Source organism: Niveispirillum sp., assembly GCF_052437035.1.
Taxonomy (GTDB): Bacteria; Pseudomonadota; Alphaproteobacteria; order Azospirillales; family Azospirillaceae; genus Niveispirillum.
The window spans coordinates 113354-170752 of record NZ_JBQVOH010000006.1 but is presented as its reverse complement, the minus strand read 5'-3'; the positions used below and the strand labels follow the sequence as shown (position 1 = coordinate 170752).

The 57399-nt window shown below is 63.2% G+C and carries 48 protein-coding genes (2 of these 48 only partly in view); 16 read left to right on the top strand and 32 right to left on the bottom strand.

The window, feature by feature from the left end; genetic code table 11:
• Together ACT6Q8_RS16295 and ACT6Q8_RS16290 are read left to right on the top strand one after the other, a co-directional pair.
• Positions 1-996, top strand: partial view of a diguanylate cyclase gene (locus tag ACT6Q8_RS16295; RefSeq protein ID WP_444733015.1) — the 3' portion only. 627 nt of this gene lie to the left of the window's left edge; 996 of the gene's 1623 nt are visible here — the last part of the coding sequence; its start codon lies off the left edge, out of view; its stop codon occupies positions 994-996.
• A gap of 106 nt (positions 997-1102) precedes the next feature.
• Positions 1103-4000 carry a response regulator gene (locus ACT6Q8_RS16290; protein ID WP_444733014.1) on the top strand — a complete coding sequence of 966 codons (2898 nt, stop codon included), beginning with the start codon at positions 1103-1105 and terminating at the stop codon, positions 3998-4000.
• Positions 4001-4080: 80 nt separating this feature from the next.
• On the opposite strand, the gene ACT6Q8_RS16285 is transcribed toward ACT6Q8_RS16290, so the two are convergent.
• A complete protein-coding gene (locus tag ACT6Q8_RS16285; protein WP_444733013.1) occupies positions 4081-5439 on the bottom strand; it encodes an MFS transporter in 1359 nt (452 codons plus the stop codon).
• A gap of 223 nt (positions 5440-5662) precedes the next feature.
• Between ACT6Q8_RS16285 and ACT6Q8_RS16280 the strand changes: the two genes are divergently transcribed.
• On the top strand, positions 5663-7681 hold the full coding sequence (locus tag ACT6Q8_RS16280; RefSeq protein WP_444733012.1) for a methyl-accepting chemotaxis protein: 2019 nt from the start codon (positions 5663-5665) through the stop codon (positions 7679-7681).
• A gap of 14 nt (positions 7682-7695) precedes the next feature.
• Here ACT6Q8_RS16280 and ACT6Q8_RS16275 read toward each other — a convergent pair whose 3' ends face one another.
• Genes ACT6Q8_RS16275 through uraD form a run of 5 tightly spaced genes read right to left on the bottom strand, consistent with a single transcriptional unit; the run spans position 7696 to position 10751 of the window.
• Entirely contained in the window at positions 7696-8127 is a 432-nt protein-coding gene (locus ACT6Q8_RS16275; protein WP_444733011.1) for a type II toxin-antitoxin system VapC family toxin, read from the bottom strand.
• Complete coding sequence (locus ACT6Q8_RS16270; RefSeq protein ID WP_054169949.1) at positions 8124-8393, bottom strand: type II toxin-antitoxin system Phd/YefM family antitoxin; 270 nt, start codon at positions 8391-8393, stop codon at positions 8124-8126. The genes ACT6Q8_RS16275 and ACT6Q8_RS16270 overlap by 4 nt, the downstream gene beginning before the upstream one ends.
• 56 nt (positions 8394-8449) lie before the next feature.
• Positions 8450-8803, bottom strand: coding sequence for a hydroxyisourate hydrolase (gene uraH / locus ACT6Q8_RS16265; protein ID WP_054169948.1), 354 nt, complete (start codon positions 8801-8803; stop codon positions 8450-8452).
• Positions 8791-10215, bottom strand: a complete 1425-nt coding sequence (locus tag ACT6Q8_RS16260) for an NAD(P)-binding domain-containing protein (RefSeq protein WP_444733010.1) — start codon at positions 10213-10215, stop codon at positions 8791-8793. The genes uraH and ACT6Q8_RS16260 overlap by 13 nt, the downstream gene beginning before the upstream one ends.
• On the bottom strand, positions 10212-10751 hold the full coding sequence (gene uraD, locus ACT6Q8_RS16255; protein ID WP_444733009.1) for a 2-oxo-4-hydroxy-4-carboxy-5-ureidoimidazoline decarboxylase: 540 nt from the start codon (positions 10749-10751) through the stop codon (positions 10212-10214). The genes ACT6Q8_RS16260 and uraD overlap by 4 nt, the downstream gene beginning before the upstream one ends.
• A 97-nt stretch (positions 10752-10848) precedes the next feature.
• Here uraD and puuE point away from each other — a divergent pair, with 97 nt between their 5' ends.
• A complete protein-coding gene (gene puuE, locus ACT6Q8_RS16250) occupies positions 10849-11775 on the top strand; it encodes an allantoinase PuuE (RefSeq protein ID WP_444733008.1) in 927 nt (308 codons plus the stop codon).
• 17 nt (positions 11776-11792) lie between these two features.
• Positions 11793-12194: a hypothetical protein gene (locus ACT6Q8_RS16245; protein WP_444733007.1), complete on the top strand. Its 402-nt coding sequence runs from the start codon at positions 11793-11795 to the stop codon at positions 12192-12194.
• A gap of 71 nt (positions 12195-12265) precedes the next feature.
• Here ACT6Q8_RS16245 and ACT6Q8_RS16240 read toward each other — a convergent pair whose 3' ends face one another.
• Both ACT6Q8_RS16240 and ACT6Q8_RS16235 read right to left on the bottom strand, forming a co-directional pair.
• Complete coding sequence (locus tag ACT6Q8_RS16240; protein WP_444733006.1) at positions 12266-15355, bottom strand: efflux RND transporter permease subunit; 3090 nt, start codon at positions 15353-15355, stop codon at positions 12266-12268.
• A complete protein-coding gene (locus ACT6Q8_RS16235) occupies positions 15352-16461 on the bottom strand; it encodes an efflux RND transporter periplasmic adaptor subunit (protein ID WP_444733005.1) in 1110 nt (369 codons plus the stop codon). The genes ACT6Q8_RS16240 and ACT6Q8_RS16235 overlap by 4 nt, the downstream gene beginning before the upstream one ends.
• Before the next feature lie 122 nt (positions 16462-16583).
• Here ACT6Q8_RS16235 and ACT6Q8_RS16230 point away from each other — a divergent pair, with 122 nt between their 5' ends.
• Positions 16584-17291: a TetR/AcrR family transcriptional regulator gene (locus tag ACT6Q8_RS16230; protein WP_444733004.1), complete on the top strand. Its 708-nt coding sequence runs from the start codon at positions 16584-16586 to the stop codon at positions 17289-17291.
• On the opposite strand, the gene ACT6Q8_RS16225 is transcribed toward ACT6Q8_RS16230, so the two are convergent.
• The 3 genes from ACT6Q8_RS16225 to ACT6Q8_RS16215 all read right to left on the bottom strand — a co-directional run bounded on the left by ACT6Q8_RS16225 (position 17232) and on the right by ACT6Q8_RS16215 (position 20821).
• Complete coding sequence (locus tag ACT6Q8_RS16225) at positions 17232-17933, bottom strand: sulfite exporter TauE/SafE family protein (protein ID WP_444733003.1); 702 nt, start codon at positions 17931-17933, stop codon at positions 17232-17234. The genes ACT6Q8_RS16230 and ACT6Q8_RS16225 overlap by 60 nt on opposite strands.
• 82 nt (positions 17934-18015) lie before the next feature.
• Positions 18016-19194, bottom strand: coding sequence for an FAD-dependent oxidoreductase (locus tag ACT6Q8_RS16220; RefSeq protein ID WP_444733002.1), 1179 nt, complete (start codon positions 19192-19194; stop codon positions 18016-18018).
• A gap of 58 nt (positions 19195-19252) precedes the next feature.
• A complete protein-coding gene (locus ACT6Q8_RS16215; RefSeq protein WP_054169941.1) occupies positions 19253-20821 on the bottom strand; it encodes a glycosyltransferase in 1569 nt (522 codons plus the stop codon).
• Positions 20822-21087: 266 nt separating this feature from the next.
• Between ACT6Q8_RS16215 and ACT6Q8_RS16210 the strand changes: the two genes are divergently transcribed.
• Positions 21088-22584 (top strand): MFS transporter, encoded by a 1497-nt coding sequence (locus ACT6Q8_RS16210; protein ID WP_054169940.1) that lies wholly within the window; start codon positions 21088-21090, stop codon positions 22582-22584.
• A gap of 2 nt (positions 22585-22586) precedes the next feature.
• On the opposite strand, the gene ACT6Q8_RS16205 is transcribed toward ACT6Q8_RS16210, so the two are convergent.
• Positions 22587-22799: a hypothetical protein gene (locus ACT6Q8_RS16205; RefSeq protein WP_444733001.1), complete on the bottom strand. Its 213-nt coding sequence runs from the start codon at positions 22797-22799 to the stop codon at positions 22587-22589.
• A gap of 39 nt (positions 22800-22838) precedes the next feature.
• Here ACT6Q8_RS16205 and ACT6Q8_RS16200 point away from each other — a divergent pair, with 39 nt between their 5' ends.
• Entirely contained in the window at positions 22839-24185 is a 1347-nt protein-coding gene (locus ACT6Q8_RS16200) for an amidohydrolase family protein (RefSeq protein WP_444733000.1), read from the top strand.
• Positions 24186-24396: 211 nt separating this feature from the next.
• Complete coding sequence (locus tag ACT6Q8_RS16195; RefSeq protein ID WP_444732999.1) at positions 24397-24960, top strand: hypothetical protein; 564 nt, start codon at positions 24397-24399, stop codon at positions 24958-24960.
• Between the two features lie 170 nt (positions 24961-25130).
• Here the strand turns inward: ACT6Q8_RS16195 and ACT6Q8_RS16190 are convergent, their stop codons facing one another.
• A complete protein-coding gene (locus ACT6Q8_RS16190) occupies positions 25131-26027 on the bottom strand; it encodes a LysR family transcriptional regulator (protein WP_444732998.1) in 897 nt (298 codons plus the stop codon).
• Between the two features lie 100 nt (positions 26028-26127).
• Here ACT6Q8_RS16190 and ACT6Q8_RS16185 point away from each other — a divergent pair, with 100 nt between their 5' ends.
• Positions 26128-27120, top strand: coding sequence for an aldo/keto reductase (locus ACT6Q8_RS16185; RefSeq protein ID WP_444732997.1), 993 nt, complete (start codon positions 26128-26130; stop codon positions 27118-27120).
• Between the two features lie 10 nt (positions 27121-27130).
• Here the strand turns inward: ACT6Q8_RS16185 and ACT6Q8_RS16180 are convergent, their stop codons facing one another.
• From ACT6Q8_RS16180 to ACT6Q8_RS16155, 6 genes are all read right to left on the bottom strand, one after another.
• The gene (locus ACT6Q8_RS16180) at positions 27131-27871 is read right to left on the bottom strand and encodes a DUF6065 family protein (protein WP_444732996.1); all 741 of its coding nucleotides are present in this window, start codon (positions 27869-27871) and stop codon (positions 27131-27133) included.
• A 3-nt stretch (positions 27872-27874) separates the two neighbouring features.
• Positions 27875-29029, bottom strand: a complete 1155-nt coding sequence (locus ACT6Q8_RS16175) for a DUF2336 domain-containing protein (RefSeq protein WP_444739402.1) — start codon at positions 29027-29029, stop codon at positions 27875-27877.
• 43 nt (positions 29030-29072) lie between these two features.
• Complete coding sequence (locus ACT6Q8_RS16170; RefSeq protein ID WP_444732994.1) at positions 29073-29648, bottom strand: MarR family transcriptional regulator; 576 nt, start codon at positions 29646-29648, stop codon at positions 29073-29075.
• 137 nt (positions 29649-29785) lie between these two features.
• Positions 29786-30205 (bottom strand): VOC family protein, encoded by a 420-nt coding sequence (locus ACT6Q8_RS16165; RefSeq protein ID WP_444732993.1) that lies wholly within the window; start codon positions 30203-30205, stop codon positions 29786-29788.
• Between the two features lie 23 nt (positions 30206-30228).
• The gene (locus tag ACT6Q8_RS16160) at positions 30229-30657 is read right to left on the bottom strand and encodes a spore coat protein U domain-containing protein (RefSeq protein WP_444732992.1); all 429 of its coding nucleotides are present in this window, start codon (positions 30655-30657) and stop codon (positions 30229-30231) included.
• 112 nt (positions 30658-30769) lie between these two features.
• Positions 30770-31684, bottom strand: coding sequence for a spore coat protein U domain-containing protein (locus tag ACT6Q8_RS16155; RefSeq protein WP_054169932.1), 915 nt, complete (start codon positions 31682-31684; stop codon positions 30770-30772).
• Between the two features lie 201 nt (positions 31685-31885).
• Between ACT6Q8_RS16155 and ACT6Q8_RS16150 the strand changes: the two genes are divergently transcribed.
• Positions 31886-33265 (top strand): amidase, encoded by a 1380-nt coding sequence (locus ACT6Q8_RS16150; protein ID WP_444732990.1) that lies wholly within the window; start codon positions 31886-31888, stop codon positions 33263-33265.
• Here the strand turns inward: ACT6Q8_RS16150 and ACT6Q8_RS16145 are convergent.
• Both ACT6Q8_RS16145 and ACT6Q8_RS16140 read right to left on the bottom strand, forming a co-directional pair.
• Positions 33228-35798, bottom strand: a complete 2571-nt coding sequence (locus tag ACT6Q8_RS16145; protein WP_444732989.1) for a fimbria/pilus outer membrane usher protein — start codon at positions 35796-35798, stop codon at positions 33228-33230. The genes ACT6Q8_RS16150 and ACT6Q8_RS16145 overlap by 38 nt on opposite strands.
• Positions 35799-35859: 61 nt before the next feature.
• A complete protein-coding gene (locus ACT6Q8_RS16140; RefSeq protein ID WP_444732988.1) occupies positions 35860-36591 on the bottom strand; it encodes a fimbrial biogenesis chaperone in 732 nt (243 codons plus the stop codon).
• Between the two features lie 343 nt (positions 36592-36934).
• Here ACT6Q8_RS16140 and ACT6Q8_RS16135 point away from each other — a divergent pair, with 343 nt between their 5' ends.
• The 3 genes from ACT6Q8_RS16135 (at position 36935) to ACT6Q8_RS16125 (ending at position 40081) form a co-directional block, all read left to right on the top strand.
• Entirely contained in the window at positions 36935-38863 is a 1929-nt protein-coding gene (locus ACT6Q8_RS16135; RefSeq protein WP_444739401.1) for an ATP-binding protein, read from the top strand.
• Positions 38864-38951: 88 nt separating this feature from the next.
• A complete protein-coding gene (locus tag ACT6Q8_RS16130) occupies positions 38952-39473 on the top strand; it encodes an RNA polymerase sigma factor (protein WP_444732986.1) in 522 nt (173 codons plus the stop codon).
• Complete coding sequence (locus tag ACT6Q8_RS16125; protein ID WP_444732985.1) at positions 39470-40081, top strand: hypothetical protein; 612 nt, start codon at positions 39470-39472, stop codon at positions 40079-40081. The genes ACT6Q8_RS16130 and ACT6Q8_RS16125 overlap by 4 nt, the downstream gene beginning before the upstream one ends.
• A gap of 48 nt (positions 40082-40129) precedes the next feature.
• On the opposite strand, the gene ACT6Q8_RS16120 is transcribed toward ACT6Q8_RS16125, so the two are convergent.
• The 3 genes from ACT6Q8_RS16120 to ACT6Q8_RS16110 all read right to left on the bottom strand — a co-directional run bounded on the left by ACT6Q8_RS16120 (position 40130) and on the right by ACT6Q8_RS16110 (position 44487).
• Positions 40130-41734, bottom strand: coding sequence for a tyrosinase family protein (locus ACT6Q8_RS16120; protein WP_444732984.1), 1605 nt, complete (start codon positions 41732-41734; stop codon positions 40130-40132).
• Positions 41735-41843: 109 nt separating this feature from the next.
• Positions 41844-43322 carry a methyl-accepting chemotaxis protein gene (locus ACT6Q8_RS16115; RefSeq protein ID WP_444732983.1) on the bottom strand — a complete coding sequence of 493 codons (1479 nt, stop codon included), beginning with the start codon at positions 43320-43322 and terminating at the stop codon, positions 41844-41846.
• A 211-nt stretch (positions 43323-43533) separates the two neighbouring features.
• On the bottom strand, positions 43534-44487 hold the full coding sequence (locus tag ACT6Q8_RS16110; protein WP_444732982.1) for a helix-turn-helix domain-containing protein: 954 nt from the start codon (positions 44485-44487) through the stop codon (positions 43534-43536).
• A gap of 144 nt (positions 44488-44631) precedes the next feature.
• Between ACT6Q8_RS16110 and ACT6Q8_RS16105 the strand changes: the two genes are divergently transcribed.
• Entirely contained in the window at positions 44632-45204 is a 573-nt protein-coding gene (locus ACT6Q8_RS16105; RefSeq protein WP_444732981.1) for a hypothetical protein, read from the top strand.
• Positions 45205-45383: 179 nt separating this feature from the next.
• On the opposite strand, the gene ACT6Q8_RS16100 is transcribed toward ACT6Q8_RS16105, so the two are convergent.
• The 8 genes from ACT6Q8_RS16100 to ACT6Q8_RS16065 form a co-directional block, all read right to left on the bottom strand.
• Positions 45384-47162: a hypothetical protein gene (locus ACT6Q8_RS16100; protein WP_444732980.1), complete on the bottom strand. Its 1779-nt coding sequence runs from the start codon at positions 47160-47162 to the stop codon at positions 45384-45386.
• Complete coding sequence (locus tag ACT6Q8_RS16095) at positions 47162-47569, bottom strand: hypothetical protein (protein ID WP_444739400.1); 408 nt, start codon at positions 47567-47569, stop codon at positions 47162-47164. Before ACT6Q8_RS16095 ends, ACT6Q8_RS16100 begins: the two co-directional genes overlap by 1 nt.
• Before the next feature lie 668 nt (positions 47570-48237).
• The gene (gene scpA / locus ACT6Q8_RS16090) at positions 48238-50391 is read right to left on the bottom strand and encodes a methylmalonyl-CoA mutase (protein ID WP_444732978.1); all 2154 of its coding nucleotides are present in this window, start codon (positions 50389-50391) and stop codon (positions 48238-48240) included.
• A 118-nt stretch (positions 50392-50509) separates the two neighbouring features.
• Positions 50510-51364, bottom strand: coding sequence for a hypothetical protein (locus ACT6Q8_RS16085; RefSeq protein WP_444732977.1), 855 nt, complete (start codon positions 51362-51364; stop codon positions 50510-50512).
• A gap of 324 nt (positions 51365-51688) precedes the next feature.
• Entirely contained in the window at positions 51689-53689 is a 2001-nt protein-coding gene (locus ACT6Q8_RS16080) for an acetyl-CoA carboxylase biotin carboxylase subunit (RefSeq protein WP_444732976.1), read from the bottom strand.
• A gap of 61 nt (positions 53690-53750) precedes the next feature.
• Positions 53751-54263, bottom strand: coding sequence for a hypothetical protein (locus ACT6Q8_RS16075; protein ID WP_444732975.1), 513 nt, complete (start codon positions 54261-54263; stop codon positions 53751-53753).
• 20 nt (positions 54264-54283) lie between these two features.
• Entirely contained in the window at positions 54284-55816 is a 1533-nt protein-coding gene (locus ACT6Q8_RS16070) for an acyl-CoA carboxylase subunit beta (RefSeq protein WP_444732974.1), read from the bottom strand.
• Positions 55817-56054: 238 nt separating this feature from the next.
• Positions 56055-56441 (bottom strand): hypothetical protein, encoded by a 387-nt coding sequence (locus ACT6Q8_RS16065; protein WP_054169914.1) that lies wholly within the window; start codon positions 56439-56441, stop codon positions 56055-56057.
• A 424-nt stretch (positions 56442-56865) separates the two neighbouring features.
• Here ACT6Q8_RS16065 and ACT6Q8_RS16060 point away from each other — a divergent pair, with 424 nt between their 5' ends.
• On the top strand, positions 56866-57399 hold the 5' end (the start) of the coding sequence (locus ACT6Q8_RS16060) for an nSTAND1 domain-containing NTPase (protein WP_444732973.1). The gene runs 2751 nt beyond the window's last position; only the first 534 of its 3285 coding nucleotides appear in the window; its start codon is at positions 56866-56868; the stop codon falls past the right edge of the window.

Genomic DNA, 57399 nt, shown 5'->3' with positions numbered 1-57399 from the left:
GCGGCGGTGCGGGCCGGTGGCGCCGGGTATCTGGTCAAGCCGGTGGACCCGGCGGTCCTGGCAGAACGGCTGGACCAGATCATCGGGCGCGACAGTGCCCGGCCCTATCGCGTGCTGCTGGTCGATGATGACCCCCTGGTCGCCGCCGAATATGCAACGGCGCTGGGCGCGGCCGGCATGGAGGTGGAGGTTCTGGGCGATCCGGTGCGGGCCATCGGCCATATCCGCCGCTTCCTGCCCGATCTTTTGCTGCTGGATAACCGCATGCCGGGCTGTTCGGGTCTGGAACTGGCCGCCGTGCTGCGTCAGCAGGAAGGGATGCTGTCGCTACCCATCCTGTTCCTGACGGCGGATGAGGAACTGACCGACAAGCGGTTGGCGCTGGACCTGGGGGCCGAGGATTTGCTGCGCAAGCCGATCAAGACCCCCAAGCTGGTGGAACAGGTGCGCGCCCGCGTGCGCCGCGCCCGACAGCTTCAGGCCATGATGGCGCGCGACAGCCTGACGGGTGCCCTGAACCATGCAATGGTGCAAGAACATCTGGCGACCGAGGTGGCGCGGGCGCGGCGAGAAGGTGTGCCTCTGTCCTTTGCCATGATCGATGTCGACAGGTTCAAGCGGGTCAATGACGAGCACGGGCATGCGGCGGGTGACCGGGTGCTGCGGTCGCTGTCACGCCTGCTGCGTCAGCGGCTGCGCCGCAGCGACATTGTGGGCCGGTATGGGGGCGAGGAATTTGCCGTCATCCTGCCCCGCACCAACCCGCAGGAGGCGGCCCTCATCCTGGATAATCTGCGCAAGGCCTTTCATGCCGTGGGTTTCCGTGGGGCTGATGACAAGCTTTTCCATATCACCTATAGCGCCGGCGTGGCTGGCCTGACCGAGACGGGCGATCTGGCATCCCTCAACCTTTCCGCCGATGCCGCGCTGTATTTCGCTAAGCGGGCCGGGCGCGACCGCGTGCATGTTTCCGGCTCCATCTCCGCCTCTGCATAAGCCTTTCCTGGCATTCGGGGTGGCAACCGCCGATAGAAGTGCTTAAAAGGAAAGGGAGGGCCCGCAACCGTGCGGGTGCAAGGGTGTAGCCGGGGCAAGGGGCCGGATGAGCACAGAGGCGCCACATCTGCTGATCGTGGAGGACAGCCCCACGCAGGCATTGCAGATGGAAATAACGCTGGCCGCCCAGGGCTGGACCGCAGATGTATGCGCCACAGCCGAGGATGCCCTTGAAAAGCTGAACGGCGCCCTACCGGATGCGCTGCTGGTCGATTACCACCTGCCGCGCATGAGCGGGGATGAGTTCATCCGCCGTGTCCGCCTGAATGTCCGCACGCGCCAGCTACCCATCATCATGTTGACCGATGAGGTGACGGCAGAGGCGGAGTTCCGGGGCATCGAAAGCGGTGCTGACGCCTATGTCCGGAAATCTGCCGACAGCGATCTGCTGCCGGCCCGCATCAATGCCCTGCTGAAACGCCGACCGGGGACGGATTTCCATGCCTCGGCCCAGGCGCTGCGGCAATGTCGGCTGATGATCGTCGATGACAGCCCCACTTTCCTGGAATTCCTGCGCGGGATTCTGGAGGAGGAGGGGCATGATGTCGTTCCGCTTCTGTCGGGCAAGGAGGCACTGGAACGGGCGGAAACGGAAAGTTTCGACTGCATCATCGTCGATCTGAACATGCCGGAGATCGACGGGGTGGAACTGTGCGGCCGCCTGGACGGCGTGCGGCGGCGGCGCGAGGAACTGTTCCAGATCGTCATGCTGACGGCCAGCGACAGCAAGACCGACCTGATGCGCGGGCTGGAGGCTGGGGCCGACGACTACGTCACCAAATCCAACGATATCGAGATCATCAAGGCGCGCATCCGCGCCCTGCTGCGGCGCAAGCTGCTGCATGAGGAAAACCTGCGTATTTCCATGGAGTTCCGCGCCAAGGAGCGGGAACTGGAACGCGCGCATGAGGATAAAAGGCTGGTGGAGGCGCGGGCGGCCCTGGCCGACGCCCTGGAAAAGACCAACCGCGAGCTGACCCAGGCGCAGGTGGAACTAACCCGCGCCAAGGATCAGGCGGAGGCAGCCAACCGCGCCAAGTCCGAGTTCCTGGCCAATATGAGCCATGAACTGCGCACGCCGATGAATGGCATCATCGGCATGAACACCTTGCTGCTGACCACGGCCTTGACGCCCGAACAGCGGCATTCGGCGGAACTGGTGGGGTCATCGGCCAAGCTGCTGCTGAGCCTGCTGAACGATATCCTGGATATTTCCAAGCTGGAGGCCAATCAGGTCACGCTGGAACATATCGAATTCGATGTGGCCAAGCTGTTCGAGGAGACGGCCCTGCTGATGGCGCCGAAGGCCGCCGAGCATGGGATCGAGCTGGTCCTGGATATCGACCCGTCGGCCCGGCGCACCGCCGTCAGCGACCCCACCCGTATCCGGCAAGTGGTGCTGAACCTGATCGGCAACGCCATCAAGTTCACGGCCAAGGGCGGTGTCACGGTCAGCGTTGCGGTGCATGAGGGGGCGGGCGGCATCCTGACCCTGGATACGCAGGTCATTGATACCGGCATCGGCATCCCTCCCGATGCCGTGAACCGGCTGTTCGAGAAATTCGTGCAGGCCGACAGTTCCGTCAGCCGGCGGTTCGGCGGCACTGGCCTGGGGCTGGCTATCTGCCGGGAGACGGTGGGTCTGCTGGGTGGGCGCATCGGGGTGGAAAGTACCGTCGGCGCGGGATCGACCTTCTGGTTCACCATCGCGCTGGCGGCGGCGGAAGAGGCGGCGGTGCATCCGGCCCCGCTGCCCGATCTGGCCGGGAAACTGGCCCTGCTGCTGGTGCCGGAAGGGATCGTGCGGGCGCCGTTGGCCCGTGAATTGTCGCGCCTGGGCCTGCGGGTGCGGGTGGAGGAAACCGACGACGGGGTGGCGGAGATCGCGGCGGATCTGCTGTCGCCCGACATCGTGCTGCTGGACCTGGGTGTAGTGGCGGAAGCCGGGACCGGCGTGGCGCAGCGGCTGCGCGGGATGCTGCCCCGGGCGCGGCTGATCATGCTGCGGTCCATGACGGGGGTGGCGGCGGGGCCGGCGGCCATCAATGCCACGCTGGACAAGCCTGTGCTGCGCCAGGACCTGATCGCGGTGCTGCGCGGTGGGCAGCCTGTCACGGTTGCCGAGAAACCGGTGCCGGCACCGCCCACCGGCGCCGTTGTGGCGCTGGCCGGTGAAGGGGCGCGCATCCTTCTGGCCGAGGATAATTATGTGAACCAGCAGGTGGCGCTGCATATGCTGACCGGGGCTGGCCACCGTGTCGATGTCGCCAACCATGGCGGGGAGGCGGTGGCGGCGCTGGAGGCGCGGGATTACGATCTGGTGCTGATGGATGTGCAGATGCCTGTCGTTGACGGGCTGGAGGCCACCCGCCGCATCCGCGCCCTGGGTGGGCCGCGCGGCGGCATCCCCATCATCGCCATGACGGCCAATGCCATGACGGGGGTGGAGGCTGAATACCGCGCGGCGGGCATGGATGATTACATCTCCAAGCCCGTGGAATATCAGGAATTCCTGGCCAAGGTACGCGCCTGGCTGGACCGCCGCCGCGCAGCGGGGGCCGCCGCCGCCCTGGCGGAACCGGCAGTGACGGTGGAGGCCGGCGACCTGGATCTGGTCACCGTCCGCCAGTTGCGGGAGATGATGGGGGCCGCCGCCTTTGAGCGGCTGCTGGGCCAGTTCCTGGATAACTCCCGCGCCCGTCTGGACCGTATCGGCAAGGCACTTGATGGCGGGGATAAGGTGGCCCTGGGCCGCGATATCCACGATATGATCAGCACCTCCGGCGGGTTCGGGTGCAAGGCGCTGGTCCGGCTGGGCCGTGATCTGGAACAGGCCCTGCGCGAGGCGGACATGGACGCCGTGGGAAGGCTTGGCGCCCAGCTTCTGGCCCTGGCGCCCGCGACCTGGGACAGGCTGGCGGCGGCGGTGCGCACGGCGGCGTAGGGTGTGTTGCCGTTGACCGGTGTCGGGTACCGGCGACTGTTGAGATCACTATCCCTTTGAAGGTCCTGTTTCAAACCCCGTCACTGCATCCGGTCCGCCCGGCGTCCCAGGAAAGCCTGTATCCGGCCATGCCGTTCGGCGTTCAGGCTGTAGCCGGCGACCGCCAGCATTGACAGGCCCAGGCCGAGAACGGGGGCGAGGCCGGCCAGCAGGCGGAAGCCCGTCAGGGTGCCTTGGGCCTGTACGGCGCCCGGTGCATAGCCGACACCGTCAAGCGCCAGCCCGCCCAGAAACGCGGAGCCGCCCAGGGCCAGTTTCAAGATCAGGGAGGCAAGGCCATAGACCTTGGCCTCGTCCCGGCGGCGGTGGCGCCAATGGGCGTAATCCACGGCGTCGGGCAGCATGGACCACATGGCCACGGCATGCGCTGCATGGCCAAAAAAGATCAGCGTCAGGCAGGCCAGCGTCAGCCAGAGGCTGCCCGGCGGGGTGAAGGCCAGGGCGATGCCGCCCGCGATGACCATGGCGCTGCCCACCTGCCAGGAGATGCCCTTGGACCAGGATCGCGCAACCCAGACCCAGGCCGGCACGGCGGCGATGCCGGCGGCGGAAAACCATGTCAGGGCCTGGACCGTCAGGGTGGCATCGCCGCCCAGATCATATTTCAGCAGGAAGGGCACATTGCGCATCAGCAGGCCCAGCGACAGGTGCAGCGCCACCGTGGCCGCCAGCAGTCGCAGCAGCGGCCCGTTGCGCAGCACACCGCGCATGAAGCCACCAAGATCGGCGCGCAGGCCCAGATGCACCGGTTCCGCCACCGTGACCGGTGGCGGCAGTTCACGCACCGACAGGGCGCAGGCAACATGGGCCAGCACGGCCAGGGCGCCGATACAAGCCGCCGCCTGACTGTAGCTGTCGAACCAGCCGGCCAGCAGCGGCAGCAGGGCCGAAACGGAGGTGGAGCCGGCAAAGGCCAGCAGCATACGCCAGCCCGTCAGGCTGGCCCGTTCGTCGCTGTCCCGCGTCATGGCGGCGGTCAGCGAGGAATAAGGGATGGCCACCACCGCGTAACAGGTGCGCAGCAGCATGTGCGTACCGGTCGCGAACAGCATCATCCCCGCCGATCCCGCCACCAGGAAGGCGGGTGGCGAAAAGCAGAGCCAGAAGGCGAAGGCCAGCGGCACAGTGCCGAACAGGATGAAAGGCCGGTAGCGGCCCATCCGTGTCCGCGTGCGGTCGGAAATGATGCCCATCAGCGGGTCCATGCCCGCATCCCAGACGGACGCGATCAGATAGGACAGCCCGGCATCCATCGCCGACAGGCCCAGCGCATCCATCTGAAAAAACAGAATGAACAGCAGCAGCGACTGCCAATAAAGGTTGAGGCCGAAATCGCCCACGGCATAGCCGATCTTGGCCTTGAGACCCAAAGTCCGCATGGTCGCCCGCTTGAACCCTCCCGGTGCCCGGTTTGCTACCGGACTTAGGGGCGGACGTTACGCGGTCGGCAAGGCTTGGTCGAGGGGGCATTTATCCCCGATGCCGGCGGATGGCACCCTTCCCCTGCATAAGGGGCAGCGGTTGTTTCAATCATGAGACGCTTATGTTACCTCCCTCTTAACCAACCAAGCCTCACGAACCGGTACCACAAGGGGCCTTTCAATGCGTCTCAACCTTTCCATGAAGATCCTGCTGGCCAACCTGGCCATCCTGGCGCTGCTGCTGATCGCGGCGGTCGTCATGGCCATCGGGGCCAGCCAGCAGCGCGCCCAGGTGGCCGTGGCCAAGCAGGCCGCCGAACGCGCCGCCGATCAGGCCCTGACGCTGGTCACCATGGTGAAGGATATCCGCGGCGATGTGATGCGGGTGCAGCTCTGGCTGACCGACGTTTCTGCGACGCGCGGGCTGGAGGGGCTGGATACCGGGTTCGAGGAGGCGGAGAAGGCCCGCAACGATTTGCTGCGCAACATGAGTGCGGCACGCAAACACGCGGCGGGCATGGGATTGACCGAGGTCGAGGCCGCGCTGGGCCGGGTGGAGGGGTTCGTCGCGAACTTCTATACCAAGGGGACGGCCATGGCGAAGGCCTATGTCAATAGCGGGCCGGAGGTGGGCAACATGCTGATGGGTGCCTTTGTTGGCGAAACCGATGGCATGTCAGCCGAACTGGACGCCGTGGCGGAGGATGTGCGCAAGGTGGCCGAGGCCGCCAAGCAGAAGATGCAGACAGAGCTTGCCGCCGCCGATGCCATCGCGGCCAAGCTGACCTGGCTGATCCTGGCGCTGGCCGGGGTTGGGGTGGCAATCGCCGTCATCGTGCTGCTGGCGCTGCGCGGCAATGTCGTCATGCCGCTGATCGGGCTGACGGGGGCATTGACCCGGATCGGGCGTGGGGACCTGAAGGTGGCGGTGCCGGCCATGGCCGACCGGCATGACGAGCTGGCCGATATGGCGCACGCCATTGAGGCGTTGCGCGACAGTGCCGCCGATGCCGCCCGCCTGCGCGATGAGCAGCAGGCCAAGGAGGCGGCGGCCGAGCAGCATCGCCGCACCGCCCTGCGCCACATGGCCGAAACGGTGGAGGCCGAAAGCCGGGCCAGCGTGGATGGGATCGCTGTGGAAACCAAGGATATGGACAGCGCCGCCGCCGCCATGGCCGACAGCGCGTCTCAGGTGCGCGACAGTGCCGCTAATGTCGCCAGTGCGGCCATGCATGCCCTGGCCAATGCCCAGGCGGTGGCAGGCGCGACCGAGGAACTGACCGCGTCAATCAACGAGATCAGCGCCCAGGTGGCGCATGCCACCAGCCTGTCGGGCCAGGCCGTGGAGCGCAGCCAGCGCACGCGCGGCACCATCGACAGCCTATCGGACGTGGTGGAGCAGATCGGCGGTGTGGCCAACCTGATCCGCGATATTGCCGAGCAGACCAACCTTTTGGCGCTCAACGCCACCATTGAGGCGGCACGGGCCGGCGATGCCGGCAAGGGCTTTGCCGTTGTGGCGTCGGAGGTGAAGAACCTGGCGACGCAGACCACGCGGTCAACGGAAGAGATCACCGCCAAGATCATGCTGATCCAGAATGTCACCGCCGAGGCGGTGATGGCCGTGGAAGGCATTGCCGATGCCATCCGCGCCATGGATGAGGTGTCGGCGGGCATCGCGGAGGCCATGGAGGAACAAGCCGCCGCCACCAGCGAAATCTCCCGCAATGTCACCGAAACGGCGGAAGCCGCGCAGGAGGTGGCGACCCGTATCGATACCGTGTCACAGGAAGCCGGCAGCACCGGTGAAAAAGCCGCCGCCATGCGGGAAGTCGCCATGCGCATCGTGGGATCGGTCAGCGACCTGCGCCAGACCCTGGTCCGCGTGGTGCGTACCGCCACGGTGGATGTCGACCGCCGCCACGGGGAGCGGCATGCGGTGGATATTGAGGTGTCGGTGGAGGTGGCGGGTGAACGCCGCCAGGGCCGCCTGCTGAACATTTCCGCCGGCGGGGCGCTGGTTGAAGGCTTGGCGTTGGCCGAGGGGGCGCAGGGCGCGCTATCGGTGCCGGGCCTGGACGGCACGCTGCCCTTCCGGGTGAAGACGCGCGAGGGGACGCAGAACGGTATCGCGTTCGTGCTGGATGACGGCCAGAAGTTGCAGCTTGGGGGCCGGCTGGTGGATCGGTTTGCGCCCTGACCTACGTCGGTGCTTCACGGTACGGACCAGGGATTGAGCAGGGTGGCGCCGCTGTGGGTTACGTCGTTTGTGTTGCGGGTGACGAGGCAGAGGTCGGCTTCCAGCGCGGTGGCCGCCAGCATCGTATCGATGACCGGCGGCGGGTGGTTGGTCAGTCGCCGCACTGTACCCGAGATCACGCCCCAGCGGCGGACGACCGCGTCAGAGACCGGCAGCACCCGACTGGAAAAGCGCGCCAGCAACTGATCGCGCAGGCCGGCATAGGCCAGTCGCCTTGGATCATCGCTGGCGAGGTTGGCGATGCCCTTCTCATACTCCCCAATGGTCAGGATGCTGATATGGAACAGCGCTTCATCCTGTGCTGCGGCCCAACGTTTCACACTTGGCGCCCCGGCGGGGTTGATCAGGGCGGCGATCACATTGGTGTCCAGAAGCCAGCCCTTCACAGCTCAACCTCACGGCCCGTGTCGCGTTCACGCGGGATGTCGAGATCCAGGCCGGGGACATGCAGGCTTTCCATGAAGGCCATGAAGGGCAGCTTCGGCGGAGCGGGTGTTGTCAGCCGCTCCAACTCCTCCACCGCGATGACGATGACGGCGTCCTTGCCGCGTTTCGTCACCAGCTGCGGCCCCTCACTGCGCGCACGGCGCACCAGCTCGCTGAAATGCGCCTTCGCATCTTCCAGCTTCCATTCTGCTGTGGGCCTGGTCATGGGCCGATCCTCCATCTGGTCAGCTGACCAGATGATAGCCGCTTCTGCCCCTTCCCTCAACTCCCCCTGTAAGTCGAATAGCTCCATGGGCTGAGCAGCAGGGGGACGTGGTAGTGGCCGTCGGCTTCGGCGATGGCAAAGCGCAGCGGGATTTCATCCAGGAAGGGCGGGTCGGTCAGCGTCACGCCCAGGCCGCGGAAATAGTCACCGGCCTGGAACAGAAGCTCATATTGGCCAACGGGGATGGTGTCGCCCGACAGCAGGGGGCTGTCGGTGCGGCCGTCCTGGTTGGTCCATTCCGTCCTGATCAGGGTGCGCTGGCCGTCCGCCAGAAAGAACAGCTCCAGCCGCAACCCGGCGGCGGGTCGGCCCGTGGATGTGTCCAGGACATGCGTGCTCAGGCGGGCCATGTCGTGCTTACCAGTTCGGGTTGGTCGTAGGCTTTCAGGTCGGCCAGGAAATGATCCTGATCAGCCAGCCAGAGGTCGCGGATGATGCCCTGCACCAGCCGCTGCACCCCGTACTTCATGCCGCTGATCGAGGCGCCGGACAGGCCCATGGAAAGGGTGGCGCCGAAGGTGAAATTGTGGATGTTGGCCAGATGCGGGGCGCAGCCGGGTACACGCTCGGTAAACTGGAACGCATCACCCAGATAGGGGTAGCGGATCAGCAGCGGGTTGCCCTCCCCCCTTGGCGGGGTGAAACGGTCGGCCCAGGTGGCAATATCCTTGGCGAAGGCTGCCACCTCTGGCCGGAATGCCGCCTCCACGATGAAGCCGGTGCCCACCACCAGAAAGTCGAAGATCATCACGCCCTTGGGCGTGCCGACATGGATCTCGTCGCCTTCCATCCGCAGCCATTCCCACGGGCAGGATGTGTGGAAGGCGAAGTTGGGATGCATGGCGCAGCGGTGGAACGTGTCCTGGGGCGGCGGCTGGTTCAGGTCGAAGATATGGCGCATGTAGCGCCAGCGGTTGAGATCGCCCATGGCGGCGAAATGGCCCAGGAAGCCCGAGAACTCCATCCAGCGATAGGGGTTCACACGCGGCAGGTCGGGCCGGCGCAGGCAGAGATCGACCGAGGCGACGCCCGCCTCCAGCGCCGTGCCGGCATTGTCGAAGGCGGACGCACCGGCACCCAGCACGCCGATGCGTTTACCCTGTAACTGGGTGAAGTCGATAAATTCGGATGTGTGGGCGTACCGGCTTTCGGGCACGACGCCGCGGATGAAATCCGGCACATGCCAGCGACCGGCCCCGTCAATGCCGGTGGCCAGCACCAGCTTGCGGGTCAGCAGCAGTTTTTCGCCATCGGGTGTGTCGACGGACAGGCGCAGGATGCCGGTGTCATCCTCCGGCTCCACCCGCGTCAGGTCATATTCGTTGCGCACGGGGATGTTCAGGGTCTGGCGATACCAGGACAGATATTCCTGCCAAACCTCCTTCGGCAGTTTGCCCAGACTGGCCCAGGCATCCACACCAAACCGCGCCTCATACCAGGCGCGCGGGGTCAGGGACGGTACACCCAGGTCGGGACCGGTCAGGTGTTTGGGCGTGCGCAGCGTGATCATGCGGGCAAAGGTCACCCACGGCCCTTCCTGCCCCGCCTTGTTGCGGTCGATCACTAGGACATTGCCGACCTTTTCCCGCATCAGGCCAAAGGCGGTGGCCAGCCCCGCCTGACCGCCGCCGACAATCACCACATCATAGACATGGCCGTCAGCATGGGTGCGCGCCGGCACCCAGGGGCGGGCGGGATAATCCAGCAGGGTCAGGTCACGCGCGACCTGGGCAGCGAGCGCTGCCAAACCATCATCACTCATGTCCCAAAAAGCCCCTCCAGGCGGAATTTGGCAATTTTGGCGACTTCTCCCAATGCTGTTTTCATTTCCACGGAGGGATCATTGTCCAGCCGGGTTGCCAAGGCAGCCTTGATGCTGTCCCTGGTATTTTCCTTCACTGCGATGATGAAGGGAAAGCCGAAACGGTCGCGATAGGCGCTGTTATGCCGGTCGAACCAGTCGAACTCTTCATCGCTCAACCGATCCAAGCCCAAACCCGCCTGTTCGGCGGTGCTGTGCGCCGTCAGGCCGCCGCCGCGTGCCAGTTTCCCCGCCAGATCGGGATGGGCGCGCAACAGGGATAGCTGCGCTGCCTGCCCAGCATCACGCACGGCGCGGATCATAGCGTTGTGCAGTGCAACAATATCGGCGAAGGGCCGTGCCTCATACGCCGCCTCCGCCACCCAGGGGCTGTCCTCCCAAATCCCGCTCAACAGATGCACAAAGTCGGCGTGGGCCAAGCTGTTCAGCAGGGCGGGCGTGGGACGGGCGGGGACGGGTGCGGTGTCATCGGCCATGTCCCATCGTGCCATGGATTTTTTTGTGCGCAAGCGAAACGATCAATGACATCATGGCTAAGCTTTACCCCGGTCCCGGATCAGGAGTGTTTCGCGCATGACCGTCCCGTACCCCCGTGACCTTGTCGGCTATGGCGCCCATCCGCCGCATCCACGCTGGCCGGGCGATGCCCGCATCGCGGTGCAGATCGTGATGAATTATGAGGAGGGCGGGGAGAATTGCCTGCTGCATGGCGATGGGCAGTCCGAGGCCTATTTGCAGGAGGTGGTGGGGACGCAACCCCTGGCAGGGCAGCGCAACCTGTCGGTGGAGTCCGTTTACGAATATGGCAGCCGGGCCGGGTTCTGGCGGCTGATGCGGCTGTTTGAGCGCTATGGGATCAAGATTACCTGCTACGCCGTCGCCATGGCGCTGGCCCGCCATCCCGATGCCGCCCGCGCCATGGTGGAGGCCGGGCATGAGATCGCCTCGCACGGCTGGCGCTGGATCGATTACCAGAATGTACCGGAGGAGGTGGAGCGGGAGCATATGAAGCTTGCCATCGACACGATCCGCGATCTGACGGGGGAACGGCCCTTGGGATGGTACACGGGCCGGCTGGGGCCGAACACAAGGCGGCTGGTGGTGGAGGAGGGCGGGTTCCTCTATGACGCGGATGCCTATAATGACGATTTGCCCTATTGGCTGCCGCCCGGCACCTATGCGGGGCAGGGGGAGCCGCATCTGGTCATCCCCTACACGCTGGACGTCAATGACATGAAGTTCGGCACGGCCCAGGGCTTCAACCAGGGGGATGATTTCTTCATTTATGCCCGCGACGCCTTTGACGCGCTGTATGCGGAGGGGGAGACGGCGCCGAAGATGATGTCGGTCGGGCTGCATACGCGCCTGATCGGAAGGCCGGGGCGGGTGCGCGGGTTGGAGAAATTCCTGGATCATGTCATGGCGCACGACAAGGTCTGGGTGGCCCGGCGTGTGGATATTGCGCGGCACTGGCGGGCGGTGCATGCGTGGCTTGGGTGAGGATGCCTTGGCGACGGTTGCTGATTGCTCTGACGGCAGGCAGCGTCATCGGCGTGCCGATGTTTGGCATCTTTATGCTTGTGGCGCTGGGTCTCATGGAACCCGAGGACGACCTGCTCGGGGTAGTGTACTTTATGCTGGCATCGACAGTTGGCTATTGCCTGCTCATCAGCACATCTGCCCTGGCAATCGGTCATTTCCTGCTGCGGGCTGCGTCCCGGCGATGGACATGGATTGACAATTTTTGGGGCCATATTGCCGTGGGAGCGGCAACTGGGTTTCTGGTCAGTTTACCGCTGATCTGGCTTTTTCCTCATTTTTCAGTTGGGGGCCCGTTGTTCGTCGGCCCAGTTTGCGGGGGGCTGACGATCCTGGCCTGGGCCGGTACGCGGGCGGTGCATGTGTTTGAAGGTAAGTAAATTGCCTCCCCGGCCTTCGCCGGGGAGGCAGGAAAAGGATTCTCGCAGGGGAGATCTCCTCCGGCGGTTCCTCACTCCCCACCCCAGCCGCCCGGCGATGTCGGACCCGTCTCATCTGCGCGGACGCGGAACCAGGCGGCGTACATGGCGGGCAGACTATAGATCGTGAGCGCGGTGGCCACGATCAGGCCGCCCATGATGGAGATGGCCATGGGTCCCCAGAAGCTGGAGCGCGACAGCGGGATCATGGCCAGCACGGCGGCGGCGGCGGTGAGCGCGATGGGCCGGGCGCGGCGCACGGTCGCATCGACGATGGCGTCAAAACGGCCATGACCGGCGGCGATATCCTGTTCGATCTGATCGACCAGGATCACCGAGTTGCGCATGATCATGCCGGCCAGCGCGATCACGCCCAACTGCGCCACAAAGCCAAACGGTTGATTGAACAGCAGCAGCGCGATGGTCACCCCGATCAGGCCCAGCGGGGCCGTCAGGAAGACCAGGATCACCCGCTGGAAGCTTTGCAGCTGTACCATCAGCACCGTGAGCATCAGGACGAGCATGACGGGCACGACCGCCATGATGGAGGCCTGACCCTTGGCGCTTTCCTCCACGGCGCCCCCCACCTCAATCCGGTAGCCGGTGGGCAGCTTGGCGCGCAGCGGACCCATGACGGCCTCTATCTGCGCCATGACGGTCGGGGCCTGGATATTGCCCTTCAGGTCGGCGCGGACGGTCAGGGTCAGGTCGCGCGACCGGGTCCAGAGGATCGCTTCCTCCAGCCCATATTCCAGACGCGCCACCTGTGACAGCGGTACCGGGCCATTGGGGCCGCGCAGGCGCAGTTCGGCCAGACGGTCGGACGCCACGCGTTCATCCTGACCGGCGCGAAGCACCACGTCGATCAGTTCGATGCCTTCGCGGTACTGCGTGGCGGTGTAGCCGGTCATCACCGTCTGCAAGGCCAGGGACAGATCCTGGCTGGTGACGCCCAGGGCGCGGGCCCGGTCCTGATCCACCACCAAGCGTACCGATTTCAGCTTTTCCGTCCAGTCGAGATTGACATCGACGGTGTGTGGGTTGGCGCGCATCAGGTCGCGCAGGTCGCTGGCAATGCTGCGCAGCATTTCCGGGTCGCGGCCCATGATGCGGAACTGCACCGGATAGCCCACGGGCGGGCCGTTTTCCAGCCGCGCCACGCGGGTACGCACGTCGGGGAAGCGGGTTTCCAGATCATGGGGCAGGGTGCGGGCCATCTCCACAGTCCGTTCCAGGGACGTGGTCACCACAATGAACTGCGCGAAGTTGGGGCGTTTCAGCTCCTGGTTCAGGGGCAGATAGAAGCGCGGCGCACCATTGCCGACAAAGGCGCTGTAGCTGGCAATGCCGTCATCCTTGGCAAATACCGCCTCCAACTCCTTCACGCGCGCCTGGGTGACATTGATGGAGGTGCCTTCGGGCAGTTCCAGATCGACCACCAGTTCCAGGCGGGCGGAATTGGGGAAGAATTGCTGCTGCACAAAGCCGAAGCCGGCGATGGACAGGACAAAGGTCCCGACCGTGGCCGCGATCACGATGAAGCGGTGGCGCACGGTCCAGACCAGGCTGGCCCGCAGGCGTCGGTAGAGCGGCTTCTGATACGCGGCGTTATGATCCTCGCTATGCGCGCCTTCCAGGTTCTGCGGCAGCATCTTGTAGCCCAGATAGGGCGTGAAGATCACCGCCACCAGCCAGGAGACCAGCAGGGCCGTGGCCACCACCCAGAAGATGGCGCCCGTATATTCACCCGCCGCCGAATGGGCAAAGCCGACGGGCACGAAACCCGCCGCCGTCACCAGCGTGCCCGACAGCATGGGGAAGGCTGTGGAGGTCCAGGCGAAGGCGGCGGCCTTGGCCCGGTCCCAGCCCTGTTCCAGCTTCACCATCATCATCTCCACCGCGATGATGGCATCATCGACCAGCAGGCCCAGCGCGATGATCAGGGCGCCGATGGAGATCTTGTGCAGATCGATGCCCGCCATCTTCATCACGCCGAAGGTGACGGCCAGCACCAGCGGCACCGACAGCGCCACCACGATGCCGGTGCGCACGCCCAGCGACAGGAAGGTGACGACCAGCACGATGGCCAACGCCTCGGCCAGGGCGCTGGCGAATTCATCGATGGAGCTGCGGACCACGGTCGGCTGATCGGCGACCAGCGCGATGTCGATGCCCTGCGGCAAGGCGGCCTGGATGGTTTTCATCTCCGCCTTGACGGCGTCGCCGAGCTTCAGGATATCACCACCGGCGGCCATAGCGATGGCCAGACCCGTGACCGGTTGGCCATTATGGCGCATCAGGGTTTCGGGCGGCTCCTGGCTGGTGCGGCGGATGCTGGCAATATCGCCCAGGCGCAGCAGGCGGCCGCCAGCCTGGATCGGCACCTGTGCCACCTGTTCCTCGGTCGTCAGGGCGCCGGTGACGCGCACGCGGATACGGTCGGTGCCGGTATCAATCAGGCCGGTCGGGCTGACGGCGTTCTGCGCCGCCAGCGCCTGCCCGATCTGCTGTACCGTCACGCCCAGGGAGGCGAGGCGGCCCGTATCGAATTCCACATAGATCTTCTCATCCTGCACGCCCAGCAGGTCGACCTTGCCGATCGACGGCAGGGTCAACAAACGTTGGCGGGCGGCCAACAGCACCTGACGCATCTCGGTCTGGCTGAACCCGTCGCCCGTGAAGGCATAGATGATGCCGAACGTATCGCCGAATTCATCATTGAACTGTGGACCGATCACGCCGGCGGGCAGGGTGTGGGCCATGTCGCCCACCCGCTTGCGCACCTGATACCAGATATCGGGCAGGGTGTCGGACCGGGTGTAATCATGCAGGTTGATGAAGATCACCGTTTCGCCCGGTCGTGCATAGGACCGGGTGAAGTGATAGTTCGGCACCTGCTGCAAGGTCTGTTCGATGCGGTCGGTGACCTGTTCCTGCATTTCGCGCGCGGTGGCGCCCGGCCATTGCGCCGTCACCACCATGGTGCGGATGGCGAATTGCGGGTCTTCGGCCCGGCCCAAGGTCACGAAGGAATAGGCGCCGACAGCCAAAGACATGATGATCATGAACAGCACAAGCGCCTGATGCCGGATGGCCCAGGCGGAAAGATTCAATCCGCTCACGGCAGGCCCCCATCCCAGACGCGCACGGGCAGATTGGCATCCAGACGGTGGGCGCCGGCGGTCACCACCAACTCACCCTCCTTCACCCCGGCCTTCACGGCCACACCATCGGGACGGTAGGCCGCAACCTCCACCGGGCGCAGCAGCACCCGGTCCTTGGACGGGGCCAGCACCCAGACGGCGGGCTTGTCGCCCTGATGGAACAGGGCGGAGGAGGGGAGCAGGGCCAGGGCTGCGGCATCCGCCTCGGGGAAGCTGACGCGAGCCGTCATGCCCAGGCGCACGGCATCCGGCGCATCGGCGGGCAGGGTGACGCGCAGGCGGAAGGTGCGGCTGGCCGGGTCGGCCACCGGCGTGATTTCGCGGATGGTACCGGTCAGGCTGATATCGCCATCGGCCCAGAGTGCCACAGTCGCGGTACCGCCCACCGACAGGCGGGCAAGGTCGCCTTCCGCCACATCAATGGCCACTTCACGGCCCAGGTCGGTGGCCAGGCGCAGGACGGTCTGTCCATCGCCCACCGTCTGTCCGGCATCGGCCAGGACGGCGGTGATCACCCCGCCCTGATCCAGGGTCAGGGACCCATAGGCCCGCTGATTGCGGGAGATGGACAGGGCCGACGAGGCCTCCCGCTTCTGTGCGGCGGCGGCATCGGCGGCTGCCTTCACCCGGTCGAACTGCGCCTGGGAGACGGCGCCGGTGGAGAGCAGTGGCGTGTAGCGCTTCAGCTCGGCAGCGGTCTGCACCGCCTGCGCCTCAGCCTGGGCCAGCCGCGCCTCGGCGGCCTTCAGCGACAGTTCCAGGTCGGTCGGGTCCAGGCGGGCCAGAACCTGGCCGGGCTTCACCCGGTCACCCACCTCCACTAGACGCGCCGCGATGCGGCCACCGACGCGGAAACCGGCTTGCACCTCCGTCCGGGGGACGATGGTGCCCGTGAAGGAACGGGCAGCGTCGGCGTCCTTGAAGCTGACCGGGGCCACGCGCACGGGGCGAACCGTGGCCTGTTCAGCCTCCTTCGCCCCGCAACCGGCCAGAACCAATGGCAGGATGACGGCCAGAACCACCCCCCGCCCCCGGATGAAACCGGTGCCCCGAACCCCCACCATGATAGTACCCCCAAAAGAACCCTGTATGATCGAGCAGGATAATGTAACGTACATTACAGTTTTCAAGTGACGGCCATCACGCCCCGTTGCAGGACTGGCACCCCGAATGCGATGATCGCGACATGAGCATAGAAAACGAAGCCGATATCGATGCCGCCGACCATACGCCCCGCATGGCAGCGCGCCGTCAGGCCATGATCGACGCCGCAGCCGCCGTGTTTTTCGAACAGGGCTTCGAACGGGCCAGTCTTTCGGCCATCGTGCGCCGGTCGGGCGGCTCACTCTCCACACTCTACCAGCTTTTCGGCAGCAAGGAGGGGTTGTTCGAGGCCATGGTGACGCAGCGCTGTGCGGAGATCATGGAGCCACTGACGGCCCCACATCTGCCTGACCAATGCCCGCGCGAAACCCTGACCCGCATTGCACGCGGCCTGATGGGCGTGCTGATGGACCCGGAGGCGCAGGGGCTGTGGCGGATGGTGATGGGGGAGGGGATCAAGTTCCCACGCCTGCCTGAGATCTATTTCCGCTGCGGGCCGGACCCGTTGCAGGCAGCCATGATCAGGTATCTGGGCGAGTTGCATGAACGCGGCGTGGTGCAGTGCCCCGATGTGGGTTCTGTGGTCAATGCCTTCTGCGGGATGATCCAGAGCGATCTTTTCTACCGCACCGTGACGGGCATGCGTCCCATCCCGGCGGCAGAGGAGATCGAACGGCATGTGCAGAAGGTCGTGGACCTGTTCATGCGGATCATTGCGGTTGGTGCCGCATCATCCGAGCATGTGCCAGGCCATGCGCCCCACCAGAAAGGCGTTCACCAGCATCAGTAGGGGTGTCACGCGGGCGGCAGTGCTGCGCCAGCGGTTGGCGGCGGCCCCGCCCAGCAGGCTGATGGCCAGCAGGGCCGGAACCGTGCCCGCCCCGAAGGCCGCCATCATGATCAACCCCGCCAGCGGATCGCCCGTGCCCATGGCGGAGGCGAGGCCGGCATAGACCAGCCCGCAGGGCAGCAGTCCCAGGGTCAGGCCCAGCAGATAGCCGTTCAAGCCGATGGGACGCGCGAAAAGCGGGCGTAAGGGGGCCGTCAGACGCTGTCCCAGCCCGATGGCAAGCCCCCCGCCCGTACCGCCCGCCAGCCGAGGAAACAGGCCGACCAGCCCCTGGCGCAGGAACAGCAAGGCCGCCAGACACAGGATGAAGGCAAGCAACCAGGACACGCCCGTCATCCGCGTCACCGCCCCGCCGCCCGCCGCCACCAGGGCACCCAGGGCGGCATAGGTGGTGATACGGCCCAGATGATAGGGTAGCAGCATCGACCCGCGCGCCCGTGACAGGACGGGACCCGGCAGATTGGCGCAGGCCCCGACCTGGGCCAGCACGAACGGCCCGCACATGCCCACGCAGTGCGACAGCCCGCCCAGCATCCCCGTCGTGAACATCGCCGCCGCCAGCGACCAGACCATGAAATCCATGATTTTCCCCTTGGTACAGGGTGGTTATGGCATAGGCGGCGGGGCGGGGTCGTTGATGGGGATCAATTGTTTGGTGGGGACATCACACACCCGCAAACAGACCCGCGATGGTGGTGACGGCGCGTTCTGCTTCTGCTCGGTCGGGCACGGCGTCTTCGATGCCGAAGCCGTAATATTCATCCGCCCCCGTCACCTGGAACACCCAACCGTCGCGGCGCGGCACGAAGGAGGTCTGGTTGAAATAGAGGCCGTAGCGGATATCGCCGTCGGGGATCATGCGGGCCAGCTGTCCGCGCACCGGCACCAGCGTGTCGTCGCCGAACAGGGCCTTGGCGCCATAGCCGGTGCAATTGACCAGGGTCTTCTGCGGCAGGGCCGACAGTTCCGCCGCGCTGTGGAAATCCCGAACCTCGATCCTGCCGCCCAGCGACAGGAAGCCCGACAGAAGATAGTCGGAATAGGCGGCGATGTTGAACATCAGGCCGGACGTGGTCAGCACCTCCCGGTCCCCGAACGGGTGGTTGCCGGCGGCATAGGTGATGCGGGGTGCGCGCAGCTCGGGCGCCATCTCCCGTGTCAGGCCATGGGCGAAGGCCGGGCGGTCATCGGGCACGGGCGGGGCATTGGTGAACAGGTTGTGCGTGTCGATCCATTCGATGGGCGTGCCGGGCAGGCCCAGCAGCGTCTGGTACCGGTCAAAGCTGGCCCGTGCCATGCCGGCCCATTGCGCCTTGAATTCCGGGGTCACATGCTGTTCCAGGGCAAGCCGGCTTTCCGGCGACCAGACGCCGGTGGCGAGCGAGGAGCGCGTGGCGGGCGGCAGGTCCCGGGCATAGATGGTGACCCGCGCCCCGGCGCGTTGCAGCTGCAACGCCGTGGTCAGGCCGATAGCGCCGCAGCCGATGACGGCGATATCGCGCGCGCCGGTCTGCATGGCGAGATCGGTGGCGATGGCCGCCGACCCCCAGGACAGCGACCAGCCCGCACCCCCATGGCCATAATGATGCACCAGCGCCTTGTCCCCGAACGCCACCCGCTCAATCCGTGGTCCCTGCGGCCGGAAGGGCCGGGTGCAGACGGTGATCTGGGTGATGCGGTCAATGCTGGCCCGCAGGGGCGGCAAGGCCAGCACCGGGCCCTTGGGCGCAGGAGCCACCGCCAGTTTGGCCGGCCCCGTCGCGCAGCCGGCCAGCATGCCGGCCATCAAGGTGCTGCCGCCCCCCATTATCAGGGTGCGGCGGTTGAAGGAGCGGGTGGTCATTCATAATCCCCGATATTTGGCATGCACCGGCAGGATAGGATGGTGAAGGGGGCAAAATTCAGGCGGGTGTGCCCTGCCAATGAATTGCGATCATCGGCATGATGTCGGCCATCCATTCAGAGAAGCTGGCGGCGGTCATGTGCATGACGCTGGGCCGGTCATCGGCGCGCCTTTCGGCAGGCACTGCCGCCGCCCGTCCACGCAGGCTGTCGATCAGCCAGCGGACCCGGCGCAGTTCGGCATGGCGGACATGGGCATAAAGGTTCAGCAATCCCTCGGCTTCATCGATCTGCCTGCCGCAGATATGGGCCAGCACCCACCAGGCGAGTTCCACCGGGTCGGCTTCCGGTGTCTGATAGTAGGTGCGGCAGAAATTGAACTGGAACAGGCCATGCTGTGGCAGCAGCACTTCCGCCGCCCGGCCTGTCCGCAACAGGGCACGGTTCAGCATGAAACGCGCGGGCGCATGTTCCACCCGCATCTCCAACGCCTTCTGTGCCCGGTTGATGCAGGCGGCATAGTCACCCCTGGCATAATCCTCCCCGGCTGCCCGTGTGGTCAGTGTCAGCAGGTCCGGTTTCCATTGATAGCTGGAGATCAGGCCCTGCCGCCCGTCCCACACCGCCTCATAAGGCCCGAACAGCCCGTGCTGGACCAGGGTTTGTCCCGGCAGCAGCCGGGACTGCGCCAGGAACCAATCATAGAGAAAATCGCTTTTCGAGGCGGCGTGGCGGCGATGGACCAGATCGTGGCCGGCCCCGGTAATGGTGCGTAGGCGCGCCTCATCCCGCAGCAGCAGATCCACCTTGTCCGTCAGATCATCGCCTTCCCCCATGACACAGTTCACCATGTCCTGGAATCCGTAATCCGCCAGATTCTGGATGGGCGGGGTCAGCAGCAGCGTGCCGCAGGCCGGGATTTCCAGATGCTTGCGCACCACGTAATCGAACAGCGTGCCATCGGTGAGGGAGATGCGGGCCCGCCCCATGGTGCGGAAGAAGTTCTCTCCCACAAGACCCTGTGTCACCTCACGCCCATAGCCGGGATGGGGGCTGGTCTGCACGAGATCGGGAAACCGGGCGGACAGGCCCGTCGCCGCACGAACGCGCCAGGGCCGGTCTGCCGACATGGCACCCACCAGCCAGATGGGAATGTCGCGTTCCACACCCGGATCAATGCACATCACATCGTCAAAGACATGGGGCATGCCAAAGGTCCGGTGCGCCACTTCCGGTGTCTGTTCCGTGATGCTGGTATGGGCCATCACGATCTCACAACCCCACGCATCCATATCCCGGAAATGCGGAATGCGGCTGGTGCAGAAGCTGTCGCACATGCATAGCGAAATACGCGGTATATGCCGGTTTACATGAGGGTTCGACACCTCGATCCGGTGGTGCGGCGCCGAATAGGCACCGCGATAGGCAATCAGGTCGGGGCTGTGCCGGTCACACAATGCCGCCAGATCACAGTCTTCTTCCACCAGAACCACATTGAACCGGCGGCTGAACGCGGTGATGTAGGGCTTTTCCCACAATTGATGCAGCAGGCCGCCGGTGAGCGGGTAGCGGATCAGAAGCAAGGTGGGCTTGCGCCCCGAGCCCCCGGCCTGGACATAGGTTGACAAGGAAGAAACCTCCAGCCACGCAACAGCATAAAAAGGTTAGCATATCGCCATGTTGACCGGGAACAGTCGTCGATGGATGGGTGCAGCCTGTACACGTCCCAATATCGCGTCACGGGCAATGAAACACCCGCCATGGCCCCCTTCGCCGCCGCCCGGTACCCTGCGCCAACTGACTACGTATTCAAGCCGGGTGCCCGTTGACGGGCGAAAACACCCCCCGCATGGTCGCGGTCAATAAACATAATCCTTCGGGGGGAAACGGGACCATGCAGAAGCCCAGGCTGAGCCTGATCCAGATCTGGAACATGTCTATTGGCTTCCTGGGTATCCAGGTGGCGTTCGGGTTGCAAAACGCCAATGCCAGCCGCATTTTCCAGACGCTGGGTGCGGATATCAACGAGCTGGCGATCCTGTGGGTCGCGGCTCCGCTGACCGGCCTGCTGGTCCAGCCCATTGTCGGGCATATGTCCGACAAGACCTGGGGGCGGTTGGGCCGGCGGCGGCCCTATTTCCTGGTGGGCGCTGTCCTGGTCACGCTTTCGCTGCTGATCATGCCGTCATCGCCGGCTTTGTGGTTTGCAGCGTCGATGCTGTGGATCCTGGATGCCAGCATCAATATCACCATGGAACCGTTCCGCGCCTTTGTCGGCGATCTGCTGCCCGATGAGCAGCGGATGAGCGGGTTTGCCGCGCAGAGCTTTTTCATCGGGGTGGGGGCCGTCGGTGCCTCGGCCCTGCCCTGGATGCTGACCCACTGGTTCGGCATGGATAATACGGCGGCGCCGGGCGTCGTGCCGTTGACGGTGCATATCGCCTTCTATGTCGGGGCCGCCGCCATCTTCATCGCCGTGATGTGGACGGTGCTGACCACCAAGGAATATTCGCCCGAACAGATGGCGGCGTTCGAGGCTGCACGGCTGGCGCAGCGCGGAGTGGATGCCGCGACGCGCCCTGACCGTCCTGCCGGCGATTTCCGCCGCTGGGGCCTGATGTCGGTCATTATCGGTGCCGTTGTGACGGTGGGCGTCGGCCTGCTGGGCCTGGAAAAAGAGGTCTATATCCTTGGGGCCGGCCTGATCGGTTTTGGCCTGTGCCTGCTGGTTCATGCTGCGCTGAAGAACGCCGGGAACGGCCAGAACGGGTTCAGCGAGGTGATGGAGGACCTGTTCGCCATGCCGGCGGTCATGCGCCGGCTGGCCGTTGTGCAGTTCTTCAGCTGGTTCGCGCTGTTCGCCATGTGGATCTACACCACCTCTGCCGTCACCGGCTTTCATTATGGCACCAGCGATACGGCGTCCCAGGCCTATAATGACGGGGCCGACTGGGTCGGTCTGCTGTTCGCCGTCTATAATGGCGTGGCGGCCATCGCCGCCTTCCTTCTGCCCGTGATTGCGCGGGGCATCGGGCGGCGGGGCGCGCATATGCTTAGCCTGTGCCTGGGTGGGGTCGGCCTGATCAGTTTCATGTTCATCAAGGACCCGGCCCTGTTGTGGCTGCCCATGATCGGGGTGGGCTTTGCCTGGTCGTCGATCCTCTCCTCACCCTATTCCATCCTGTCGGCGGCGGTGCCGGCGGCGAAGATGGGTGTCTATATGGGCATCTTCAACATCTTCATCGTGGTGCCGCAGGTCCTGGCCGCCAGCATCCTGGGTGCCGTGCTGCGCGCGGCGTTCGGCGGTGAGGCCATCTGGGCCCTAGTTCTGGGTGGGGTGTCGATGATCCTGGCGGCGCTGTCGATGCTGGCCGTGAAGGACGAGGTGTAAGGTCAACAGCCGTCTTTGACGGCTGTTACACTGCCCTTTTCCCTCAAGCGCCGAGCGCCGCCATCCGGCGGCTTGACTTGGGCCGCATGTGCGGCGCGTCGGCAGTCGCCGCCGGAACTGTTTCCGGTCAACCGAAAACAGTTCAAGTCATGGTGCGATGCGGCGAAATCCGCGCCCGAAATCAGCCACTTGCCTTTGTTGCTGAACCCGGTCATTCCATCCGTAACGGATAACAACACCGGGTGAGGCAATCCATGTCCATGCATTCCATCTGGCGCCGCCGTCTGGCAGGGGCCGTGGCGTCTGTTGCGCTGTTGACCGGGGCGGCGGGGGCCGAAACGGTGTTGATCCATGCCGGTACCCTGCTGGCCGTGCCGGGGCAGAAGCCGTTGAGCCAGCAGACCCTGGTCGTCACCGACGGCAAGGTCAGCGCGGTCAAGGCCGGCTATATGGATGCCACCTCCGCCGGTGCGCCCGCCGATGCGCGGACCATCGACCTGAAAAATGCCTTTGTCCTGCCCGGCCTGATTGATTGCCATGTGCATATCACAGGCGAACTGAATGCCCGGTCGCAACTGGCCGAGGTGCAGGATGATCCGGAGGAGACGGTGCTGGACGGTGTCGTCTATGCCAACCGCACCCTGATGGCCGGCTTTACCACGGTTCGTGACTTAGGCTCCCCCGCCCGCACCGGCTTTGCCCTGCGCGATGCCATCAATAAGGGTGAGGTCGCGGGGCCATCCATCCTGGCCGCCGGCATGATGATTTCCATCACCGCCGGGCATGGCGACGTCAACGGCTTCAGCGAGGAAGTGACCCACGCCCTGCGGCCCGAAAGCATCTGCAACGGTGCCGATGATTGCCGCCGCGCCGTGCGGGAGCAGATCCGCAAGGGCGCCGATGTCATCAAGCTGGCCACCACAGGCGGCGTGCTGTCCAACATCGCCGCGGGCACCGGCCAGCAGATGTTCGAGGATGAGGCCAAGGCCATCATCGACACCGCCCATATGATGGGCAAGAAGGTCGCCAGCCACGCCCACGCGGCAGGCGGCGTCAACCTGGCCCTGCGCAGCGGTGTGGACAGCGTGGAGCACGGGTCCTTCATGGATGCTGACAGTATCAAGCTGTTCAAGCAGTCCGGCGCCTATCTGGTGCCCACATTGCTGGCCGGTCATACCGTTGTGAACATGGCCAAGAACAGCACCACCCTGACCCCGGCCCAGGCCGCCAAGGCCCTGGATGTGGGCGAGCGGATGAAGGTCAGCTTCGGCAATGCCGTGAAGAACGGCGTCAAGGTCGCCTTCGGCACCGATAGCGGCGTGTCGCAGCATGGCGAGAACGCCTATGAGTTCAAGCTGATGGTCGATGCCGGCATGCCGGCTGCTGACGCCATCAAGGCCGCCACCGTGAATGCCGCCGACCTTCTGGACCGGGGCAGCCGCATCGGCACCCTGGAAGCCGGCAAGGATGCCGACATCATCGCCGTCGCCAAGAACCCCATCGAGGATGTGACCGAACTGAGCCGCGTGCAGTTCGTCATGCGCCGGGGCACGGTGCACAAGCAGGACGGGGCGCCCGTGACGTTCGTGCCGAAGATCTGATGTGGGACGAAAATCCGGGGCGGTGCGCGGTGCCACCCCGGATTTTCGGCGCATATGCAACGGTGTGAAACATGATTTTTACCTCTGTTGCACGGAACCTGGATTTTCGGTGTGAACGGACCTAGGTGGTTGCAGGATAATAAACCTATATCATGGGCTGGGCCGACGGGGCAACGGATCGGGACGGCTGAAACTTCAGTGGGCGCGGGGCATGCCGCTTTATCAGGATAATCACGGCCAACTTTACTGGCATGAGCGTGTCACGCCGCTGCTTGAACCGCCTGTCCTGTCGGCGGAGCGGGTGGCGCAGGGGATCAGGCCGCGTATTGCCCGCATTCGGAGTGATCGGATGGGCTGGCTGCAAGGTGGCTGCGTCGCGGCCATGGCGGCGGGGCTGGGGCTAACGCTGGCGTCGCTGTTGCTTGCGGAGCGGGACTGGCCTTTGGCGCTGGCCCTGGCGGTTGCGGGGTTCCTGTGGTGTGCCGCGCTGCGGCTGTTCTTTGTGACGGAGGTCTGTGCACGGGGTGTGCCGTTTGAGAGGGCGGTGACACTTGCCCCGGAGCAGCCCTGGCCGCCGCGCCTGCTGCGGCTGGTCCTGATCCTGTCGCTGGCGGGGCCGCTTTATGTGCTGACCTGGGTCAAGGGGTTGGATGTGATGGACGGGGACGGGCCGTCCATTTTCCTGGCGCTGGTCTGGGCCTGGATACTGTGGGGCCGGGTGAAGGCGGTCAGGCGGGAGAGCCGGGTGTTGCGGGCGGCGTTTGACGGGGCGTAGGGAATGAGGAGATTGATTGCGGTTTAGCCAATCTCAAGGGGCTGTTGATAGACGCACCTGCCGCCGCAACAAGAGTGATATCGGCGCTGACCGCGCCTCACGCTGGGTCCCGGCCTTCGCCAGGATGACGGTGTGGGGTGTTTCCAGTCAATGTGAAGTGGCGCCTAAGTTCAGGATCCATGGCTGCGCAGCCAGCCCACCAGCGCCCTGAGTGGCCCCGGTACATGCCGGCGGCTACTGTAATAAAGGAAGGGACCGGAGAAGGACAGCGACCAGTCGGGCAGGGCGGGGACCAAGGTACCGGCGGCAAAATGGTCGGCCAGCAAATCCTCGAACGTGTAGATCCAGCCCAGGCCATCCAGGGCGGCGCGCAGCAGGAGCGGCGTGTTGGAACTGATCAGAGGTCCCTCCGGGTGCAGTTTCAGCACTTCCCCTCGCCTTTCAAACTCCCAGGCCAGGGGGCCGGCATCGTGGAAACGGTGGCGCAGGCAGGGGCGGGACAGCAGGTCCGTCGGGTGTTGCGGCATTCCATGCTGCGCAATATGGGATGGCGCGGCGGCCAGGATGTAGCGCTGCATGCGGGGGCCGATGGGGAGGGCCACCATGTCCTGGGCCAGCGCCTCCTCATACCGCACACCGGCATCGAAGCCGGCAGCGAAGATATCGACCAGGGCGTTATTATCCTCCACATCCAGCCTTATGCCGGGATGGGCCGTCAGGAACGGGGCCAGCAGATCGGGCAGGACCGTGCGCGCCACGATGGACGGCACGTTGAGGCGCAGGGTGCCGAACGTGCTGTCGCGATAATCGTTCAAACCGTCCAGCGCCTGGGTCACGGCATCCATAGCCGGGGACAGGCTGTCGATCAGGCGCTGGCCCGCCTCCGTCGGGGTTACGCTGCGCGTTGTGCGATGCAGCAAACGGATGCCGATGGCTTCTTCCAGATCGCGCACGGCCTGGGACAAGGTAGAGGCCGACACGCCCCGGTCACGGGCCGCACGGCGGAAGCTGCGGTGACGGGCGACCGACAGGAAGGCATCGAGATCGGCAAGGGAGTGGGGTCGCATTGTACGGATTTCCGAACGGGTCATGTTGACTTGGATGGATTATCGCACAGTGGGGGCGATGGCACGATAGGGCATCAAAACCTGAACAGGGAGCCGCATCATGCTGACGCACCGCACTATCTGGGCCCATGGGCCTGCCACCGCGCCCCTGGCCCTGGGCTGCATGGGCATGTCCGACATGTATGGCCCCGCCGACCGGGCCGAAAGCATCGCCACCATCCATGCGGCACTGGATGCCGGCATCAATGTCCTGGATACGGGCGATTTCTATGGCATGGGCCATAATGAGATGCTGATCGCCGAGGCGTTGAAGGGACGGCGGCGTGAGGATGTGGTGCTGTCGGTGAAGTTTGGGGCTGTGCGCGGGCCGGACGGGGCCTTCCTTGGCTATGACGGGCGGGCGAAATCGGTGCGCAATTTCTTGGCCTACAGCCTGAAACGACTGGGCACCGACTATATCGACATTTACCGTCCTTCGCGCCTGGACAGCGAGGTGCCGATCGAGGAGACGGTGGGCGCCATCGCCGATCTGGTCCGGGAAGGGTATGTCCGCCACATCGGCCTGTCGGAGGTGGGGGCGGACACGATCCGCCGCGCCGCCTCTGTGCATCCGATCAGTGACCTGCAGATCGAATATTCCCTGATCAGCCGGGGGATCGAGGCCGCGATCCTGCCCACCTGCCGCGAGTTGGGCATCGGCATCACGGCCTATGGCGTGCTGTCACGCGGGCTGATCAGCGGCCATTGGTCGAAGGATACCAACAATGCCGGCTTCCGCGCCATGAGCCCGCGTTTCCAGGGTCCGAACCTGGATCATAACCTGACCCTGGTCGAGGCGCTGCGCGGTGTGGCGGACCGGATCGGGGCCAGCGTGGCGCAGGTGGCCATCGCCTGGGTCGCCTCACGCGGGGCTGATATCGTGCCGGTGGTCGGGGCGCGGCGGCGGGACCGGCTGACCGAAAGCTTGGGCGCGGCAGGTCTGGTGCTGTCGGCAGCGGAGTTGGCGGCCATCGAGGCGGCGGTGCCGAAGGATGCGGCGGCGGGGGAGCGGTATCCAGCGGCGTTGCTGGCGCATATGGATAGTGAGCGGTGAGGGGGTGCCCCTACGTCCCGCGCTTATCCACGAACCCCGGCGGGCGCAGCTTGATCAAATGGTCGGGGTCGGCGGGGGTGCCGTCGGGGTTGAGGCCGAGATAATAGCTTTTCTGCCATTTCTCGGCCTGGGCCGCCGATCCGGGCTGGGCCAGATCGGCGTTGAAGCGCAGGCGGCCTGTGGACCATTCCTGGAAACGGCGTTCCAGTTCGGGGTCGTCCTTCAGGGAACGGATTTCCGGTTCCACGCTTTCCAGCAGGCGGCGCTGGATGGGAAAGATCGCGCAGAAAGCCTCACCGGCATCGAACCGGGCCACGCGACCGGGGGCGGTGAATTTCCAGTTCATGGTGAAGCTGTAGGGGGCCCAGTCGGTCTCGATAATGCCAGTCAGAGGCGCGACCCCGTCCTTGGGCGCGTTCACGGGGCCCTGGGCATAGAGGCTCCATCCTGGTTCGGTACGGAAAACCGCCTCGATATGGAAGGTCAGGACGCCGGAGCCGAAATGGCTGATGGCCGGCGCCACGGTGCCGGGATCGGGCGTGATCACGATGGCATCCTTGGATGCGCCGCCATCCCAATGGGCGGTAAAGCCGGTACGGCACAGAATCTCCCAGCCATGGGCATTGGCGATATTCAGCGGCAGGCAGCGATAGGCATAGGCCTGCGGCGTGCCATCCATCCAGTCACGGGTGGCGGGGGCCGCGCGCAGCAGCGGCGGTTCCCCGTGCATGGCGAAGCAGGTGAGCTTCATGGCTCAGGACCGCATGGGGTTGAGCGCGGCGCCGATATCGATGCCGGGCTGATCGGAGATCTGCATCAGCAGTTCATCCACCTCCCGCTCCGCCGTGTCCGCGAATTTGTCGAACAGGGCTTCCAGCACCAGCTGCTGGTAATGTTCGCGCGGACAGTCGCCGCTCGCAAACTCCGTCTCCAGCGCCACCTGCTGCGCCGTGCGGAAGGGGCCGGTCAGGGTGCCGGGGATATTCGCTGCCTCCATCAGGCAATGCAGGCCCAGGATACCGTCATCCCAGGCCAGGATGCCGGCGGCCTGTGGCGTGATGTTGGCGCGGGCCGCCATGCCGGCCACGAAAAACTCCAGGTCACCGGCGCACAGCGCGCGGAACAGGACCTGTGGCGTCAGCCGGCCCTGGCGGTAAAGATGCTTGGCCACCATCTCCGCATCCTCCCGCGACAGCAGCAGGGGCTGCAGCACGCGCAGGGTGGCGGCCTCGCGCCCACCCTCGGCCAGACGCTTGGCCAGGGCCGGTTCGATATTGTGATCGCGGATCAGCTGCTGTCGCACATCCTCCGACACCAGCGCGATCATGCGTTCCACGATGGCGATGGTCACTTCCGGCCTAGCGGCGATGCTGTCGGCCACGATGCGGAACTGCCCGAACCGTTCGGCGGCGCGTGTCAGCGTCGCCTCCCGCACGGCGGCACCGCGATTGCGCAGCAGATGGACGACGGTGACGACATTGCCGGTTTCGACCAGGGCAGCGGACACCGCCTCTGACACGGTGCGGCGGCCGGCGATGGCCAGCTGCTTTTGCGGATCGCGTTCGGCCACGATCTCCAGCAGCAGCTTTTCGGGCAGGCCATCCACATATTTCAGGATGGGAACCGCCACCTGCGCCACGTCGCGGGCCAGCTTTTCCGCCATGTTGGCGGTCAGGATGGGGCTGTTATGGATCTGCCAGGCAACGGCGGCCCGCACCTCTGCCTCCGCATCCGACGCGAAGGCGCGCAGGATATCCAGCGCCAGACGCTTTTCAGCGTCGGTCAGGTCGCCTTCCTCCATCTCCATGACCAGCTTGGTCATGGTGTCGATGCGGGGCTTGGCGCCGGGCTGATGCAGCAGCCGGTCCACATCGCTGCTGTTCAGGCGGGAACGCAGGATGGGACGCATGGGCGCGTCGGGGTCCCCGGAATTCGGGGGGGGCATCATCGGATCAGTCCTGGCCGCGGTTGTCGTAGCGTACGACATCTCCCCATAGCCGCTCCAGCCGGCGCAGCATGCGATAGGTGGTTTCCAGGTCGGTGGCATCGGTGTTGGTGCGCAGCAATTGTGCCGCTTGCCGGCTTTCCAACTTGCCGATCTCCGCACACAGCCATTCACCCTTTTCCGACAAACGCAGGCGGGCGGCGCGGCGGTCGCGCGCCGAGGCGCCGCGATCCACATAGCCCTGTTCAACCAGATGCTTCAGATTATAGGACGCGTTGGAACCCAGATAATAGCCGCGTTCCATCAGGTCGCGGACGGTCAGTTCATCGCTGCCGATATTCAGCAGCATCAGAACCTGCATTGGGCTGATGTCATCCACGCCGATGCGGCCCAGTTCGACCCGGACCACATCATGCAGGCGGCGCTGCATATGATCGATGACGCGCGCGATGTCGGCGTAAAGCGCGACCTCGCTGACCGGGGCTTCGGCCCGGTCGCCCGCCACATGCTCAATCGGCGCGTCGCCCATGCGGGCCAGCTTGATCATCGTCCCAAAGCCCCGACCTTCGTCACCAGCCATCATGACCGCCTCTTGGCTTGTCGGGCCCACAATAAACCATTCCGCCCGGTCCATAGATTATCGCGTATGGCGTTTACCGCAAGTGCGTAGGTCGTATTCCTGCCCTTGCGTGCGACATAGACCTTTTGGAAGTTTTGGGATTAACGCGCGAAGATCATCGCCTCGTCGCGAAAGGCCTTGAATTCCAGGGCGTTGCCGGACGGGTCCAGCAGGAACATGGTGGCCTGTTCGCCTACCTGGCCCTTGAAGCGGATGCCGGGTTCGATGATGAAGCGCTGACCCACCGCACGGAACCGGTCGGCCAGGGCGTGCCAGGCGTCCCAATCCAGGATCAGGCCGAAATGGCGCACGGGCACGTCATGCCCGTCCACGGGGTTGGTATCGGCCGATCCGCATTCATCAGGCGCCAGATGGGCCACGATCTGATGACCATACAGGTCGAAATCCACCCATTCCGGCGATGACCGCCCTTCCGGACAGCCCAGCAGATCGCCGTAGAAGCCACGGGCGGCGGCCAGATCATGGACGGGGAAGGCGAGGTGGAAGCGGGGATGGGACATGGGAAAGGTTGACTCCGGTGGTGTTACTTGGCGGCGATGGCGATGGTGACCGTATCCTCATAATCGCCGGCCTGACGCTGGGTCCCGGCAGGCACGGAGACGGACAGAACCGTCTGCCGCGCCGTGCCCGAGACGGTCCTTCCCGCCGTCAGGTTGCCATCGGCGGTGCTGCTGCTGTCACCATAATGCAGGGTGTAGGCGATGCTGGATGTGCCGGAGGACAGGGCGCCGCCATTCTTGGAGGACAGGCTGACCGTATAGCCATTGGCGGCATTGCAGCGTTCCTCCACCGTTGCCACGGGCACGATGGCGGCGCTGCTCAGGTTCAGGGAAATATTCTCGGTCGACAGGCTGACGGCACAAGTGGCGGGTACAGACGCCCGCAGTGTGATGGTGCCCTGAGCGCTGTTCTGGGCCGGGGTGGGGCCGGCGGACAGCAGAAGCATGAGCATCAGGGGACCATATCCCCGTCCTGTGAAACGCCAAGCCATGGCGATCCTTTCCGCCCATTCTGGGCACCCACGGCGGTTTGTCCGCGCCGTGACGGTCAATCATGGCCTGATCTTAATTGGCGGTGATGGTCAGAAGCAAGCTGTCCGAATAGGTACCTGCCAGGGCTTGTGCCGCACCATCGGTCTGTACCTGCAGCCCATAGCGACCCGACCCGCCCAGATCGACGGTGGTGCCGCGTGCCAGCGAGACGGCGCGACCCGAAACATAAAGCTGATAGCCGATGCTGTCCCCGCCGGTACCCACCAGCCGCCCGCCATTGCTGGAGGACAGCGACAGGGAATAGTCGCCATTGCCTGAAATATCGAGATCGAAGCGGCCACCGCCGCCGCGTGTCAGGTCACCCAGGTCCAGCGTGCCGACGGAACCGTTCAGCGGGCGGGTGACGCCATCGACGATTACGCTGGCGCTGACCACCGACCGCACCTTGGTCCGCACCTGTGCCGTGCGCGAGGCGATGGGGCCATAGGGGGTGCCGTCGATCAACTGATAGACATTGACGGTCACGCGGTCGGAATAGGTGCCCTTCTGCACCAACTGCCCGCCGGGGATGTTGGAGAAGAACTGGACAGTGGCATTGTCATTCTTGCTGTCCATCGACAGGGCGAACATGTTGGACTCACTGCCCCGCACATCGTCCACCCGCTGGCTGAGGCGGCTATCCTTGTAGAGATCATAGACCAGCCGGTCCTTGGAGCTTTCCAGAACGCGGCTGCCATTGCCGCCATCATCGATGCCGACCAGGATGGCGCAGGCGGGGCCGTCATCATGTTCCAGCTCGATCTGGTGATAGCCTGTGGCGCCGCCCGAATAGGGATCATACTCATCCGTCGGCTCGATCCGGTCGATGCTGCTGATATCGATCTCGCAGCGGTCCTTATCCTTGGACCAGGCCGGCAGGACGGCCAGCAGACCCAGGGCCAGGGCGGACAGGAACGGCAGGGGGCGGAACAGGATCGGCATTTTCATTCCAGCATCATCGGCACCACCAAAGATGGATGCAATGACAATGCCAGCAGACGGAAGGTGATCCAAGGTTTTCAGTGGAAACCGTGATAAGATCGGGCTTCTGTTGTCAAATCCATTACGGTGTCCCATCTCCCGGCAATAGTTGGCCCGGCTTGGCCTTGGGGCCGCTGCCACTGCTCAGGTCCGAAGAGTGAAAGCACCATGACCGATTTCACCTCCATCGCTGAAACCGCGCTTGCCGGCATCGCCCGGCTTGATCCGCATTTGAAGGCTTTTGCCCTGGTGGAGCCGGAATGGGTGCGGGAGGAGGCGTGGCGGCAGGGTAAGGCGGGGGCCACGGGGCCGCTGGCCGGTCTGACCCTGGCGGTCAAGGATCTGCTCGATGTGCGCGGCCTGCCCACCGGTGGCGGCTGCCGTACCCCGGTGGTGGGGGAGGCATCGGCGCATGCGGCGGCTGTCGGTGCGCTGATCGGGGCGGGGATGCTGGCGCTGGGCAAGGCGCATACGGTGGAACTGGCCTTCGGCACTTGGGGGATCAACCGTGCCACCGCCAGCCCGCGCAACCCGTGGGATGCGAAGACGGTGCGGGTGGCGGGCGGATCGTCCAGCGGGTCGGCGGTGGCGGTGGCCGCTGGGCTGGCCGATGCGGCATTGGGCAGTGATACGGGCGGGTCGATCCGCATTCCGTGCGCCCTGAACAATCTGGCGGGCCTGAAGCCCACCATGGGCCGGGTGCCGATGGGCGGCTGTCTACCGCTCTGTCCCGAACTGGATACGATCGGCCCTATGGCGCGTACGGTGGAGCGGGTGGCGCGGATGCTGGCCATTATGCGCGATCCGCAGGCGGGACCGGCATGGCCCAGCCGCAAGCTGGCCCAACAAGCCGTCTTCGACACCGACGCCGCCCTTGCCGGTAGTCCGCGCGGTCTGGTGCTGGCTGTGCTGCCTGACCGCTTCCTGGACGGGGTCGATCAGGCCGTGGGCACCGCCTATCTGACGGCCCTGGCCCAGTTGGAGGCACTCGGTGCCAAGCTGGTGGAGGCGGCCCCCGTCATTGATCCGCCTGCCTGTGTGGAGCCGTCAGGCCTTCTGATGGCGGGTCGGGCCTGGCGGTTGTGGCAACCGCGGATAGATCATTTTGAATCCGAAATGGATCCAGGTGTGCTGGGGCGCTTACGGGCAGGAGAGGATGTTTCGGAAGCGGAACTATCCAGGCTTATCCGGATTCAGGCCCAGGAACAGGCCCGGTTTCATGCCTGGGCTCAGGAATATGATGCCATCCTGACGCCAACCGTGCCCATTCCGGCCCCCGCCCTGGCCGACGCGGATGAGGGGCGGCTGCCCTTCAGCCGGTTCGTGCGCATGGCCAATTGGCTGAACCTGCCGGCGCTGGCGGTGCCATGCGGGGCGGATGCCGGTGGCTTGCCGCTGTCGCTGCAAATCCTGTCCACGCCCTGGCGGGAGGCGGCGCTGGTGACGCTGGGCCATGCGTACCAGTGCGCCACCGATTGGGCCGACCGTCGCCCGGACCTGGAGGCGTTGGTCAAGGCCGGGCCGGCAGGCGCAGCGGCCCCAGTTTGACCAGACCTTCGGCTTCCTTGGTCACTGTGATGGGTAGGGGCGTCTTTTCCATGCCGGCCACAATCAACAGCCAGTCGCCGGGACGCACGCTGTCGATCCGGAACAGGCCGCTTCGGTTGGTGAAGAAGGCCAGATCCTTGGCATCCTTGATACCCTGCGGTCGCAAGGTGCCGGACAAGAGCGCCATGGGCTTGTCATCCGGCCCGAGCAGGGTGCCGACCAGCGAGGCGACGGCATCGGTGCCGATGGTGATGATCGTACCGGACTTGTATCCCGGCTGCACCGCGGGCCGGTCATCGCCCAGATCGTAATTGGCCGGTGCGTCGGGCACGTCCAGCAGGATGGGACGCACCAGATAGGCCGAGATGTTGGGGACGATGGGCACGCCCAGCCAGTCAGTCTGGGCGGCGTAACGGTCATCCACGGGATCGACACCGATATCCTTGCCCGCCAGACGCGGGTGCGGGGTGACGATGGCGAAGCTGTTGGTGATGGGGCGGGTGACGCCATAATGCCCGTCGGCGAAGGCGAGTGCCGTGCCGAAGGTCATGGAGGTCCGGCTTTCGATGCCCTTGCTGTCATTCAGCGACCGACGAACAGTATCCTGGCGCACCTGCGCTTCGAAGCGCTGATGCGTGTAGTTCAGGTTGCCCTGAACCCGGTCCCCGGCCTGCCCGCCCTCGTTCAGCATTTCCAGCCCGCCCGACAGGGCATTCACGGCGTAGAGCGACTGGAACCGCCAATCCAGGCGCTGCTGCTTTGAGATGGTGTCGACATTCAGACCTGCGCTCTGCCGTCCGCTGTCGAACACGAAGCGGGTGGTGAGATAGACGCCCGTATCCTTCGCCCCGAACCCGTCCTTGCCATGGCTGAAGGTCAGGTCGACGCTGCCGGTTTCGAACAGGCGGCGGCGCAGGGCCAGATCCACCGAATAGCTGTCCCTTTCTGAGCTGCCGCGCGTTTCGCGGTAGCGCCCGCCCAGCGAGGTGGTCAGGTTCTCGAACAAGGGCTGGGAGATGCGGACAGCCGCGTCAAGCTTAGTGTTGGAGACGAAGGTCGATCCGAAACTGCGGTAATTGGGATCGTACCAGCTGACCTGGGCCGTGATGGCCTGACTGTCCAGGACGGACGCACCGTTGGAATAGGAGCGGTAGCGCAAGGTGCCGCCATAGCCCTGTTTCTTGTCGGCGGCTGTTTCGGTAGGTCCCCAATCCTTGCGCCGCAAATAGGCCGACGGCTCCACACTGAACGTGCCGAGGCCGGTGGCCACCAGCGCCTCTGCCGTGACCGTGGTTTCCGTCTTGTCGGTCTGGGTACCCAGGGTAAACGTGAAATTGTCGGTCACGCCCACGCGATGATAGGCAGAAAGAACCGGGTCCTTTTCGTCATAGACATAGCGGTCATTGTCGATCCGCGATGGCACACCGATCGAGTAGCCATATTCCTGCACCCCTGTCGCCAGCAACTGGCTGTCGAAGAAGAAGGGGAAGTCGATGGTCTGTTCGCGGCCATAGGCATCGGTGATGCGGATCTGCACATCATTGGTGCCGGACGCGCCGGGGAAATTGTTCAGATTGTAAGGGCCGGGTTCCAGGCGGAAGGTGCGGGTGGGGCGGCCATTGACGATGACCTCCACCATCGACGGATTGTCGAGGATGAATTCACGGTTACCGCCGGGCTGCACCATGTCATAGGGGCGGATCGAGAAATTCTTGGCGACCGAGATGCCGGCCACGGCCCGGCCCACCTGATTGCCGATCACCGGCATGGTGAAATCACCCAGCTGTGTGCGGATGCCGGCATCGGTGAAGTCATGGATCAGGCGGACGGGGCCGCGCGACAAGGTGCGGACCGCATCCTCGCGGTAATTGATCTCCCCCTCCACAACCCAGCCTTTCCAGTTGATGGCGGGTTCCATGGAGACGGACAGGGGCCCCAGCCCATCCTTGCCAAAGCCGGTGGGGACGGACAGATATTCGATGGCGGCCCGCATGTTCATCTGTGCCGACAGATCGGCCTGCGGGATGACCGTATAGGCCCGCGCCGCAGCACCGCGTTCCAGCACCGACAGATCGCGCGGACGGCGGGCGGCGGCGGGGACCGTGACCTTCACGATCTGGTCGCCGCCATCATAGGCCAGCTGGATGCCCGACCGGGTCATGCGGGCAGGCGCAGCGTTGCCGTCCGGCCCAGCCTGGGCCAGCAGCGCCTTGATCGGCTCTTCCTGTGCGATGGGGCGCAGCAGTTCGGACAGCTTGTTGAGATCGACCAGCGTGTCGGCGGGGTTGATGGAAACCTGGCCCGGCACCTGCCCGATCTCGTACCCGTCGAAATAGACGGGCAGGTCGGCCTTCTGGCTGCTCTGCGCCTGCTTCTTCTGTCCGAACGCCTTCTTGAACAGCTCATCCGCCGAAATCTTCGGCTGGGCCGGGGCGGCGGTCGGCGTCGGCGTTTCAGGCCCCGCGCCGGAGGCCAGCCGGGCCGGCGCCAGGGTCAGCGCCAATGCCGACGGGCCGGCAATAGCCAGCCTCAAGCATTGTCGATACCGTGAGCGCAGGGGGCGGGGCATGGCGGGAAGGCGTGACCGGGCGCGATCAGGGCAGGTTCAGCTTGGCATTCAGCGGACCCTTGGGCAGGTCCCCCGGCCAGGGCAACAGGAAGCTGCGCGTGACACCGGGCAACACATTCTCGCCAGCCAGACCACCCAGACGGTCGGTCGGGATGGAGACGGACTTGCCGCCCGCCTCCACCACCAGGGTCGGGTCCTTCAGGATCTTGTGGGCGGTGCCGTCATTGCGAAGCTTCACCTCCATCACGACCCCGTCGCTGAGCTGACGCGGGCCGGCGGAGGCGACATTGATCTGCGCCTTTACACCGGGCGGGGTGACATAGATGGAAGCCTTGTACTGCACCAGCAGCTTGACCTTGCCCCCCTCCACCGGTGCCTGCCCGATATCGACATCCAGCTGTTCGGCAATGAGCCGGTAGGCCAGTTCCTGATCCGGCTTGGGATTGCCGGTCCATTGCACGCGCACCGACTGATTCTGGTTGGGTTCCAGCACCAGCTGTTCGGGGAAGATCACCCATTCATCCGACGGTTCGGCGGGCAGATCCTCCCCATCCGGTCCCATCTTGCGGCCCGTGATGTGGATTTCGATGGCGATGGGCAGCTGGGTATCATTCTCCACCCGGAAAATCTGGGTGGCGCCGCGCCCTGTCGGCTCGAACTCCATCTCGATCGGGATCAGGCGGAAGGCAGATGCGGGCAGCGTGCCCAGCAGCATTGCCCCCAGCATCAGCATCAGACCGCGAAGATAATGTTTCATGACCGCGCCCCGCATTGGCGTTCCCCCTGCCGCCCCGCCGGCGGCATGACCTGTCCCGATGGGTTAAGTATATCGGGGAATCCTTTGAATCATAAGCGTGCGGGATTTGCCACAACGAAGCGTGGGACAAGAGGGTCGCAACGCGCGAGCCCTGCCCGGCATCCCGCCCGCCCACCATAGCCGCGAACCGGCGCATTGTTCAAGTTGATGAGAAAAAAATGACGAAAATACATGTTAATGTGTTCACGCACGGATTCACGCTAAAAGCATCCGCGAATATAGATGGGGCCATGAGCGGCCATCTTGCCTGTTAAGATTGCGTATTCGTCGCCTTTGTTGCAAGATGTCGGCCCTGCTCAATCTTCTGTTTATGGCTGTCGCTGCCATTTTGACGAACATCGATCTTGAACGCGCTTTGCTGTTGGTGAATGCGGCCCCCCTTCTGGGTGCCGCAGCGCTGCTGGCCGCGATCTGGTGGAATAGCCGGCGGGAAACCTATGCGCTGTGGTGGGCGCTGTCCTTTGTCACGGTGATGCTGTCCGTCCCCTTGCTGGAGACTGTCGGCACGCCCATGGACCCGGTCATGGCCGGTGCCGCGCTGCTGGCCGATTGTCTTTACAATCTGGCCTATTATCTGTTCGCGCATGGGGTCGCCATCTATGCCGGCCACCGGTACCGCTGGCGCCGCTGGCTGTCGGCGGGTGCGCTGGTGGCGCTTCTGGTCGGGCTGGCCCTGCTGCGCCGTGACGGGGTCCTGCGCGAACTGCTGAATGTCGGCTTCATCGAGGCGGTGCTGGCCATGGCGCTGCTGTCGCTGCTGCGGATACGTCCCCGCCGGGGGCCGGAATGGGTGCTGCTGGGCGCGGTGGCCGCCACCTTGGTAGCCAATACGCTCTATGGGCTGGACATCCTGTTGAACCGGCCGCAGGACGCGTTCGACCCGGCCACACTAGGCAACCGTCTCATCGATTATATCCAGCCCTTCGTGGTGATGGCCATCGCCATGGGTGCGGCGGGCGGTGCCCTGCTGCGCATGACGGACCGGCTGGCCGCTGAACGCGCAGCGGCGGAGGTGGCGGCCGAGCAGGCCCGCGCCGCCGACCGCGCCAAGTCCGAATTCCTGGCCACCATCAGCCATGAAATCCGTACCCCCATCAATGCCATCCAGGGCTGTCTCCAGATATTGGAGACGCATAATCTCAATGCAGGTCAGATCCGCCTGCTGGAGGTGATGGGCAGTTCCAGCGCCTCGCTGCTGACGCTGATCGATGATGTGCTGGACATGGCGCGGCTGGAGGCCGGGCGGCTGGAGATGGAGCAGGGGCCTGTCGATCTGGGCCTGCTGCTGGGCGATCTGATGTCCAATGTCGGGCCGCGGGCGGAGCGCAAGGGCCTGATCCTGTCCTTGCGGACGGGGGACGGGGTGCCGTCGGGCGTGGTGACCGATGCCAAGCGACTGCGCCAGATATTGCTCTGCCTTCTGGACAATGCCGTCAAGTTCACCGACCAGGGCCGGGTCACCCTGTCGGTGGACCGGGTGGAGGCACCGGGGTCGGTGCCGGGCCTGGCCGTGCCGTCGCCCATGCATTGGGTGCGGTTCCAAGTGGTGGACACCGGTGTCGGCATCCCATCCGAAAAACTGGACCAGATTTTCGATGTGTTCAGCCAGGCGGACAGTTCCAGCACCCGCCGCTTCGGCGGGGCGGGACTGGGTCTGGCCATTGCCCGGTCCCTGACCGACATGCTGGGCGGCAGCCTGACCGTGGAAAGTGAGGCGGGGGAAGGCAGCCAGTTCACCCTGTGCCTGCCGCTGGTGCCGCTGGCTGTGGACCGTCCGCGCCAGGACGCCCCCATCCAGGGCGCCCTTCCCACCGTTGGCACGGGCCGCCCCGTCATCCTTCTGGTGGAGGATGACGAGGTGAACCGGTTTGTGGCCACCGAATTGCTGATCCAGCGCGGGGCGCAGGTTCTGCAGGCCGGCAATGGCGGGGATGCCATCGCCATCGTCAAGGAACGCCCCGTCGATGCCATCATCATGGACCTGTCTATGCCCGACATGGACGGGCTGGAGGCCGCACGACGGCTGCGTGCCATGGGCGGACAGGGTGCGCAGGTGCCCATCGTTGCCCTGACGGCCAACCTGTCGGCGGAAATCCGCCAGCAATGCCGCGATGCCGGCATGCAGGCCTTCCTGGCCAAGCCCATCAAGCTGGATCATCTGATCGCCACCCTGTCGGCGGTGCTGCCGCCCGTGCGCGACCCGGCGGCCTGATATCCCGCCAATTTTCATTATTTCTGTCCTTTCCCTGTAAGGAACGGATGCTGGGTCCTGTCTAATCCATCGGATCGAACGGGAGCGGATGATGGATGCGGGACGCGAGGCGATGTTCAGGCAATGGATGCGGGAGCATCTGACCCTGTTGCACCGGATCGCGCGCGGTTTTGCCCACCCTGCCGACCAGCCGGACCTGATGCAGGAACTGATGCTGGCCGTTTGGCGGGCCTTGCCGGCCTTTCGCGGCGACAGCCAGCCCGTCACCTTCATCTATCGCGTTGCCCATAACCGGGCGCTGACCTGGCAGGGCAGCCAGGGGGGCAAGGCGCGGCGTGATGCCGACGCGGCGGCAGAGGCCATGCGGCGCCACGCCCTGTCCGCCGATCCGGATGAGGTGCGGATGCTGGACCGGCTCTATGCCGCCATCCGGCAATTGCCGACGCTCGACCGGTCGATCCTGCTGCTGTCGCTGGACGGGGTGCCGTACCGCGATATCGGCCAGATGCATGATTTGAGCGAAAGCAATGTCGGCGTTCGCCTGACACGGGCCAAGGCCCGTTTGACAGGAATTATATCCCAGATCGAAGCGCAGGAGGAAGAGAAATGAGCATGGATATGGCAAGGCTGGAACGTGCCTGGACCGGGGCCGCCAACCGGGCAGAGGAAGTGGCGGGCCTGTACCTGATCGACAGTGCCATGGCGGAGGTGGCGCGGCGGGGCCGGGATTTCCGCCTGCGTATGGGGTTGATCGGTGTGGCGCTGGGCGGATGGAGCCTGGTAGCGGCCTATGGCATCGTCGGGCGTGGCAATGTCGATCCCGCGCGGGAATGGGGCAGCCTGCTGCTGCTGGCCATTGCCTGGGCCGTCCTGGCCCTGGTGGTGCGGCGGGGATGGGAGGGGGCGGTGACGCCGCCGCCCGAAAACCTGCCGGGCAGCCTGCGCGCCCTGCTGTCGCAGGTGGAAGGCGCCATGGGGCGCTTGCGGGTGATGGGGGTGGCGGTGCCCATCTTTCTGTCGGCGCTGGGGCTGGCCGTCATGCAGCTGGGCGATGTCGGCAAGATGACAGGCGGCAATATCCGGGATTTCGCCCTGCTGGCGACGGTGGGATTTGGCCTGTCGGGCAGCATCATGGCCGTGCGGTATTTCCGGGTGCTGAAGCCGGAGGCAGACCGGCTGCGCCGTCTGCTGCGCCAGTATGAGGAGGGGATTGGTTGAAGGACGGCCCGGCGGCATCCGTGGGGATGCCGCCGGGTACTTGACCTATCAGGAGCCGCGGATTTCCAGGTTTTCGATCTGCGGTTCCGCCCGGTCGGCCCAGGCCGGGGTGGGGACCAGGCGCAGGTCCATCTGCCCCCCGGCCTTGGCCACAACCGCCGGGTCCAGAGACACGGCATAGGTGACGCGGTGCTGCATGTCGGATGTGTGGCTGCCGAAGAACGAGATGCTGCCGGCATAATAGGGGCTGTCGAAGCCCGCCACCTTCAGGTCCGCCGGCGCATTGATGACCACCGCATATTCGCGGGCCGAACTGGCGGGGCGGGTGAAGGTGATGATGGCCTGCACCTGACGAGCATTCAGGCCGATGGGCCATTTCGCCAGCCCATCCACGGACTTTTCATCCGATGCCGCCGCCAGCAGGCGCGGCGCCGCAGTCGGCTTCTTCAGCTCTTCCACCAGATCCAGAAGCGTCTTGTCCACCGGCGGGCCGTAATAATACCAGAACTGCTTGGGATCGATGTAATCCCCGGCCTTGCCGTTCAGGATCGGCTCCCCCTTCTCGTTCCAGAAGAACAGGAACGGTTCGCGTTCGAACTGCGCCAACTCGTCCTTGTTGGTGGGCAGGGTGGGCAGGCCCTTGGCTTTCTGCTTCTCCTCCCACAGCCACCACAGCCGGTCCATGTTGGAATGGTGCAGGAAGAAGATGGGATCAACGGGGGACAGGTTGTTGGTCATGTTGCCGAAGGGGCCGCTGCCCCAATTGCCCGGACCATCGAACGCGCCGCCGATGAAGTTATGGACCTTGTTATGCGGCTCTCCCTCCAGCTTGGAGAAGACGGAGCCACTGGCCGGCATGGCATTGTGGGATGCGGTCTTCACGCTGGTGAAGCTGTCCACCATGTTGGCGCTGTTGAACTGGTTCGGCGCCAGACCCAGGGCGATGTTGGCCGGCAGACAATATTTGGCGACCGACGGGGCGATGTCGGGATTGCTGCGGGTCGGGTAACGGGCCTTCAGGGTGGGCGAAAGGTCGGTGGGCGCAAAGGCGCGGTCGCCCTTATCCACCCCGCCCGTCCCGGCCACGCCGTCCCACAGCTTCTGGAACGTTGTGTTGCCGCGCAGGTTCTGCTGGTTTTTCTGCGCCGCGGTCATGCGGCTGTAATAGCTTTCCAGCGGAGCCTGGATGAAATTGGTGAAGGTCGGCAGGTCGCGCGCGTATCGGGCGAAGGCATCGGCGACGGGCGTCAGCACGCCGTCGAACATGCCATCGGGCAGCGCCTGTTTCTGGCTCCAGTCCCAATAGGGGAAGGCGAAATCGGACATGCCGGAATATTTGCGAACCGTCTGTTCGAAATAGCCCAGATAGCCCCGGTGCCAGACATAGAACCACCAATTGCCATGCGGACAATCCATGTAATGCACAAAGGCATTGCGGAACCAGTTATGGGGATGGGTGGGCGGCAGGGCCAGCATCGCCTCCACAGCGGTCTTGTAGCCTTTCAGCATCCGCTGGCCATCTTCACTCCACACATCATAGCGGACCCACGGTGCGGGCAGCTTCTTGGTGGCGGCACCGGCCACCCCGCTGAACGCCCCAAGACCCGCCAGCGCCCCGCCGGTGGCCAGCACATTGCGTCGTGATACGCGCATAACCCTATCCTCCCCATGCCAAATGGTGGAGGGGAGGATAGGGCATGTCGGCGAACAAGTCACGCCATCATACGCGGAATGGTAGTTTAAGGCCTACACCTGCCGGGCATCACCGCGCCAGCACCTCCGCCGCTTGCCGTGTCTTGGTCACGGCGGCGGCGACCTTGCCCACCGCCGACGAGATGGTGTCGATATTGGCCGACACCTGGGTCACGGCGTTGGAGGTGACGTCCATGCGGCTGCTGATTTCGCGGGTTACGGCACTTTGCTGTTCCATGGCGGCGGCGGTGGAATTGACATAGCCGCTGACGCTGCCGATGGCGCCGGTGATGCCGCGGACGGCACTGGCTACCTCGGCACTGGTGCGCTGAATGCTCTCAATTTCGGCGGAGATCTGTTCGGTGGCGCGGGCCGACTGATTGGCCAGGCCCTTGACCTCTGATGCCACGACGGCAAAGCCCTTGCCGGCCTCGCCAGCGCGTGCCGCCTCGATGGTGGCGTTCAGCGACAGAAGGTTGATCTGGCCGGCAATGTCGCGGATCAGTTCCACCACACTGTTCATGGCCTGGGCGGCATTGATCAGGCGGTCGGCCTGCTGTGCCACCAACTCGGCCTCCTTGCCCGCCGCCTCTACCGCGGTACGGGAGTGGGTCATGGTTTGGGCGATTTCGGCCACGGAACTGGCCATGTCGCGCGCGCCGTCCAGGACAGTGCGCATATTGGTCAGCGAGCCGGCAACGGCGGACGTCGCCCCGCTGCAATCCTTGGAGGATTGCTGAACCGCGCCGTCGATCTCCGCAAAATTCTCGTCGATCAGGCTTTTCAGATCGGCCAGCAGGCGCACCTGATCGGTGACGTTGCTGGCCAGCTTGACCACCTTGGTCACCTTGCCGTTGCCGTCCAGCACGGGGTTGTAGGAACCCTCAATCCAGACATCCGCCCCGGTCTTGGACAGGCGACGGAAGCGGCCCGACTGGAACTCCCCCTTGCGCAGCTTATCCCAGAAGATGCGATAGGCGTCGGTATCCCGCTGGTCCGGTGCCATGAAGATCGAGTGGTGGCGGCCCTTCACCTCATCCAGGCGATAGCCCATGGCCGTCAGGAAAATCTCGTTGGCCTCCAGAATATTGCCGTCGGGCGTGAATTCGATGATGGCGGCGTTGCGGCCAATGGCCTTGCTCTGCGCCGCATAAGCGAGGTTGGCCAGCCGTTCGGCGGCATTGGCCCATTCCACAACATAGCCGGAGCGCACGCCATTGGTGGTGATCGGGCTGACCAGCAGGTCGAACATGCGGGTACCGACCTTGATCGTCGCCTCATGCGCGCGGGTGAGTGCCGACAGCATGGTGCGCTGATGCGTGGGGTTCTTGTGGAAAATGTCGATGTTGGAGCCGATCAGGCTGGCCATGCTGAAGCGCGGCAGCTCCTTCCTCAGATCGGCCTCCGCCTCTGACAGAAAACCCTGCAGCGACGGGTTTACATAGGTGATCACCAGATCCGCGTTCGCGATCATGATGTTCGCCCGCACCAGATCCATGGCTTGTGACTTCAACCGCCCCTGATTGTCCGCCTTTGCCAATCCAAACATGACCCTTTCCCCCTGATATGCACTGGTTCGCCCGTGATCGGCCCGGCGTTGCCACCTGTTTCGCCCGGCCAATCGTTTTCAGGATGGCGAGATACGACGTTCGGTCTAGGCCACAATGTATACAGAGGGATAGACGGGGACGGTTCCGTGCAACCGGATGCAACAGAAAAACACCCCCTGTTGCAGGGGCGGACGGGTCTGGCCCCGGCGGTCAGGGCCAGCTGTAATCCCGCAAGGGGCGATAGGGGCTGAGCGGCCCGTCATTGTCACAGACGGGACGGCCCAGCCCCTGATACCGGCAGTTTTGCAGCAAGGTGTCGGTGACGCGACTATCCGGATGGTCCGCCAGCGGTGGGCAGGGCGGACGCCGGCAGGCCAGCAAGCGGCGCAGCGGTTCCCAGGCCCGGCGGGGGGCCAGGGTGCGGCTGGCAGGCTTACGGGGGCTGTTGGCGGGGCGGGGGGAGGCAGCGGGTTTGGCGGGTTTGGTGCCTTTGGCGGGCTTGGCGGCGCGGCTTTCGGGAGCGGGGGCCGGGGCGGGTTTGGGTGCCGGCGGCGGTGGAGCGGGCGGAACCGGGGCGTCGGCCTGTTCGGCGGCACGGTTCAGGATGGCGCGCACCGGTGCGGGGGCGCGGTCGCGCCGGGGGCGGGACGGGGCGGCATCGCCGGCGGCGGCGCGCAGGATGGACCCGCCCAGATCCATGCGCTTGGCGGCCCAGAGCAGGACGCGGACATTGCCGGCACTGATCGCCTCAATCAGGCCGGTAACCACGGCATCGCGCAGGGCGGCAAAGCGGTTGTCGCTTTCCCGCTGCAACATCCGCCGTTCCGACAGGATGCGGCGGCGCAGACCGGACGAGCGCTGCATCCCCCGCCAGATGGTGGTGCGCGACACGCCGAAATGTTTCGCCACCTCCGTCACCGACACGCCCTTGGCAATGAAATAGGCCACCCGCGCCCAATCCTCGTCCTTCAAGCGGGAGCGGTGCAGGCCGGAGGGAAAATGTTCCTCCGTCGCCCATTCCACATCATCGCCTGCCTGCACCGCCTGTTCATCATCCGACCCGCGCCACCAGGCCTCGCGCTGCTCCGCGCTGGTCAGGGAATCAAAGGCCGGGTCAAGGGCGGGGGAGGTGGGGATCGGTTGGGGATAGGCGGGGTTGGGCATGGGGGTGCTCCGGCAGGTAGGATGATAATCGCAGATTACATTCCTATCATTGGGGGCGGTCAGGGGGCAAGAGTTGCCGGGGGTTCGCGGGGTGGGGGAGATGGGGTAATGTAGGGGTGAGGCCGTTGTTGGTTTGGGGGGCGTATGCCGCTGTACCGTGATGATCGGGGAAATATCTATCATTCCCATAGCGTGCTGCTGACGGGAGAGGCGGTGCGGCCCGGCCCGATCGCCATGCCCGAGGATGCGTGGCTGCGCGTGGCACGGGTGCATCCGGCTTGGGTGCAGCGGTTGCCGCGCGCCGCCTTGGCCCTGGTGGCGCTGTCGGTGCTGCTGCTGGCGGCGCTGGTGCCGCTTTGGCTGCTGGTGGGGCCGGTGGCGGCGGTGGCGGTGATGATCGGCATCTGGCTGATCCTCAATGTCGGCTATTTCCCGCTGCTGTCCCTGGCTGCCAAGCAGGTGCCCATGGACCGGCCCCTGCGCCTGATCGTGCCGCAGCCGGGCGGGCTGACCGCGCTGGAACTGCTGCGGCTGTGGGGCGCGCTGATCCCGCTGGCGGGGCTGATTGTGATGATCGCGCAGGACGAGGATAAGGCGGATATGGTGTCCTGGATGCTGCTGGCTCTGGGCGGGCTGGCAGTGGCGGTGCTGGTCCTGACTGTGCGGTTCGTGCTGCGCTTGAAGCGCGGGGCGGCGGGGGTGCGGGTGGTGGGGTAGGGGTGGACGGGGTGAATTTTTCACGCCACATTAGGGGGATCGGGACTGGCGGAGCCATGGCAGGGGCCTACCGCAGGCGGTCCTGTTGGCCGCTGCGGGGACGAGGCTGATGAAGGAGCGGTTTGAGGTTCTGAACATATGCCTTTAATTCAGGCAAATCACTAGGACTATCAATAACACTATTTCTTTGAAATTATACGAATTGGAATAGATGGGTTCCTCAATACTGCTCTTCTAGTAAGTATGTCGCCGTCGTAATATAATCTTTCCAGAGTCGCAGGCGGAGTGTTTTTGTTGCCCGCAACGGCTTCTCTTACGTTACTGTAGGAACTCTTGGCAAGAAATGATAAAACTTCAGGAGCGGTTCTGGAGTTTCCTGCTACAGCTGAAAGAACAGAATCATCCTTATCTTTGCTCAGTTTTCTCAGTATTTTTTCTTTGGAATAGATTGACCGCCCGACTGCGGTGCGAACAAATTCTGATCTATCATTGCATAGAATGTCTAATACACCCGCTATGTTCTGATGCCTATTAACTATAATACCACGAACAATTTCGGATTCATCCTCGCAGTAGGCAAATACAATGTCTGTAGGGCAGAGCTCGTTCCTTGCAACAGCTGCTCGTGTCTTTGCGTCATCAACTTGATACACTTGATAAAGTATACTTGGGTCGATAGAAGGGTTTGATAGTGCAGAGTATCTAACAAGTTCATTTTTATCTGTAGAGAGTTTACTTAGTACGCTTGCAGGCGTTATGGTATTGCTGGCAACTGCCTGCCGTACCTCATTAAATTGACTATTGGACGCCTCGATAATCATCGAATCTGGTATATTCTTGTTATGGGCTAAAAATTGTGAGAACGATTTTTCATCTGCAGTTAGTTTACTATTTACGAAATCCGCATTGATATTTCTAAAAGCAGCATTACGAACTTCATCTCTATTATCTTTCATTAATTTCTCTAATGTAGTCCCGTCTATATTCGGGTGTTCTGCCACCACAGCTCTGACAGTATAATTCTTATCTTCCGCCAACTTCATCAGAATATCAGGGCCAATACTTGAATTCCTGATAGCAGAAAGTCTGACTGAGGAGCTATATGATAGCGCCTCATTCTTAATTAGAGATAGAGAAACCCCAGGATTCCCAGCTAACAGCTGTTTCACCTCAATATTTTTTGTACTAATGAACAACTTATCTAAATCTTCCCTGCTCTCATGCACTTCTCTCAAATTGTCATCTGCTGTAAGTCGAGTGGTGCTTTGTGAGATAATGCCAATTTCTGTCTTAAGTGAAATAACATACGAACTTCCAATCAATAAAATGATGCTTGATTTAATATTAGAGTTAATAGAATTTATTAGCGTTTGACCAACTTCTTTGGTAATATGCCCAGTAAGGGAGATTTCAACTAGTTCATTTTGTATTTTTACACTGCTTAAATTTATGCCCTTTTTTCCTATTGTCGATGAAACTACCTTTTTTACCTCTGGAAACAAAATAGAGTTTTCCTTCCAAAAATCAAAACTAAAATCCGAGAATTGACTCATAAAATTAACAGCATTACTTAAGTGCTTTATGTAACTATCTCTATCGTCGCAGAAAACAGCTATATCTAAAGCCAAAAGAGGGTTAAAATAATTATCATAGCTTTCAATGTATTGTCGTATATTCGGAATAATGAACTCCCTGCTTCCATAAAACTCGTCACTTCTGTCAGTACGAAAAACATAAAATGCTTCATCTGAAATCTTGACCGATATTGATTCTCCTAAATAGAAACACTCAGACAACATTTCAACATTATATTCTTCCATTGCAATTATCTCATGATTATCGTCTATGCACTGTATATATGTCGAATTTTTACCTGGTATTGCAAACAAAGGCAGCAAAAATCCATATTTTTGAGCCGATGCGCTGTAGTGATAGACATATTTGTACTCGGCGCTCATTATATGATTCCTTTTTTCTGCAAATAACTCATGGCAAGTTCTTCTATTTTTAAGAGATAATCTTCGGGTTTCTTGCGGGGGGTTACCTCATAATCAATCACGTCTACATTACCGAATTTTGTAATCGAATCTCTAAAGCTAATGTCTCCGACAATTGGTCGTGGTGCAATAATAGCAATTAGATTTTGATGTAATTTTACATTTTCCTTTGTCCTTATTTCTATAGATGTTGCCCGTTGGTCAAATACGTTTGAGCCTTTCGATTTGATTAAATCTACATAGCCCTGGACTTCAAATTCAAATGGCGGCAAAGAATCCTCGTCAACATTGCAACTGCCGTTCAGATACAGTCTATTATTTTCAAAAAAGGCTGTGACCGTCTTCTCAGCGGCAAGTGGAAAGGACATGTCGAAGTTCAATACGTTTGTATTTTTATGAAAATACCTACTAAAGTAGTTTCCAGCAAATGCCCCTGAGTCGAACGGGAGTGTTCCATCTCTCCTTGCGCAATTTGATTGTAAAACAAAGCAAACGGGAAAATATGCCATGTTGGATGTTGGATCGGAGCCTTGGTTGGGCCTATATGAAGGCCTTCCGTAAAAAAAATAGATAAACCTGTCTTTTAATACTTTGCAATTTCGCACAGACAACTCTTCAGTATTTATAATTTCTCTTGATGAATATGCATCTGTTGTGTGCATTAGCGGTAAAGAAGGGTGCGTTGATTTAAATTTTTCTACAAAATTGGAGAATGAATACTGAATAGTCATCGTTGCTCGCGTCCCTAAATAATAGAATTCGAGTAGTCCTGATTTTAAGTTTCGTGTCAATCCACTTTCAGTATGTGTTGTTAAAATGGTATAGTCAGCGGCAGGGGCTGACGAAGGGTCTGCCCGGCGACGAGCGCCGGGCGATGGTTCTGGAAACGCTTCGCCGGAAGTAGGGCCGTCGCTCTACAATACTAACAATGATTCGCCGGGGTGGGTGTCATGGAGAATGGAAGCAGGCCCCATTGGCGCTGATCGCGTCTTGCGCTCGATCGCTGCTCTTTACATGGATGGCGGGGCTTTGGGGGTTAGGGAGCGTGCTTCCCCCTGATCATCCCCATGATCTCCGCCGCTGCCTTGGGGATGTTCGTCCCCGGTCCGTAGATGGCGGCGGCACCGGCGTTTAGCAGGAAATCGTAATCCTGGGGCGGGATGACGCCGCCGCAGACGATGAGGATGTCGCCGGCGCCCTGTTCCTTCAGGGCGGCGGCCAGTTGCGGGACGAGGGTTTTGTGGCCGGCGGCGAGGCTGGAGACGCCGACGACGTGGACGTCGTTTTCGATGGCCTGGCGGGCGGCCTCTTCCGGGGTTTGGAACAGGGCGCCGACATCGACGTCGAAGCCGATATCGGCGAAGGCGGTGGCGATGACCTTGGCGCCGCGGTCATGGCCGTCCTGGCCCATTTTCACCACCAGCATGCGGGGGCGGCGGCCTTCGGCCTCGGCAAAGTCGGCTACGTCCTTCTGGATCTGCTGGAAGCCTGCATCGCCCTCATACGCGGCACCATAGACGCCGGAGACGGAGCGGATGGTGGCGCGATGGCGCGTGAAGACCTCTTCCATGGCGTCGGAAATCTCCCCAACGGTGGCGCGCGCGCGGGCGGCGTTGACGGCGAGCGCCAGGAGGTTGCCGGATTTCTCACCCGCCGCCTGGGTGAGGGCGGCCAGGGTTTCGCGGACCTTGGCTTCGTCACGGCTGGCGCGGATTTGTTTCAGGCGGGCGACCTGAGCCTCGCGGACCGCGGTATTGTCGATGTCGAGCACATCGACGGTTTCGGGGTTCTGGGGGCGGTATTTATTGACGCCGACGATGACTTCTTCGCCCCGGTCGATGCGGGCCTGACGCCTTGCGGCGGCTTCCTCGATCATCAGTTTGGGCAGGCCGCTTTCCACGGCCTTGGTCATGCCGCCCATTTCCTCGACCTGGGCGATCAGCTTTTCCGCCGCCTCGGCCAGGGAAGCGGTCAGGTGTTCGACGTAATAGCTGCCGCCCAGGGGATCGACCACGTGGGGGATGCGGGTTTCCTCGGCGATGATCAGCTGGGTATTGCGGGCGATGCGCGCGCTGAACGGTGTGGGCAGGCCCAGGGCCTCGTCGAAGCTGTTGGTGTGCAGGGACTGGGTGCCGCCCATGATGGCGGCCATGGCCTCGATGGTCGTGCGGATGACGTTGTTGTAGGGGTCTTGTTCGGTCAAGGACACGCCCGAGGTCTGGCAATGGGTGCGCAGCGCCAGGGAGCGGGCATCCTTGGGCTGGAAATGCTTGGCCATCAGCTTGGCCCAGAGCAGGCGGGCGGCGCGCAGCTTCGCCACCTCCATAAAGAAATCCATGCCGATGGCGAAGAAGAAGGACAGGCGCGGGGCGAATTTGTCGACGTTCAGGCCCTTGGCGAGCGCCGCACGGACATATTCCAGGCCGTCGGCGAGCGTGAAGGCCAGCTCCTGCACCGCCGTGGCGCCTGCCTCCTGCATATGATAGCCGGAGATGGAGATGGAGTTGAACTTGGGCATGTGGTTGGCCGTGTATTCGATGATATCGGCGATGATCCGCATGCTGGGTTCGGGCGGGTAGATATAGGTGTTGCGGACCATGAACTCCTTCAGAATGTCATTCTGAATGGTGCCGGACAGCTTGGCCGTGTCCACGCCCTGTTCCTCCCCGGCCACGATATACATGGCCAGGATGGGCAGGACGGCACCGTTCATGGTCATGGAGACGGACATCTTGTCGAGCGGGATGCCGTCGAACAGGATATTCATATCCTCCACGCTGTCGATGGCCACGCCGGCCTTGCCGACATCGCCCACCACGCGGGGATGGTCGCTGTCATAACCGCGATGGGTGGCCAGATCGAAGGCGACCGACAGGCCCATCTGACCCGCCGCCAGATTGGCGCGGTAGAATTTGTTGCTGGCCTCAGCGGTAGAGAAGCCCGCGTATTGCCGGATGGTCCAGGGCTTCACCGCATACATCGTGGCGCGGGGGCCGCGCACGAAGGGGGCGAAGCCGGGCAAGGTGCCGGTCGTCTCCAGCCCCTCCAGGTCTTCGGCGGTATAGAGCGGCTTGACCGCCAGACCCTCTGCGGTGGTGCGGGTCAGGTCGGAGAGCTGCGCGTCGGCACCGGCATCCTTGGCGGCGAGCGCTTCCCAGTCGGCGAGGGTCTTGGGCGGGAAGGTGGTCATGGGAAGGCTCCGGGGGAATGGGGCGGCGCGGTGCGCCAGGCCAGGAAGATGGGGAGAAGGGCGAGAAGGGTCAGGGCGGCTGGATCGACTTGGCCCTGCTGCTTGAAGGGGGCGGCGTTCATGGCTTATCTGTGGGTCCGAGAGCGGCAGGGTAGGGACGCCACCGGTGCCATGCCAGCGCCATGCCGGACAGGGCCGCGCCGAGGATCAGCGGCTGTGTCGGCCATGCCTCCGCCAGATCGCGCCCCGCCTGGACGAACAGTTTCCACAGCGCGGCAGCGTGCAGCAGCACCAGGGCCGCCAGCATGTAACCTACGGCGTGGCGCGGCGGGTAATGTTTGGACACGGTCAATCCCACATTCAGCATGGCGTAACCGGCGACCAGGGCCGCTGAGGCCGGTGCCACCATATCCGTCGACCAGGGCAGAACCATGCCGATCACGGCAGACAGCAACCCATAGGACAGCAGAAACCCAAAGGCAAAGAGCAACCCTGTGCCGGACAGGGCCATTATCTCGGCGATGCGGTCACTATGGCTGTGCGGGTTCATCCCGGCCTCTCGCCCTGTAATGACGGGTGCGGCAGGGTTGGCGCGGCGTGCCGCGTACAGGCCAGCGATAGTGGTCAGGATCATCAAAAAAGAGATCGGTCCCCAGTCGGTTATGCGGTCAAATGGCGGGGCGGAGACGCGGGGTGAGGTCAGGTCCCGGATGAGCATGGCCACGGCCAACACCGCCCAACACAGGGTGATCAAGCCCCCGCACCAGCGCACCGCCGTCATAGCCCGTCGCGGATTGGCCCGGTGCAGGATGTGCCCTGTGACAAAGGCGGATGCAAGGTTCAGCGCCATGACCACGGGTATGCCCCACCATGGCATCGCCCATGTCCAATCGCTGGCCATCTGAAACGGCAAGGTGACGATCAGCAAAGAGAGGGTGAGCAGCAGGAATTGGCCGGGGACCCCGAGGATCACCGATAAGACAAACCTTTCCAGATCGCTAGCCCCTTCCTCCCAACGCTCCATGGTCTGTTCTTACCTAAGCGCGATGAAATGTTTGACGGTGACGCCCGTGGTAGCCAGCGTCTGCCGGTCGGCGAGGGTCTTGGGCGGGAAGGTGGTCATCTGGAGGCTCCGGGCTTCAGCGTTTTGCTCGTCATCCCGGCGAAAGCCGGGACCCAGGATTACAGGCGCTTCGGCTGGGTCTGCCGTGGCAAGCGGTGTAACGTCAGGCTTTTGCCCCCTTGGTCCCGGCTTTCGCCGGGATGACGGTGAAAGAAACTAGCGTGCGTCTAAGGTTCACTCAAACTCGATGATCTTTTCATCCACCGCGAGGCTCGCCCCCTTCACGGCGTGGACCTTTTTCACGGTTCCGTCGGCCTCGGCCCGCAGGATGTTTTCCATTTTCATGGCTTCCACCACGGCCAGTTCCTGACCGGCCTTCACCGCTTCACCTTCCTTGACCGACACCGAGACCAGCAGGCCGGGCATGGGGGAGAGCAGGTATTTGGACATGTCGGGGGGCAGTTTCACCGGCATCAGGTCGGCAAGGTCAGCGGCGCGCGGGGTCAGGACGTCGACCACGAAGGCGAAGCCGCCATGGGTCAGGACCCACGATGTGCCCTTGATATCGACCTGTACCGTCATGGCGACGCCGGCTACCGTGCCCTGCCACAGGCTTTGGCCGATTTCCCAGTCGCCCAGGACGGTGTGCGGGCCGCTGTCCAGCGTGACGGTGGCGGCACCGCCGGCAAAGGACAGGTGGGTCTTGTGGTTCTGGCGGTCGGCGCGTGCCACCCAGTCCTGGGCCACATGGAAGCCGTGGCCCGCCACTTGGCCCGAGATCATGGCGTCGCGGCTGGCGCGGCGATGGTGCAGCACGGTGGCGAGCGCCAGCAGGCGGTCACGCACGGCGGGGTCGGGCGTCAGGCCGTGGAAGCCGTCGGGATACTCTTCCGCGATGAAATTCGTGGTCAGGCGGCCGTCGCGGAAGCGCTGCTTCTGCATCAAGGAGGTGAGGAAGGAGATGTTGTGGCCCACGCCCCGGATCTGGAACCCGTCCAGCGCATCGGCCATGGCGTCGGTCGCCTGATCGCGGGTGGGGGCCCAGGTGATCAGCTTGGCGATCATGGGATCGTAATACATGCTGATCTCGCCCCCCTCATACACGCCGGTATCGACGCGGACGATGGAGCCATCGGGGCGGGTGCCCTCCGTGGGCGGGCGGTAGCGGGTAACGCGGCCCGTGGAGGGCAGGAAGCCACGGGTAGGCTCCTCCGCATAAACGCGGGCTTCCAGGGACCAGCCATTGATGCCGACATCGGCCTGGGTGACGGGCAGATGTTCGCCGGCGGCCACGCGGATCATCAGTTCGACAAGGTCGAGGCCGGTGATCATTTCGGTCACGGGATGTTCGACCTGCAACCGCGTATTCATCTCCAGGAAATAGAAATTGCGGTCCTTGTCGACGATGAATTCCACCGTACCGGCGGAACGGTACTGCACCGCCTTGGCCAGTGCCACCGACTGTTCGCCCATGGCCTTGCGGGTGGCGGCATCCAGGAACGGCGACGGCGCTTCTTCAATCACCTTCTGGTGGCGGCGCTGGATCGAGCATTCACGCTCGTTCAGATAGACGGCATTGCCATGCGCATCGGCCAGAAGCTGGATTTCGATATGGCGCGGCTCGGTGATGTACTTTTCGATGAAAACACGGTCATCGGCGAAGGAGCTGCGCGCCTCGTTCGTGGCGGAGCGGAAGCCGTCGCGCGCCTCGGCGTCGTTCCAGGCCACGCGCATGCCCTTGCCGCCGCCGCCGGCGGACGCCTTGATCATGACGGGGTAGCCGATGTCGCGGGCGATGGCGACCGCTTCCTCATCATCCTTGATGACGCCCAGGTAACCGGGGACGGTGGAGACCCCGGCGGCCTTGGCCAGCTTCTTGCTCTCGATCTTGTCGCCCATGGCGCCGATGGCGTGGACATCGGGGCCGATGAAGGTGATGCCGTTCTGTTTCAGCGCCTCGCAGAACGGGGCCTTTTCCGACAGGAAGCCATAGCCGGGATGCACGGCCTCGGCGCCGGTCTGCTTGCAGGCGGCGATGATCTTGTCGGCGATCAGGTAGGATTGGGCCGACGGGGCGGGGCCGATATGCACCGCCTCGTCCGCCATCTCAACGTGCAGCGCGCCGGCATCGGCGTCGGAATAGACGGCCACCGTCTTGATACCCATGCGGCGGGCAGTCTTGATGACGCGGCAGGCGATTTCGCCACGGTTGGCGATAAGGATTTTCTTGAACATGGGGCGGGGCCTTTTCAAGGACGCTTGTGGCGTCTTCATGTTTAGGTATCTCGTTGGCTTGCTACTGCTTGTCTAAGACACGAAATGCCTCATTAATCAGGAAAGCTTTCTTTCCAGCGGGAGCAGGCTTCTGATCACACATGAATGCAGAAACATTATTTTCTATAAACAGACCTGGAGTTTTCCCGCCAAAGGCCTGATAAGAAAGTATTTTTCCCTTTACTGAGCCGTATGAAGGGCCATCAGGGATATTTGCTTTATCTTTTACTTTTACATTCACGACCATTTCAAGGTCGGAGCCAACGGGGTCGGACTTATCCCGCTTTGAGTTATCCCTAAAAGTCACATCGATATCTTCAAGTTCAGACCAGTAGGTCTTTGATATCTTTGGGCACGTATCCAGGAAAACCCCAAAGGATTCTGACAACTTGATAGGCCCGATCTTGAACACGTCACCATTAAAATTGATGTTGGGCGAGTCAGCCAGTGCGGGCGGCAGGAACCCCAGTCCTCCGATGGTTAGCAGGCACGCGGCAAATCTTGGTAACTTCTGTCGAAAGGCAGTCGCATCCATGAGACATCCCCCTAGTTACGTCACAGCGGCAGATTGTCGTGCTTTTTCCAGGGGTTCTGGAGCTGCTTGTTCTTCAGCATCGACAGCGCCTTGCACAGGCGGCGGCGGGTATTGTGGGGCATAATGACATCGTCGATATAGCCGCGACCCGCCGCCACGAAGGGGTTGGCGAATTTCTGGCGATATTCCTCGGTCCGCGCCTCGATCTTGGCTTGGTCGCCGATATCGCCGCGGAAGATGATCTCCACCGCGCCCTTGGGCCCCATCACCGCGATTTCGGCGGTGGGCCAGGCATAGTTGACATCGCCGCGCAGATGCTTGGACGCCATCACATCATAGGCGCCGCCATAGGCCTTGCGGGTGATCAGGGTGACCTTGGGCACGGTGGCCTCGGCATAGGCGAACAGCAGCTTGGCGCCATGCTTGATGATGCCATTATATTCCTGGGACGTGCCGGGCAGGAAGCCGGGGACATCCACCAGGGTGACGATGGGGATGTTGAAGGCATCGCAGAAACGCACGAAGCGGGCGGCCTTGATCGAGCTGTCGATATCAAGGCAGCCGGCCAGCACCATGGGCTGGTTCGCCACGAAACCGACGGTCGAACCCTGCATGCGGGCGAAACCGGTGATGATGTTCTTGGCATATTCGGGCTGAATCTCGAAGAAATCGCCCTCGTCCACGATCTTCGAAATCAGTTCCTTCATGTCATAGGGCTTGTTGGGATTGGCCGGGACCAGGGTATCCAGGCTCATCTCCGGCCGGTCGGCCACATCAGGCGTGGGGCGCGAGGGCGGCTTTTCCCGGTTAGACAGCGGCAGGAAATCGACCAGACGGCGGGTTTCCAGGAGCGCCTGCACGTCATTCTCAAAGGCCAGATCGGCCACGCCGGACTTGGCCGTGTGGGTCACGGCCCCGCCCAGTTCTTCGGCCGTCACCACCTCATGCGTCACCGTCTTCACCACGTCGGGGCCGGTGACGAACATGTAGGAGCTGTCCTTCACCATGAAGATGAAGTCGGTCATGGCGGGGGAATAGACGGCACCACCGGCACAGGGACCCATGATCAGGCTGATCTGCGGCACGACGCCAGAGGCCAGGACATTGCGCTGGAACACTTCGGCATAGCCGCCGAGGGAGGCCACACCTTCCTGAATGCGGGCACCGCCGCTGTCATTCAGGCCGATGACGGGGGCACCCACCTTCATCGCCTGATCCATGATCTTGCAGATCTTCTCGGCATGCGCCTCTGACAGGGAGCCGCCGAAGACCGTGAAATCCTGGGAGAAGACGAAGACCAAACGGCCATTGATGGTGCCGTGACCGGTGACGACGCCGTCACCGGGAACCTTCTGCGTTTCCATCCCGAAATCGGCGCAGCGATGTTCGACGAACATGTCCCATTCTTCGAACGAACCTTCGTCCAGCAGGATCTCAATCCGCTCCCGCGCGGTCAGCTTGCCCTTGGAATGCTGGCCCGCGATGCGCTTTTCACCGCCGCCCAGGCGGGCGCCGGCCCGCATCTTTTCCAACCGTACCAGCACGTCCTGCATGGGAAATCCGCCCCGTAGAATGGTTCATGGGAGTTTGGGCGGAGTTTGCGAATTATGCCGCAGCAGGGGAAGGCGTGGATGGGTGTGGATTTGCGAAGATGATCGGCAGAGATTGCAAATTTTGCGAATTTGCAAATCGTTCATGTGAGGGAGCACCCAACAGCCCAAAACAAAACCGCCACCGCCTTTCCGAAGAAAGGGGTGGCGGCTGCGGCGTGCGGCGTCGCCGCAAGGTTCATCAGGGATTGATGTTGATGAACGGGTCCCAGCTATAGGTGTTGGGGTCGTTGGCGATCTGCAGGTTGAAATGATAGGTGACCGACCCGCTGCCCAGGCAGTTGGCCGTCCACTGGGTCGACGAAAGCTGCCGCGTCGACAGCACGCCGGTGCCGGAGGTCTGCACGAAACTGGTGAAGGACACCGTCATGAAGTTGAGCAGAGGGTCCAGATTCCAGGTAATGACGTCACCGACATTGACGGTGATCGTCAGTTCATTGGTGCCCTGGCCCGCCGCATGGGGGCCCTGGTCGCTGATCATATAGACGGTGGCGCCAACATTGGGGCCGTTTTCCTGCGTCGTCTCGGTGTCGAACACGCAGATCACATTCACGCTCTGCTGAGACATAGCCCATGCTCCAATTGTAAATTGTTGATTTGGTCTTGGCGGTTCAAGGCGAAGCGCCGGCGGGCACCTCGTGGGGTGCGGTTTGACTTATAGCGCCGCTGGTAATATGACTATATGCTCTTAATCGCGTATTTATATTACTGTATTCTATTTTAACGAAATGATCATGAGGGCGCCCGCCGTCCTGCACATGAGCCGAATTTCTTTGGGCGGTACGCAACGAAGCGCATGGCGCGGCCCTATACACGGCTCTATTCCTAAAACTATTCATGGGAGAATGAGTGGGGGCGTGTTTGTACGGTTTGCCGGGGGCATCACTTTACAAAAGCCTTCAAAACAGTGGCATTCGCAGGTCTGGCCCGTCTAATAGTCATATGGCCAACAATAATTTTAGCGCCTGTCCCCTGACGGCAAAGGATCTCCCTTGAAAAGCAGCAGCTTCAAGTTTGGCGATTGGCAGGTGGATGTAAGGATGTGTCGGGTCCGCCATGTCGCGGAAACCGCCGAAGCACAGATCGAACCCCGCGCCATGGATGTGCTGTCGGCGCTCTGCCACCGGGCGGGCACGATATTGAGCGCCGATGACCTGCTGCATCTGTGCTGGGACGGTGTGGTGGTGGGGGAAAATCAGGTCCATAAGGCCATTGCCCAGCTGCGCCGCGCCCTGCGCGACAGTTCCACCGACCCCGTCTATATCGAGAATATCCGCAAACGCGGCTATCGCACCCTGGCTCCGGTGACGTTCCCACCGGGATATGGGGCCGCCGTGGTGGAGGAAACCTGGACGCGGGCATCACCCTATATCGGACTGGACCCGTTCGACGCGGCCCATGCCGATGTGTTTTTCGGGCGGGAAACCGCCGTCACGCGGCTTTGCGCGGCGATGGCGGGGCGGCTGGCGGCGGGGCGGCCATTCGTTCTGGTCCTAGGCCCCAGCGGCAGTGGTAAGACCTCCCTG

What these genes read in the sequence shown, in the direction of transcription:
- uraH (WP_054169948.1), bottom strand. Translation starts at nt 8,803, where the DNA reads ATGGCCCGCCTGAGCACGCATGTCCTGGACACATCCACGGGCCGACCC.
- ACT6Q8_RS16165 (WP_444732993.1), bottom strand. Translation starts at nt 30,205, where the DNA reads ATGTCCCATCCCCGCTTCCACCTCGCCTTCCCCGTCCATGATCTGGCC.
- ACT6Q8_RS16180 (WP_444732996.1), bottom strand. Translation starts at nt 27,871, where the DNA reads ATGAAGCTCACCTGCTTCGCCATGCACGGGGAACCGCCGCTGCTGCGC.
- ACT6Q8_RS16285 (WP_444733013.1), bottom strand. Translation starts at nt 5,439, where the DNA reads ATGCGGACTTTGGGTCTCAAGGCCAAGATCGGCTATGCCGTGGGCGAT.
- ACT6Q8_RS16155 (WP_054169932.1), bottom strand. Translation starts at nt 31,684, where the DNA reads ATGAAAATGCCGATCCTGTTCCGCCCCCTGCCGTTCCTGTCCGCCCTG.
- ACT6Q8_RS16175 (WP_444739402.1), bottom strand. Translation starts at nt 29,029, where the DNA reads ATGCGTCCCATCCTGCGTTCCCGCCTGAACAGCAGCGATGTGGACCGG.
- ACT6Q8_RS16075 (WP_444732975.1), bottom strand. Translation starts at nt 54,263, where the DNA reads ATGGATGCGACTGCCTTTCGACAGAAGTTACCAAGATTTGCCGCGTGC.
- ACT6Q8_RS16110 (WP_444732982.1), bottom strand. Translation starts at nt 44,487, where the DNA reads ATGCCCAACCCCGCCTATCCCCAACCGATCCCCACCTCCCCCGCCCTT.
- ACT6Q8_RS16185 (WP_444732997.1), top strand. Translation starts at nt 26,128, where the DNA reads ATGCTGACGCACCGCACTATCTGGGCCCATGGGCCTGCCACCGCGCCC.
- ACT6Q8_RS16105 (WP_444732981.1), top strand. Translation starts at nt 44,632, where the DNA reads ATGCCGCTGTACCGTGATGATCGGGGAAATATCTATCATTCCCATAGC.
- ACT6Q8_RS16230 (WP_444733004.1), top strand. Translation starts at nt 16,584, where the DNA reads ATGAGCATAGAAAACGAAGCCGATATCGATGCCGCCGACCATACGCCC.
- ACT6Q8_RS16170 (WP_444732994.1), bottom strand. Translation starts at nt 29,648, where the DNA reads ATGATGGCTGGTGACGAAGGTCGGGGCTTTGGGACGATGATCAAGCTG.
- ACT6Q8_RS16115 (WP_444732983.1), bottom strand. Translation starts at nt 43,322, where the DNA reads ATGTTTGGATTGGCAAAGGCGGACAATCAGGGGCGGTTGAAGTCACAA.
- ACT6Q8_RS16270 (WP_054169949.1), bottom strand. Translation starts at nt 8,393, where the DNA reads ATGACCAGGCCCACAGCAGAATGGAAGCTGGAAGATGCGAAGGCGCAT.
- ACT6Q8_RS16210 (WP_054169940.1), top strand. Translation starts at nt 21,088, where the DNA reads ATGCAGAAGCCCAGGCTGAGCCTGATCCAGATCTGGAACATGTCTATT.
- ACT6Q8_RS16200 (WP_444733000.1), top strand. Translation starts at nt 22,839, where the DNA reads ATGTCCATGCATTCCATCTGGCGCCGCCGTCTGGCAGGGGCCGTGGCG.
- ACT6Q8_RS16225 (WP_444733003.1), bottom strand. Translation starts at nt 17,933, where the DNA reads ATGGATTTCATGGTCTGGTCGCTGGCGGCGGCGATGTTCACGACGGGG.
- uraD (WP_444733009.1), bottom strand. Translation starts at nt 10,751, where the DNA reads ATGGCCGATGACACCGCACCCGTCCCCGCCCGTCCCACGCCCGCCCTG.
- ACT6Q8_RS16100 (WP_444732980.1), bottom strand. Translation starts at nt 47,162, where the DNA reads ATGAGCGCCGAGTACAAATATGTCTATCACTACAGCGCATCGGCTCAA.
- ACT6Q8_RS16235 (WP_444733005.1), bottom strand. Translation starts at nt 16,461, where the DNA reads ATGGTGGGGGTTCGGGGCACCGGTTTCATCCGGGGGCGGGGGGTGGTT.
- ACT6Q8_RS16140 (WP_444732988.1), bottom strand. Translation starts at nt 36,591, where the DNA reads ATGAAACATTATCTTCGCGGTCTGATGCTGATGCTGGGGGCAATGCTG.
- ACT6Q8_RS16150 (WP_444732990.1), top strand. Translation starts at nt 31,886, where the DNA reads ATGACCGATTTCACCTCCATCGCTGAAACCGCGCTTGCCGGCATCGCC.
- ACT6Q8_RS16130 (WP_444732986.1), top strand. Translation starts at nt 38,952, where the DNA reads ATGATGGATGCGGGACGCGAGGCGATGTTCAGGCAATGGATGCGGGAG.
- ACT6Q8_RS16095 (WP_444739400.1), bottom strand. Translation starts at nt 47,569, where the DNA reads ATGTCCTTTCCACTTGCCGCTGAGAAGACGGTCACAGCCTTTTTTGAA.
- ACT6Q8_RS16120 (WP_444732984.1), bottom strand. Translation starts at nt 41,734, where the DNA reads ATGCGCGTATCACGACGCAATGTGCTGGCCACCGGCGGGGCGCTGGCG.
- ACT6Q8_RS16160 (WP_444732992.1), bottom strand. Translation starts at nt 30,657, where the DNA reads ATGCTCATGCTTCTGCTGTCCGCCGGCCCCACCCCGGCCCAGAACAGC.
- ACT6Q8_RS16070 (WP_444732974.1), bottom strand. Translation starts at nt 55,816, where the DNA reads ATGCAGGACGTGCTGGTACGGTTGGAAAAGATGCGGGCCGGCGCCCGC.
- ACT6Q8_RS16080 (WP_444732976.1), bottom strand. Translation starts at nt 53,689, where the DNA reads ATGTTCAAGAAAATCCTTATCGCCAACCGTGGCGAAATCGCCTGCCGC.
- scpA (WP_444732978.1), bottom strand. Translation starts at nt 50,391, where the DNA reads ATGACCACCTTCCCGCCCAAGACCCTCGCCGACTGGGAAGCGCTCGCC.
- ACT6Q8_RS16220 (WP_444733002.1), bottom strand. Translation starts at nt 19,194, where the DNA reads ATGACCACCCGCTCCTTCAACCGCCGCACCCTGATAATGGGGGGCGGC.
- ACT6Q8_RS16065 (WP_054169914.1), bottom strand. Translation starts at nt 56,441, where the DNA reads ATGTCTCAGCAGAGCGTGAATGTGATCTGCGTGTTCGACACCGAGACG.
- ACT6Q8_RS16195 (WP_444732999.1), top strand. Translation starts at nt 24,397, where the DNA reads ATGCCGCTTTATCAGGATAATCACGGCCAACTTTACTGGCATGAGCGT.
- ACT6Q8_RS16205 (WP_444733001.1), bottom strand. Translation starts at nt 22,799, where the DNA reads ATGACCGGGTTCAGCAACAAAGGCAAGTGGCTGATTTCGGGCGCGGAT.
- ACT6Q8_RS16135 (WP_444739401.1), top strand. Translation starts at nt 36,935, where the DNA reads ATGTCGGCCCTGCTCAATCTTCTGTTTATGGCTGTCGCTGCCATTTTG.
- ACT6Q8_RS16125 (WP_444732985.1), top strand. Translation starts at nt 39,470, where the DNA reads ATGAGCATGGATATGGCAAGGCTGGAACGTGCCTGGACCGGGGCCGCC.
- ACT6Q8_RS16190 (WP_444732998.1), bottom strand. Translation starts at nt 26,027, where the DNA reads ATGCGACCCCACTCCCTTGCCGATCTCGATGCCTTCCTGTCGGTCGCC.
- ACT6Q8_RS16290 (WP_444733014.1), top strand. Translation starts at nt 1,103, where the DNA reads ATGAGCACAGAGGCGCCACATCTGCTGATCGTGGAGGACAGCCCCACG.
- ACT6Q8_RS16280 (WP_444733012.1), top strand. Translation starts at nt 5,663, where the DNA reads ATGCGTCTCAACCTTTCCATGAAGATCCTGCTGGCCAACCTGGCCATC.
- ACT6Q8_RS16260 (WP_444733010.1), bottom strand. Translation starts at nt 10,215, where the DNA reads ATGAGTGATGATGGTTTGGCAGCGCTCGCTGCCCAGGTCGCGCGTGAC.
- puuE (WP_444733008.1), top strand. Translation starts at nt 10,849, where the DNA reads ATGACCGTCCCGTACCCCCGTGACCTTGTCGGCTATGGCGCCCATCCG.